We start from the raw sequence: 57421 nt of genomic DNA on the forward strand, positions 1-57421 counted from the left end.
CGACATCCGCATCCTGCCCGGCACCCAGATCGTGTTGGCGGAGAAGGAATCCGAGGTCGAGGAGAAGGTGCGCTGGGTGAAGGAGAACCAGTACACCGGCCGCACCACGCTCTCGCTCGCCGGTCAGGTGTGGGGCCGCGACCTGTCGCACCTCGATCCCGACGGCCCGCTGCCCGCCGAAGATCCGGAGCCGAGGCCGATTTCGGAGACCAGGGGCGCGCCGCGCGGCGGTCAGGATCCGCTGGCGATCGCGTGGGAGTGGCGGGAGCGGGCGGAGGCGGAGAACCTGTCGCTGCGCCAGGTGGTGATCGCGAGCACGGGACGGTCCGGGTTCGCGGGCACCCCGGCGCAGGTGGCCGACGAACTGGCCCGCTGGGTGCGCCACGGCGCCACCGACGGATTCAACGTCTCGCCGTATCTGGTGCCCACCGGACTCGACGAGATCGTCGAATGGCTGATCCCCGAACTCCAGGAACGCGGCGTCTACCGCACCGAGTACACCGGGACCACACTGCGCGAACACCTCGGTCTCCGCGAACCGCTCACCCGGCGAGGGTGAGCGAAGCGTTCGGGTGACCGAGGTGTTCGAGTGCGCGCGGTGTTCGGGGCCTCCGGATCAGCCGCGTGTGCGCGACAACTGTTCCAGAGTCGCGATCATGCGGTCGATCTCCTCGCAGGTGTTGTAGAACGCGAAGGACGGCCGCACCGTCGCCTCGAGTCCGAACCGACGCAGGATCGGCTGCGCGCAGTGGTGCCCGGCGCGCACCGCGATCCCCTTCTCGTTCAACGCCTTGCCGACCTCGAGCGGTTCGAGTCCGGCCATCACGAAGGAGATCACGCTCGCCTTCTCCGGTGCGGTGCCGATCAACCGGACACCCGGCACCGCCGCCAGCCGAGGCGTCGCGTACTCCAGCAGATCGTGTTCGTATCGGGCGATGTTCTCGATGCCGATGCGCTCCACGTAGTCGATCGCGGCCGCGAGCCCCACCGCGTCGGCGATATTGCCGGTGCCCGCCTCGAACCGTCCCGGTGGCGGCTGGAACAGCGAACGATCCAGCGTCACATCGCTGATCATGTTCCCGCCGCCCTGCCACGGCGGAAGATCCCGCAGCACTTCTGATCTGCCGTAGACCGCGCCGATCCCGGTGGGGCCGTACAGCTTGTGCCCGGAGAACACGAAGAAGTCCGCGCCGAGCGAACGCAGGTCGACCCTGGTGTGCGGGACGGACTGCGCGCCGTCGATCACCGCGATCGCGCCCGCGCGATGCGCCTGGTCGACGATCGCGGCCGCCGGTGTCAGCGTGCCGAGCGCGTTCGACACCTGGGTCACCGACACGATCTTGGTGCGATCCGACAGCAGCCGGGTGTACTCGTCGAGCAGCAACGCCCCGCTGTCGTCCACCGGGATCACCTTGAGCACCGCGCCGCGTTCGGCCGCCAACATCTGCCACGGCACGATATTGGCGTGGTGCTCGAGGTGCGAGATCAGGATCTCGTCACCCTCGCCGATATGGGCGCGCCCCCACGTCTGGGCGATCAGGTTGATGCCCTCGGTGGCCCCGCGCACGAAGATGATCTCCTCCGACGACCCAGCCCCGAGGAACCGCGCGACGGTATCGCGCGCGTTCTCGTAGGCATCGGTCGACCGCGCGGCCAGTTCGTGCGCCGCGCGGTGGATATTGGAGTTCTCGTGCTCGTAGAAATAGGCGAGCCGGTCGATGACCGCGCGCGGCTTCTGGGTGGTGGCGGCATTGTCGAACCACACCAGCGGATGCCCGTTGACCCGTTCGCGCAGGATCGGGAAATCGTTACGCACCGCGTACACGTCGAACGGCGGCCGCGGATCGGGGGCGATCGTCGCGGTGTCGGCGCCGAGGAAATAGAACGGCGACGACGGCGGTGCGGAGACCGCGGGCGGCTCCAGGAAATAGAAGCTCGGCGCCGAGGATATCGAGCTCAGCGGCGTGGCGGGCACCCCGTGCGGGGACGGCAGCAGATCCTCCACCGCGGGCAGCGGCGGTGTGAACGCCCGCGCGAACGAGGTCGAATCGCCCACGGGAGCGATGGCGTCCATCGGATCGGCCGCGCCGAGATCCGTCGGGCGAGTCGATGCAGGCGAATATCCCAGCGGTACCGTCGAATACCCGCCGGAGCGCAGTGCGCTCCCGTCCGTCGCGGGTACCTGCGCTTCCGGTCGCGACGCATTTCCGTCCGACCGCGACGCCACGAAGGGTTCCGGCGTGTACGCCTTCACCGCGACGGCTTGCGCCGATGACGGAACCGCATTCGCGGGCGCCGCCGCGCCCCCGGCGTCCCGACCGGGCACCGTCGGCTCGGGCGTCGGCCCACCCGGCGGCGCGGCCCCGCCGGAGTGCGACGACGACGGCGCCGAGGTATCGGGCGCGGGCGCGGAAGCATCGGGCGCGAGCGCCGCGACACCGGGCGCGCCGGGCAGCGCCGCGAAGATCTGCGCGGCGAGCCGGTTCATGGCCGCCTCGTCGGGCAGCAACGGACCGGCCGCCGCAGCGTGTTCGGCCCGCTCGGCCGCGCCCAACGGCTCAGCTCCGGTAGCTGGGTGCGTAGTCATGGAACTTGTCCACCTCGGCGCCTTCGAGTGTCGCCACCGCGTCGTCGGTGAGCACCGCGAGCGAGCAGTACAGCGACACCAGGTAGGAGGCGATCGCGCTGCGGTCGATGCCCATGAACTTGACCGAGAGTCCGAGCCCCTGTTCGCCGGACAGTCCCGGCTGGTAGAGCCCGATCACGCCTTGGCGGGATTCGCCGGTGCGGACCAGAAGGAATTTCGTCTTCCCGCCTTCGACGGGCACCTTGTCCGACGGGATGATCGGAATGCCGCGCCAGGTGATGAATTGCGATCCGAACAGGCTGACCGTCGGCGGCGGGACACCGCGCCGGGTGCATTCCCGTCCGAAAGCCGCGATTCCCTTGGGGTGGGTGAGGAAGAAAGCGGGTTCTTTCCACACCTTGGTGATCAAATTGTCCAGGTCGTCGGGAGTCGGCGGTCCGGCCACCGTGGAGATTCGCTGTTTGTCCGCCGTATTGGCGATCAACCCGTAGTCCGGGCTGTTGATCAGCTCTCCTTCTTGATGCTCTTTGATAGCTTCGATCGTTAGCCGCAACTGTTGCGCAATCTGATCGTGCGGGCTGGAATACAAATCCGAAACACGAGTGTGCACATCCATGATCGTGTGCACCGCCTTGAGGCGGTACTCGCGCGGGTCGCGCTCGTAGTCAACGAAAGTCTCCGGCAGAGGGGACTCATCGAGGTTGTCGCACTTGATGTCCACAGTATTTTCGTGCGTAACCCGGTTACGCCGGTAAATACCCGCTTCCACCGGAACCCAGTTCAGCAGGTGCACCAACCACCGAGGGCTGATCGACTCCATCTGCGGAACGGACTTCGTAGCATTAGCCAGTGTCCTGGCGGCATCATCGCTCAGGGACACCGGCTGGGGAACAGCATTTGTCATTCGAACCCCTTGGCTCGGCAAATACACCGTTATCGGCTTGGCCAAGCCTAGCGCCGACCGGTCTCCTTGTCGCGCCGAAAAGCGCCGAAAAAGCGCGTGTCGCAGGATTTCCCGCCGCAATGTGGAGAATCTCACCGTCGTGGCCGACATCCGGGCTCGATCAAGGCGAACTTCACGAAAGCTGTAGGCAATCTTGCCGATCGCAATACGCGCCGCACCGCACGCGCGGACATACGCTGAGCTCGCGTCTTCTCCCGCACGACATCAGGTGGTAGGTCAGATGACAAGTATTGCGGTACAACCGATTTCCACGGACTCCGAATCCGCCTCGACGCTCACCGTCGAGCCGCTGTCCGGTTACACCGGCGCCGAGATCGGCGGCGTCGACCTGGCGGACGATCTCTCCGAGGAGGTGATCGCGCGGATCAGACAGGCACTGCTGACCTGGAAGGTCGTCTTCTTCCGCGACCAGAGCATCGGTCACGCCGAGCAGATCGCGTTCGCGCGCCGGTTCGGGAAGCTCACCCCCGCGCACCCGTACGAGGAGAATCCGCCGGAGGGCTTCCCGGAGATCCTGCCGATCGACAGCCGACGCTACACCAACCTGTACGGCCGCAAGCGCACCTCCTATGACAACTCATGGCACACCGACGTCACCGCGCTGGTGAACCCGCCCGCGTTCTCCATCCTGCGCGCCGACATCCTGCCGCCCTACGGCGGCGACACCGCGTGGACCAATCTGGTCGCCGCCTACGAGAACCTGCCCGACCGGCTGCGCGATTTCGTCGACACCCTCGACGCCGAACACACCTTCGACAACCGCGCCGCCAGCGGCAGCGCCCGCGCCGCCGTGGTGGACAGCAAGCCACTGCGCACCTTCCACCCGGTAGTCCGAGTACATCCCGAGACCGGAGAACGCGCGCTGTTCGTCAGCCCCGGTTTCACCCGCAAGGCCCAGAACCTGCGCGGCCTCGGCCCCCGGCTGAGTTCGCACCTGCTCGAGGCGCTGTGGGAGGAGGCGACCCGCACCGAATACACCGTGCGATTCCGCTGGCGGCCGGGCAGCGTGGCGTTCTGGGACAACCGCGCCACCTCGCACCTGGCCATCCCGGACGCGGGCCATCTCGGCCACGACCGGGTGCTCTATCGGGTCACCATCGAAGGCGACGTGCCGCGCGGGGTTGACGGCCGCGAGTCCGAATCCCTCGAGGGCGACCCCTTCCTCGGCTCCTGAGTACCGAGGACCTGTGATGCTCAACTTCCGCCGCCTCATGCTGCTGTGCGACCTCGCCGAACTCGGCACCCTCACCTCGGTCGCCGAGCGCCGCAATATCACCAGCTCCGCCGTGTCGGCCCAGTTGCGCATCCTCGAGGACGAGGTGGGTGCGATCCTGTTCCGCCGTGCGGGTCGCACCCTGCGTCTGACCACCAGCGGTGACGTGCTCGTCGAACACGCGCGCACCATCCTGCGGGTGGTCGACGAGGCGATCGGCGCGGTCGCGGTCACCCACGAGCGCGCCGCGGCGCGGGTGGCGATCTCCGGATTCGAGACCAGTATCGCCAGTCTCGCCGCGCCGCTGCTGGAGCGGCTCGGGCGCGAACAGCCCGAGTTGCAACTACGGATACTGCAGGCCGACAGTCCGAGTTCGCTGCGTTCGCTGCGCCACGGCGAGATCGATATCGCGCTGACCTCGCGACTGACCTTCCGCGCCGACGCGTCCCTGGCCGGACTGCACAGCCACGAACTCGGCTACGACCCACTGGTGCTGCTCGCCCCGCGCCGCCTGCACGCGCGGATCCGCACCGGCGGCGCCGCCGCGCTGGCCAGCGAGTCCTGGATCACCGGGCCGCAGGATTCCGGGCTGGCCGAAGCGCTGGTCCGGCTCGGCGAGAAGTCCGGATTCGTCCCGCAGGTCGAGCACCGGGTGGTCGGCGCGCCGAACATGTGCCAGCTCGCGGCCGTCGGCGTCGGCGTCGCCCTGGTGCCGAGGCTCGCGGTGCCCGCCGCGCTGCGCCACATCGTGGTCGACACCGCCGGATTCGACGGCCGCACCGTGACCGCCGTGCACCGCGAGGGCGCGCTGCGCAATCCCGCCGTGTCGCTGGTGCTGCGCACGCTGCGCGAACTGGCGCGCGAGCGCATCGAGGGCCGCCACGACGAGACGGCCGACGCGGGTCTCGCGGCGTCCTGACCTCGTCGCGGCGGCCCACCGGCTCACGGCACCACGACCAGTCGCGGCCCGGCCTCCGGCAGTACCTCCGGCAGTCCCGGCGCCTCGCCCACCGATGGCTGGTTCAACGGTTCGACGCCGTTGAGCAGGTGGTCGCCGAGTTGGCGTTCGCGATAGATCACCGGATTGTGCGAGGCCAACGTCCTGGCATTGCGCCAGTGCCGATCCAGGTGCAGGCTCTCGTCCAGCGCCGACGCGCCGCCCACCTCGAAGATCTCGGTGGTGGTCCGCAATGCCAGGTCGATCACCGTGCTCTGCGCCCGGTACACGTTCAGCTCGGCCTCCAGTTCCAGTGCGCGCACCCGCGCTTCGGCCGCGTCCGTGCGCTGCTCCTCGGGCGCGGTGCGCAGCGCGAACCTGGCGTCGACGGCGCGGTCGAGGGACGCGGCGACGCCGAGCACGATCTGCGCGGTGGCGTGCGCGACCGCGTCGGCGCGGCCGAGCACCTGCTGGACCTGCGGATCCTCGCGGGGCAGGTCGGCGCTGGCCTGACTGTAGGAACGCCTGCGGCGGCGCACGAATCCGGCCGTCTCGTCCACGGCGCGGCGCACGATGCCCGCCAGCGTCGCCAGGTGCACGAGCTGCACGATCGCCGTCTGGCCCGCGAAGTTCGGCTCGAACGCGATGACCTCGCCGGGATCGACCACCACGTCGGTGAAGGTCGAGGTGCCGCTGGCGCTGGTGCGCTGACCGAATCCGGTGTAGTCGTCGAGCAGGTGCACGCCCTCGGCGTCGCTGCGCACCATCGCGGCCGAACGCTGCCCTTCGGCGGTCGCGACCGCCACCGAGATGTAGTCGGCGTACAGACTGCCGGTGCTGTAGTACTTCACGCCGTTGAGCAGCAGCTTCCCATCCACCTCACGCAGGGTGGTGTTGGTCTGTCCGCGCACGTTGCCCGATCGTTCACTGCTCGCGTTGCCGACGATGGCGCCATCGGCGACCCGCGCCAGCCAGCGCCGCCCGCGTTCGGTGTCGCGCTCGCGCCACCGGTCCTCGGTGAATCGGAAGTGCACGCGCAGCGCCTGGACCAGGTTGGATTCGGCGGCGCCCAGTTCGATCAGCAGTAGGAACAACTGTCGCAGGGTGACGCCCGAGCCGCCGAGTTCGACGGGCACCCGCAGCGCGCCGAAGCCTAGCTCCGCGAGCCAACCAGCCTCGCGCAGCGGTATGCGGCGGGTGGTCTCGCGGTCGAGCGCGCCCTCGGCGATCCGCTCGAAGACCGGCCCGAACCGTTCCAGGAGTTCGGCATCGGTCACCGGTCTCGGTGCCCCGTTCCCGGTAGCGTCGTGTGCTGACATCCTCGTCTCCTGTCCGTGGTGGGTGTCGTGCTTCAGGCCGGGACCGCGACGCGGCCCTCGGCGGTGGACCATCCGGGCACCGAATCGATGAGGTCCCTGGTGTAGTCGTCGGCGGGTGCGTCCAGAACGGCGGCGGCCGAACCGGATTCGACGACGACGCCGTGCCGCAGCACGGTGACGGTGTCGGTGATCTGGCGCACCACGCCCAGATCGTGGGAGATCAGCACGTAGGTCGAGCCGAGTTCGCGCTGCAGGTCGACGATCAGCTCGAGGATGCGGGCCTGAACCGTGACGTCGAGCGCGCTGGTCGGTTCGTCCAGTACCAGCACCCTCGGCTCCAGAGCGAGCGCGCGAGCGATGGCCACTCGCTGGCGCTGTCCGCCCGACAGTCGCGCGGGCAGGCTGTCGTGGGTGTGCTCGGCCAGCCCGACCAGGTGCAGCAGTTCCCTCGCGCGCCGCGCCCGCGAAGAGCGCGTGCCGATGCCGTGCCGCAGCAGCGGTTCGGCCACCGCGCGCGCCGCGCTGTAGGTGGGATCGAGGGAGACGAACGGATTCTGGTAGACGAGCTGGATCTGCTCGCGGACCGCGCGCATGGCCGCGTCGGAGTCGTCGGCCAGCGGTTTACCGTCGAGCAGCACGCGTCCCGAGGTCGGTCGCTCGAGTCCGAGCAGCAGGCGCGCGATCGTGGTCTTGCCGGAACCGGATTCGCCGACGATCGCGTGCGTGGCGCCCGCGGCCACGGTGAGGTTCACCGCGTCCAGCGCCGTCAGCGATCCCTGGGCGCCGGGTCGCCGGAACACCTTGGTCACGTCGACCAGCTCGATCACCGTCCGCGTCGGCTCCTGTTCGCGCACCGTCGAATTCACCCGCGTCGCGGCGGCGAACCTGTCCGGGTTCAGCGCGGGCACATCGGCGGCGAGGCGGCGGGTGTAGTCGCTGCGCGGGTCGTCGAGCACCGTCCCCGTCGGCCCGGCTTCGCGGACCCGGCCCTGCTCGAGGACGACCAGTTCCTCGCAGCGCTGCCGGGCGACGGCGAGGTCGTGGGTGATGAGCAGCACGCCGAGTCCCAGCTCCGCGCGCAGCCGATCGACCAGGTCGAGCACCCGGCGTTGCACCGTGACGTCGAGCGCCGAGGTCGGTTCGTCGGCGACCAGCAGGGCCGGACGCGCGGCGATCGCCGAGGCGATCAACACTCGCTGCAACATGCCGCCCGAGAGTTGGTGCGGGTACTGCCGCGCGACCTCGGCGGGCCGCGCGATCCCGACATCGGCGAGCAGCGCGGTCACCCGTTCGGGGATCTGCTTCGGTTCGGCCGCGCCGGTGACGCGCAGGGTCTCGCGCAACTGGCTGCCGATGGTGCGCACCGGATTCAGCGAGTTCGCGGGATCCTGCGGCACATAGGCGATCTCGTTGCCACGCAATTCCCGCAGTCGCCGGTCGCGCGCGGTGAGCAGCGCTTCGCCGCGAAAGCGGATATGCCCGGACCGCACCACCGCGGTCGGTGCGGCCAGGCGCAGCACGGTGTTCGCGATGGTCGTCTTCCCCGACCCGGACTCCCCGACCAGCGCGACCGCCTTCCCGGCGGGCACGGTGAACGACACGTCGGTCACGGTCGGCCGCACGCGCCCGCGATGGCGGTAGGCCACGGTCAGTCCTTCGACCGACAGCAGCGGAACGGATTCACTCATCGGTGCTCAACTCCTTGACGAAGGCGCTCAGCCGGTTGAAGGCCACGACGGTCACGACGATCGCGACGCTGGGCACCGCGACCATCCACGGCGCGGCGAAGACGTAGTTCTTGCCCTCGGCGACCTGCACGCCCCATTCCGGCGACGGCGGCGAATCCCCGTAGCCGAGGAAGGCGAGCGCCGCGATCGACATGATCGCCGCGCCGAATTGCAGCACCGACAGCGCGAGCACGCTGCTCCACGCGTTGGGCAGGATGTGGGAGACGATCATGGCCCGCCCTCGCGCCCCGAGGAGTCCTGCGGCCTCGAGATACGGCAGGCTCTCGATGCGCAGCACCTCCGAACGCATCAGGCGCGCGAACACCGCCACCGAGGACACGCCGACCGCGATGGCCGCGTTCACCGTCGAGAACCCCAGCGCCACCACGATGGCCATGGATAGCAGCAGCGACGGGATCGCGATGAGCGCGTCGATCAGGCGCATGAGTACCGATTCCAGGCGCCCGCCCGCGTAGTGCCCGGTCACCAGTCCGATCGCGGACCCGACCACCAGGCCGATCACCACCGCCAGCAGTGCGCTCACCACCGACATGCCGGTGCCGTGCACGACGCGGGAGTAGATGTCGCGGCCGAGGTAGTCGGTGCCGAGCCGATACTGTCCCGACGGCGGCAGCAGTACCTCGTCCAGGTGCTCGCGATAGGGGTCGTTGGTGCTGAGCAGGTCGGGGGCGAGCGCGGCGAGCAGGATCACGGCGATGACGAGGAAGGCCGCCGCCGAGGTCGGAGAAAGCCTGCGGCGCAGCGCGTCCCACCGTCCCGGCGCGGCGACGGTGTCGGATTCGCCGACCGGTACGGTGGCCGTCATGGCGTGACCTTCGCGTGGGAGTCGACCGCGACGCGATCGCGCAGCCGCGGGTCGAGGAGCGGATAGAGCAGGTCGACGAGCAGGTTGACCGCGACGATCGCGCCCGCCGCGAACAGGACCACCCCGAGCAGCACCGGCGAATCCTGGCTCGACACCGCCGCTTCGATGACCGAGCCGATGCCGTGCCGGTTGAAGATGGCCTCCACGATCACCGAGCCGGTGACGAGTTCGGCCACCGCCAGTCCCGCCATCGTCACCCCCGGCAACGCCGAGGGACGCGCGATATGGGCGAGCAACAGTCGGATCTCGGGCAGGCCCTTGGACCGGGCGAAGGTCACGTACGGTTCGGCCTTCACCTCGCGGGCGTTCTCGATGATCACCCGGGTCACCGGCGCCGACACCGGGAGCGCGAGTACCGCCGCGGCGGGTATCGCCCCGGTCCAGCCGTCGGCGCGCAGCGTGCTGAACAGGCCGAGGTTGTAGGAGAACACCTGCAGGACGAGAAGGCCGATCACGAAGGTCGGCACCGAGAGCAGCGCCGCCGGGATCGTGGTCGCCGCGCGCCGCAGCGGTTCCCACGGCGCCGCGACCGCGACCGCCGCAACCAGCAGCGCCAGCGCGGCCGCGAACACGACCGTCACCGTCGCCAGTTCCAGGGTGGACGGCAGCGCCTGCGCGATCCGGCGGCCGACGGGTTCCACCGTGCTCAGCGAATATCCGAGTTCCCCTCGAGCCAGCCTGTGCACCGAATGCCACAGTTGCACCCACAGCGGCTCGTCGAGGCCGTAGTAGGCGAGCAGTTGGTCGATCTGCTCGGGCGAGTAGTTCGATTCCGGATCGTTGAGGCGGGCGCGGATCGGGTCGCCGGGCAGGAAGAACAGCAGCAGGAAGACCACGAGATACGACAGGGCGAGCACCACGAGCCCCTGTCCCGCGCGGCCGAGGCAGTAGCGGCCGTACGAGGACGGGATCGGGCGGTTCACGGCACCGGTCCCGCCCATCGTCGCACGCCGTGACAGCTCCCGGCGACCATCGAAGGCGCGGCGGGCAGCGCGGCGGTCCGAGGTCGTGGTCGGGCGGATGCGGTCATGGTCGGAACTCCTACTGGAAGAGGGTGATCGGGAATCAGTCGTCGAGCCAGGCGTCGTAGAAGTACGACCGGCCGAGCGTCTCGGGTACGAAGCCTTGCAACTTCGGCGCGGTCACGAACGACTGCTGGGTCTCCTGCAGCGGCACGATCAGGGCGTTGTCGAGCAGGTAGCGCTGCGCGGCGCCGACCGCCTCGGTGCGGCGCGGTCCGACGGGCACGGCCTTGATGGTGTCGAGCAGTTGGTCGAAGGCCGGGTCGTTCAATCCGCCGAGTCCCTTGGAGCGGTAGCGATTCCACAGCTGGTTGACATCGGTCGCGGTGGTGTGACCCCACGAGAACGGGTTGTCCGGCTTCGCCACCTGCGCGTTGTAGGTGGAGCGATCCACCTTCACGATCTCGAACTGGATACCGACGCGGGCCAATTGGATGGCGATCAGTTCGGCGTCCGGAATCGGCACCACCCACTGCGATTCCGGATACACCCGGAAGCTGAGCCGCGCGCCGTCCTTGGTGCGGATGCCGTCGGCGCCCTTGGCCGTCCAGCCCGCCTCGTCGAGCAGCCGGTTGGCGCGCGCCGGATCGAATCCGTACTCGGCGCCGATGTCGACGAAACCGGGCGTATTGGATTGCACCAATCCCTTTGCCGCCACCCAGTTGTCGTTGTAGACGCCGGTGATGAGTTCGTTGCGGTCGATGCCGTGCAGGATCGCCTGCCGCACCCGCGGATCCGCGATCACCGGATTAGCGCTCGGGTTGATCTCCAGATCGCGGACGCCGCCGAACGGACGCGCGCCGTAATAGTGGAAACCGCGCTTCTGCAACTGTTTCTCGTCGGTGATGAGCACGTCGCGCGCGGCGTGCGCCTGCCCGGACAGCAGCAGGCCGGTCCGTGACGCGCCCTCGCTCGAGATGATGTAAGTGATCGAGTTCAGATACGCCTCGCCGGTGTGGTCGGCGGTGCCGGGCGGCCAGTTGTAGCCGGCGCGGCGCACGATCTTGATCTCGCTGCCCGGTTTCTCCGAGGCGAACACGAACGGTCCGCTGCCGATGGCGTTCTTCAGTTCGGACGCCTGCTCGTAGCCGAGGGCCAATGTGGAGGCCGCCACGATGGAGTGCCGCAGATCGCCGAGGTTGTTCAGGAATCCGGTGTCCGGTGCGCTGAGGCGGATGCGGACCTTGTCCGGCCCGATCGGCTCGGATCCGGCGTAGCGGGCGAACTGCGGGCGCGAGGGCGTGATACCGCGCGCGGTGTCGCCGAAGCCGAGGTGGTTCAGGTTCGCGACCACGACCTCGGGGGTGAGCCGGGAGCCGTCGCTGAAGGTGACGTCGGTGCGCAGCGTCAGCTCGATCTCGGTGGCCGCGTCGTTCACCGTCCACGCGGTGGCCAGCCACGGCGCGAGTTTCCCGGTCTCGGGATCGAGGTAGACGAGCCGGTCGAAGAGGTTGACCGCGACCGATGAGGTCTGCCAGGTGCGCAGGTCCTGTTGCGCGAAGCCGGCGAATTCGCCGTTCTCCAGGAAGATGATGTCGCCGCCGGACCGCGGCTGCCCGCCGCCTCCCGCACCCGATCCACCGTTCGCGCCGCAGGCGACCGCGGAAGTGACCAGGATCAACCCGGCCGCGACCGCCGCGAGTCTGCGCACGAGTGTCGGTGCGGGCATATCAGTGTCCTTCCGGTGGGGCGGGCTCGCCGCCGAGCGCTTGCGGGCGCCGGTCGATCGGGATCAGGTCGTCTTGGTGAAAAGTGGTGTGGGCCAGACGGACAACCCATGTGTTCGGGCCGTCCGGAGCCCAGGAGATCCGGTCGCGGTAGGTGGGCACCGCGATCAGCGCTCCGGTACCGGGTTCCCACGCGAGGATGTAGTCGTAGAGGCCGGGATAGTGTCCGACGGTGAGTTCGCCGTCGGCGCGTCCGAGCGAGGCGTGCGGACTCGGCGGCGTGCCGTCGGTCCACGACCAGCGCCGGACCTCGACCGCCGCGGTCAGCAGATCGCCCCGAAAGGTGTTGCCGAGCACGGTGTTCCTGGCTCGTCCTGGTTCGGCGGTGCGCAGCACGGCGGTGAGTTCCACGTGTCCGCGCACGATCTCGGTGAGTTCGGCGTCGAGGTCGGCCAGTGCGCGCAGCAGCCGCGCGCCCGCCTCGGCCGAGGTGACCGCGAGCGCGCCGACGGTCCCGAGGTGGTCGAGCGCCTCGCGCAGGGCGGCCACTCGTGGGCCGGGTCCGCTCGCGGTGGTCGCGACCGGAAGCGCGGGCTCTTCGAGGATTTCGCGTAGCGCGCGAACGGATTCCGGGTCGAGTCCGGCATCGACGCCCTCGTTCACAACGGTCATCGCTCAACTCCTCAGATGCGGGTAGGCGCGCGACGCGCGCGCCGGAATGCCGACGGTGGCGCGGTGGGTCACGTCGAAGAAGGCGTTGATGCCGTTGCGCCTGCGCGCGCCGACCGACCGGTGGTAGCCGGGGCCGTCGGCGGCGTTCATGATCGCGCGAGTGTTGTTGAAATCGCGCAGTTCTCGCTGCAAGGCGACGAAGTGGGTGCCGGGCAGGCCGTCGTCGAGGGTGGCGAAATCGCGCCGGTTGATGACCGGCACGTTGTTCACCCGAGCGCGTGCGGCGGCTTGGGCGTGTCCGACCACGCCGTGTTCGCGCACGGTCTGCTCGTAGTCGGTGTAATCGCTGGGGGCGTCGTCGGCGAACTGCTCGGCCTCGGCGGCCGTGACCGTCGGCGCGTACAGCAGAGCGGCCTGTTCGTCGCGGTCGCGGGCGTGCCAGCGCCCCACGTCGAGGACGATCCGGCTGATGTGGGCGGTGGTGCCGCCCGCCAGCGGACCCGTGCCGATGGTGATGGACGCCTCGGTGGCCTGATTGCCGCGATGGATGGAATGGAAACCGAACAGTAGCGGCGAATTCCGCGGGATCTTCAACTCCGGCAGTGCGTCACTCGGCAGGCCTGCGCCGACGAATCCGCGACGCACCTGCTGCACCTTCAAATACTGTCCCTGGGCGCGCGCGCCCTCGCCGAAGAGGGTGTCGAACGCCTCGTCGAGGATGTCGAGATGATCGCTGGCCAAATGCAACACCGCATGTGGGGTCTCGATCACCGGGTCCTCCCAGCGCGACATGCGCGCGGGCGCCGCGATCACGCCCTGATGTTCGGTGTGCCGGTCGAACCACGCGCCGCCCCAGCCCACCGTGCTGAGCAGACCGTCGGGTCCGTAGCGGAAACGGCTCTCCAGCCCCGACAGCGCCGCCTCCAGATGCGCCGCCCCCGCCGCGCTCGGCGCGTCGGCCAGGTCGGCGACGACCAGCAGCTGCCTGCGCGGCGGCACCGGCCGACCCAACTCGTCGTGTCCGAAGGTGGCCTCCCATTCGTGCTGACCCGGGGGCAGGCTCATTCGGTCACCCCGGCGAGCTCGGCCTCGAAATCCCGCTCCAGCGCGGTGAATTCGGCGACCAGATCGGTGGCGCCGGTCTCCGGGATGCTCAGGTTGAAGATCGCCGCCGTGCGCCCGGCCGCGGCCTCGCGGTGTTCGATCGCGGTGAGCACGGTCGCGGCGACGCTGTCGGTGCTGACCAGGCCGTCGGCGTGCCGGTCACCGGTCAGCCGAGTCTGGTACGACGGGTCGTGGATGGTGGACAGCCAGGTGGGCCGCAGAATCGTCCATGGATTGGGTCCCGCGCGCAGATGCGCCTCGAGCGCGCGCAGACTCCAGGTGTTCGGCTTGGCGTTGCGGTGCGCCACACCGTGTCCGACCAGGAAATGCGAGACCAGCACGATGTGCAGGTCGGGACGGGCCGCCGCGATCCGGTCGAGCACCCGGTGCCCGAGCACCCGGCCGGCCGCTGCACCGTCGGCGGGCTGCCACATGCCCGCGGCGGTGGCGACGGTCGGCGCGAGGATCAGCGCGTCGGCCTCCAGCAGCGCCCGGTCGGCGAATTCGACGGTGACCCCGCCGTCCTCGGGGCGCACGTAGGCGTGTCCGCGCTCGCGGGCCAGGCGCTCGGTCTGCTCGCGGGCGTTCCAGATGCCGTTGACGTGGTGGTACCGCTCGTCGGCGGCCTCGGCGAAGACCGGACTGAATTCGACGATGTGAACCATCGGAAACTCCTCGTTCGGGTGGCGGGTGGATGGGTTACCAGGTCGGGATGGGCAGCCCGAGGTGGTCGCGCAGGGTGGCGCCGTGGTAGCGGCGCCGGAACAGCCCGCGCTCCTGCAGAATCGGGACGACCTCGTCGACGAAGGGGTCGAAGCGTTCCTCGATCACGTCGAACATCAGGTTGAAACCGTCGACGTAGCCGGTCGAGAACCACGCCTCGATGGTGTCGGCCACGGTTTTCGGCCCGCCGGTGACGACGAGATGGCCGATGCCGTCGCGCACGATCTCGCGCACCGTTCGCCCGGATTCGCCCAGCGAGGCCAAAGAGCGCAGGAATCCCTCCGAGGTGGCGTGGCGCTGAGTCTCGAAATGCGCCGCGTCCAGCGCGAGCGGCGCGTCCAGGTCGATCTCTTCGGCCGCGATGCCGAGGCGCTGCGCGAGCATGGCCAGCGTGGCCGCCTCGGATTCCGGATCGCTCAGTTCCTCGCGGCGGCGGCGCGCCTCCTCGTCGGTGGAGCCGAGCGTCACGACCAGACCGGGTAGCGCGAGCACCGGACCGCGGCCCGGGGTGCGCACTCCCGACGACGCCGCGTCCAGGCGGGTGCGGTACTCGCGCGCCGCGTCGAGCGTCGCCGCCGCCACGAAGGTCGCGTCCGCGTAGCGGGCGGCCAGGTCGAGGCCGTCCGGGGAGCCGCCCGCCTGGAACACCACCGGCACGCCCTGTTCGGACGGCGGCACGAGACCGCCGCCGGTCACCGCGAAGTACTTGCCGCGATGTCGGATCGGGCGGACCCCGTCGGCGCGGGCGTAACGCCCCGCCGTCTTGTCCGCGACGATGGCGTCCGGCGACCAGGTGCGCCACAGGTCGTGCACCACGTCCAGGAATTCCCCCGCCCGGGCGTACCGTTCGGCTTTGGGTGGCAGGACGTCGAGTCCGTAGTTGGGTGAGACCAGCGGGTTGTAGCTGGTCACCACGTTCCAACCGGCCCGGCCGCGCGAGATGCGGTCCAGGGTGGCGATGGAGCGCGCCAGGTTGAACGGGTGATGCCAGGTCGAGGACACGGTGGCCACCACGCCCACGTATTCGGTCTGCTGGGCGGCCACGGTCAGCGCGAGGATCGGGTCGAGGGTCGCGCGTTGCGGCTCGGATTCCCAGCCCGGGGTGAGCGCGGGCACATCGGCGGTGAACACCGCGTCGAGCAGGCCGCGCTCGGCGGTCTTCGCCACGCGCACATAGAAATCCGGGTTGGCGGTGCCCAGCGGATCAATGCCGTCGCGACGCCAGGCATTGCGGTAGGAGCCGTGGCCGGGGCAGTTGACGCCCAGGTGCAGCGGCGGTTGTCCGGACATCGGCTCGCTCCCGATCGGTCAGACGCCCGCGAGGGCGGCGGTGGGCAGGGTGGCGGTCGGCCGCGCCGAACCATGGCGGCGGCGGTCCTCGGACTCCTTCAGCCACGGCGGCAGCCAGCCCTCGTCGGCGCGGTTGAGCGTGACGCCGGGCGGCACGATCTCGTCGATCGCGTCGAGCACCGAGGCGTCGAGCACGATGTCGGGCACGCCGAGCAGGCTCTCCAGGTGCTCGAAGGTGCGCGGGCCGATGATGACGCTGTCGACCGCGGGATGGTTCAGGACGAACGCCACCGCCAGCTCGGGCAGGCTCAGCCCGGCCGCGCGCGCCAGATCGCCGAGCCGGATGGCGATCTCGCGTTTGGTGCGGTTGATCGGCAGCGCCGGATCGTGGCGGTCGGGTTGGCGGGCCGCGCGCGCCGACGCGGGCGCCTCGTCGCCTTCCACGTGACGGCCCGACAGCCAGCCCCCCGCCAGGGGGCTCCAGGTGAGCACGCCGAGGTCGTACTTCCGCGCCACCGGCAAAGTGGCGCGCTCGACACCGCGTGCCAGGATCGAGTAGGGCGCCTGCTCGGAGACCGGGCGGCTGCGTCCGTCGCGCGCCGCGGCCCACTGCGCCTCCACCAACAGGTGGGGTTCGTTGGTCGTGGTGCCGTAGTAGCGGATCTTGCCCTGACGCACGAGATCGTCGAGGGCGCCGACGGTTTCGGCGATATCCACCTCGGGATCGGGTTTGTGCTGCTGATACAGATCGATATGGTCGATATCGAGTCGGCGCAGCGAATTCTCGACCTCCTGGAAGATCCAGCGCCGCGAACTGCCCCTGGTATTGATCCCGTCGCCCCATTGGCTGTGGAATTTGGTGGCCACCACGATATCGTCGCGGCGCCCCTTCAATGCCTTGCCGACAATTATCTCGCTCTCCCCCTGGGAATAGCCGTCGGCGGTGTCCACGATATTGATCCCGGCGTCGAAGGCGCGGTGCAGGATTCGGATCGCCTCGTCGTGATCAGCGGTCGCGCGGGAACCGAAGTTCATCGCGCCCACAGTCAACTGGCTGATCTTGACACCGGTCCTGCCGAGCGTGCGGTAACTCAATGCTGCGTCCCATCCTTGGTCGATACCCCGCGCACCCCCTGGACCGACGCCGCGGGCATTTCCGGCGGATCCACTGTTGCGATGTGCGCGTCACCAGTGTCGGAGGCCGCGGCGCCCGCGATCAACGAAGTTCCGCTTCGACAATTGCGAAGAAAATCCGAAGTATCCGCGACACGATTCGGGGCGCGGGGATCGCCAATAAAACTTGGCGTGAACCAAACTCTCGGTACACCGAACACCTTATGCCACAGTCACCGAATTATGAACGACACGGGCCGTTCGGCGACCGCCGAATCCATTTTCTCCTCGACCCCGAGCCGACGCGGCTTCCTGGCCATGGCGGGCGCGTTCGGCGGTCTGCTGCTGATCGGCTGCGGCGCCGAGGGCAACTCCGCGGTGCACGCCGACGGTCCGCCGGTGCGGGGCGGCACACTGACCTTCGCCTGGCTCGGCGCGCCGGAATCCATCGACCCGCAGGTCAACAGCAGCTTCGCGGGCGCCAACTTCTCCAACAACATCGTGGACCGACTGCTGTTCCAGGACCGCGACACCGGCGAACTCGGCCCGTGGCTGGCCACGAAGTGGGAGTACAACGCCGACCTCACCGAATACACCTTCACCCTGCGCGAGGACGTGACCTTCAGCGACGGAACGAAGTTCACCGCCACCTCGGTGAAGAACAACCTCGACCAGTTCTACTTCGGCGACGAAGCGCTCGGCATCAAGCCCAACGGCAAGAGCTACCTCGGCCCGTACAAGGAGTCCGTGGTCGTCAGCGAGTACGTGGTCAAAGTCCTTTTCGGCGCACCGAATTCGAGTTTCCTCCAGCTCACCGCGCACAGCGGCACCGGCAACATCTCCTTCCTGGCCGAACGCACCCTGCGGTCCTCGGCCAAGGACCGGCTGAACCCGTCCGCCGTGATCGGTACCGGACCGTTCGTCGTCACCGAATACGTGCCGAAGGAACGCACCGTCGTGGTGCGCCGTGAGGACTACCGTTGGGCGCCCGCGGCTTTGCGGCACGAAGGCGCGGCCTACCTGGACAAGATCGAGTTCATCACCATCCCCGAGGCAAGCGTGCGGGTGGGCGCGCTGCAAGCGGGCGACGTCCCGGCCGCCTTCGACATCCTGCCCACCGACGAAAAAGTGCTGACCGCACTGGGTTTCGAGCTGACCTCACGCACCGTGCCGGGCTTCACGCTGGGCTGGCAGTTCAATCTGAGTCTGGCCCCCACCGACGACATCGCCGTCCGGCGCGCGATCGTGGCGGCCACCGACCGGGCGGGCTACAAGAAGTCGCTGCTGTCGGCTTCGGAGGGCGAAGCCCATTCGGTGCTCACCGACAAGGTGCCCGGATTCGTCGACTACAGCAAGGGCGCACTGGCTTTCGACCTGAACAAGGCCAGGAAACTGCTCGACGACGCGGGTTGGAAACCCGGCCCGAACGGGATCAGGGAGCGCAACGGCGTCCCGCTGAAACTCAAAGGCACCGGCAATATCCTGGTGCCCGACGCCCGCGTCGCCTACGAGGCCACCCAGGCGGCGCTGAAATCCATCGGCATCGACGTCGAGATCATCTTCGACTCCAGCAACATCCCCGCCAAACAGCTCACCTCCGAATTCCATCTCGCCAATATCAACCGCGCGCGCAACGACGTCGCCGTGCTCAACACCCAGCTCAATCCGACCAGAGGCAACGGCGCGGTCATCCCCGAGAACTTCCCGGACCGGGACCGGATCGTGCGCACCTTCAACGCGCTCGACACCGCCATCGGCGCCGCGCAGATCCCGGCAGCCAAGGCCGTGCAGGACCTGATCCACGAAGAACTCGTGCTCATCGACCCGCATTTCCAGACCTCGCAGGTGGCCGCGGTCAAGGGCGTGCACAATATCCACCTCGACGCGTCGGGCAGGCTGCTGTTCCTGCGCACCTGGGTGAACGGGTAGCCACGTGCTCACCTATCCGCTGCTGAAACTCGGACGTGCCGCGGTCGTGGTGTGGGGCGCGTTCACCGCGTCCTTCGTCCTGCTCTACCTCATGCCCGCGAGCCCGATCGAGCTGCTGTTCCCGCCGAACGAGCGCGCGAGCATCGACCCGGCGGCGTTCGCGGACATGGAGCGCGCCTACGGTTTCGACCGTCCGGTGTGGCGGCAGTACCTGGACCGGCTGTGGGCCGCGCTGCACGGCGACTTCGGGACTTCGGTGAGTTCGGGCGAGCCGGTGCTCGACGCGATCTGGCGCGCCGTGCCCAATACAGTGGTGCTCGCCGCCGCCGCGCTGGTGCTGGCGGCGGTATTCGCCCTCGTGATCGCCTGGGTGGCGACCTATCCCGAGTCGCCGTGGCTACGCGATCTCATCGCGAGCGTGCCGCCGCTGCTTGTGTCGTTCCCCAGTTTCCTGTTGGGCCTGATCATCATCAAGATCTTCTCCTTCCAACTCGGCTGGTTCCCGCCCATCAGCAGCAAGGGGATCGACGGTCTTGTGCTGCCCGCCGTGGCGCTGGCCATCCCGGTCGCCGGGCCGATCGCGCAACTGCTGCTGCGCAACTTCCGCACCGAGTACTCCTCGCCCTACGTCCTCACCTCCTACGCCAAGGGGCTGCGCAAGGGCACCGTGCTCACCATCGACGTACTGCGCAACGCGAGCCTGCCCGCGCTCACCCAGGGCGGCATCGTGGTCGGCGAACTGCTCGCGGGCGCGGTGATCACCGAGACCATCTTCTCCCGCGCGGGCATCGGTCGGTTGACCGAGGAGGCGGTGCGCGCCCAGGACGTACCGGTCGTGCAGGGCATCGTGATGCTCGTCGCGGTCTGCTTCGTGACGGTGAACTTCGTCGTCGACATCACCTACCCGCTGATCGACCCGCGGTTGAAGAACGTGCGAGAGGGCGTGACCCCGTGACCATCGGCCTCGACAAACCGAGCATCCGCCCACCGCTGCCCGAAACCCCGGTCGCCGCGATCGAACCCGTACCCCCACGCCGTTTCGGCGCACTGCGTCCCGGTCTACTGCGGCCCGGGCTGATACTCGCGGTCGCGGTGGTCGTCGCGGCCGTCGCGTTCTGCGCGGTGCCCGGACTGTTCACCTGGAAGGACCCGTATCTGCCCGATACCGGTTCCATTCTGGTGGGCCCGAGCACCGAGCATCCCTTCGGCACCGACCGACTCGGCCGCGACATCTACACCCGCACGGTCTACGGCACCGTCGTCACCCTGTCCGCGACGCTGCTCGCGGTGTCGATCGCGTTCTTCGTCGGGACCGCGCTCGGTCTGGTCGCAGGATTCGTGCGCGGGCCGGTCGATCTCGTCTTCATGCGGGTGGTCGATGTCCTGCTCTCGGTGCCCGGCCTGCTGCTCACCATGGTCATCGTCTCCGCGGTCGGCTACGGGACCACCAATGTCGCGGTGGCCGTCGGTATCTCGTCGGTGGCGAACTTCGCGCGGGTCATGCGCGCGGAAGTGCTCGAGGTCACCGCGACCGACTACGTTGAGGCCGCCGCCGGGATCGGCACCCATCGCGTCGCCATCCTGTTGCGCCACGTCCTGCCCAATTCCCTCGGTTCGGTGGTCTCGCTGATACCGCTGCAATTCGGCGCGTCCATCCTCGCCATCGCGGCGCTGGGATTCCTCGGATTCGGCGCGCCGCCGCCGCAACCGGAATGGGGGCTGCTGGTCGCCGAGGGCCGCGACCTGCTCGCGGTGGCGCCGTGGATCTCGCTGTTCCCCGGCGCGGTGATCCTGGCGACGGTGTTGGCGAGCAACCGGATCAGCCGCGCCTTGCAGCCGGAAAGGCTTCTCTGATGTCTCTGCTGACCTGCACCGATCTCGATATCTGGTACAAACGCCGCGGTGTGCCGCCGACCAGGGCCGTCGCGGGACTGTCGCTGACGGTCGAGGCGGGCGAACTGGTGACCGTCGTCGGCGAGTCCGGATCCGGCAAGTCCAGTGTGATCCGCGCCGCGATCGGGCTGCTTCCGCTCACCAGCCGGGTCGGTGGGCGCATCCGGCTCGACGGCGTCGATGTCGCGGGCTGGTCGCACAATCGGTTCGCCCGCTACCGCGGCTCCTATATCGGATACATCCCGCAGGACCCGGCGGTGTCGCTGAATCCGGTCAAGCCGATCGGCCGCCAGCTCGAGGACGCGTTGCGCGGCCGGCTGCGCCGCCACCGCCTGCTCCCGTTCGGCGCCGGTGCGCACAAGGCGCGAATCCGGCTGTCGGCCTTGCGTTTCCTCGAGCTCGCTGGACTGCCCGCGCCGGAGACGATCTACGCGAAGTACCCGCACGAGTTGTCCGGGGGTATGCGCCAGCGGGTGCTCATCGCGATCGCACTGTCCGGGGAGCCGAAACTGCTGCTCGCCGACGAACCGACCAGCGCGCTCGACGTGACGGTGCAGAAGCAGATCCTCGATCACCTCGACCTGCTGCGCGCCGAACTCGGCATCGGCATCCTGCTGGTCACCCACGATCTCGGGGTGGCGCTCGATCGTGCCGACCGCATCGTCGTGATGCGCGAGGGGCGTGTGGTCGAAACCGGTACGCCCGCCGAGATCCGGCGGCCGCGCGAGTCGTACACCCGCCGCCTGCTCGACGCCGCGCCCGGACTGCACACCGCTCGTCTCACCCCGCGTCCGCTCGAGCCCGGCGCGCACACGGGCAGCGGCGGACACAGCTTGTCCGCACGCCCGCGTGGTGCCGCGGCGCACGAGGCTCCCACCGCCTCCGCCGACCGGCCCGACCACCGGTACGCCATCGAGGTCCGCGAGGTGTCCAAGTCGTTCCGCACTCGTCGCGGCGGCATCGAACACACGGTGCGCGCCGCCGACCGCGTGTCCTTCGCGGTCCCCGCCGGGACCACACACGCGCTGGTCGGCGAATCCGGCGCGGGCAAGTCGACGATCGCCCGCATCGTCGCGGGACTGACCACCGCCGACAGCGGCGAGGTGCGACTGCTCGGGCAGACCGAGCCGTGGACCCGCACCCGGCTGAGCCGCAGCCTGCAATTCGTCTACCAGAATCCGTATTCCTCGCTGAACCCACGCTTCTCGGTCGCGAACCTGATCACCGAGCCGATTCGGGTGCACCGCAGGGACATCGGCCGGTCGGCGCGCGCCGGGATCGCCGCCGAACTCCTCGACGCGGTGCGGCTGCCGCGCGCGCACGCGAGTCGCCGCGCGGGCGAGTTGTCCGGCGGACAGGCGCAGCGGGTCGCCATCGCGCGGGCGCTGTCGCTCAACCCGGAGATCGTGGTGCTCGACGAGGCGGTCTCGGCGCTGGACGTGTCCGTGCAACACGACATCCTGCGCCTGCTCACCGACCTGCAGGCCGCCTACGCGCTCACCTACCTGTTCATCACCCACGACCTCGGCGTGGTCCGCCTGTTCTGCGACACGGTCTCGGTGCTGCGCGCCGGGACGGTGGTGGAATCCGGTGCCACCGCAGCCGTATTCGACGCACCGCGCGCCGAATACACCGCACGGCTCATCGCCTCGGTGCCCGGTATCGAGGAATTCTCGAAATGAACCGAACCAGTGGAGGATCCATGACTTTCACAGGCCGTCGCCCCGGCTCCCGCCGAGCGCCGATCACGAACCTCGTTGTGAGGCCCGCGGAAAGGACGGCGCTCCAGTGACCACCGCGCGCACCGCACCGCCCACCCTCGACTCGGCCGAACTGCGGGAGGTGCTCGAGCGGATCGCCGCCGACGCGCGCCTACGCCGCGATACGGGCGCGGGTCGCCCCGACGCGGCGCTCGCGCTGGTCCGCGAACATCTGCTCGGCGCGGTGCGACTGCCGAAGCAAGCCGGTGGCGGCGGCTACGACATGCGCGAATTCTTCACCCTGGTAATCCGCCTCGCGCAAGCCGATCCCGATGTCCCGCACATCCTTCGAGGACATTGGGGCACCGCCGAGGAGGCGTGGCGTTCGCGCGACACCGAGCGCGGAAGTCGGTGGCTGGAACAGATACTCGCGGGCGAGATCTTCGCGGGCGCGCAATCGGAACTGTCCGGGCAACCGGGCGTGTACACCTACCACACCACCCTCACCGCCGACGGCCCGAACTTCCGGCTCAACGGACAGAAGTTCTACAGCACCGGCAGCTCCTACGCCGACCACCTGCGCATCTCCGCCAACGACGAATCCGGCGGACAGGTCGGGGTCACCATTCCCGCCCACCGCGAAGGCGTGCTCCACGTCGAGGACTGGGACGGCATCGGACAACGCGAAACCGGCAGCGGGACAACCGTTCTGGAGGACGTGCTGGTGTATCCGAACGAGGTCGGGGAATTCCGCCGCGTCCCAGGTCCCGGACGCCCGCGCGCCGCGCAGGCGCACCTGCTCATGCACGCGATCGGGGCGGGCGTGCTGCGGGCGCTCACCGAGGAGACCGCGACGCTGCTGCGCGAACGGACCCGCTCCTACTCCTGGGGCAATTCCGAACTGGCCCGCGACGATCCGCAACTGCTCGCAGTCGTCGGATCGCTGTCGAGCGCGACGTTCATGGTCGAGGCGGCGGTACTGGCCGCCGCGGACTCCCTCGATCGCGCCACCCGCCACCTGTGGGAGCACGGAACCGCCGACGACGAGCTGGAATTCGCGGCGTCACTGCACACTTCGCAGGTCAAGGTCGCAGTGGAGGAGGTGGCGTTGCGGGCGGCGAGCGCGGCCTACGACGCGGGCGGCGCGTCCTGGACACGCCGGTCGGTGCACCTCGACCGGCACTGGCGCAACCTGCGCACCTTGTTCTCGCACAATCCCACGGTGTACAAGGCCAGGGTCGTCGGCGACGTCGTCGTCAACGACGCAGACCTGCCCGCCGTCGGATTCTTCTGACGGCCCGCGCGGTTTCTCCCGCCCGCCTGTTCGACTTCTTCCCGACCCGCTCGGTTTCTTCCGACCGAGCTGCTCGCCCCGGCCGACCTGCTCAGCGTGCGTACCGCGCAAACCGCGCGGCACGCACCTTCGGGGAGAGACCACGCAACTGCAGGAACAGCGCGGCGCGAGCACGCACTTGCGCGATATCGGAACGCAGCAGCCCCTGCCCGCCCGCCGCGACCAGACCGGCCGTGGTGGCCCGGATCGCGAGTTCGTCCAGTCGGGCGCGCCAATGCGGTTCCGGCAGCGGTGTATTCGCGGCCTCCTCGAGCTCCGCGAGCAACCGGAGCAGCGACGGTTCGTCGGGATGAGTCGCGAGCGCATCGGCCAACGCCGCCCTCGCCAATCCGATCGCGCCAACGGCGGGCAGTCGCACACCCGACTCCGACGGCGCGCAGTGCTTGCCGGGAGCGACCGACCCGTCCCGCGAATCCCACGTCGCGATATCGACCACCTCGGTGACGAACTCATCCGGCAGGAAGTAGTCGCGCAACGTCAACGACACGGTGCGTGAACCCTGCACCGCGGCCAGATGCGGCCGCGACACCGTGATCCCCGGCCTACCGAGATCGCCGACACCGAACACATAAGCGTTGTTGCTCTCGTCGACCGCCCCCAGCCACGCGGTATCGACCAGCCCCCACCCCGAAAGCCACCGCACGACACCATCGATGCGATACCCGCCCGCCACCGCGGTGGCGATCGTGCTCGGACGCTTCGGCCAGGCCCGGATCTGCGCGAACCCGGCGCCACCGATCCGCTCCCCCGTCGCCAGCAGCGGCAACAACGCGAGCGCGGCGGGTCGCCGGGACGCGAGTATCTGCCCGACCGGCCCGTCGTGCTGGGTGACAGCCAACGCCGTCGAAGGATCGGCCCCGAACAGCAGCTCGTCCGCCGCATGCTTCACCGCCGCGGGCACCGGATCACCACCGAAGTTCTTCGGCACCGTCCACGAGAAGTACCCGACCCCCCGCAACGCCTCGACATGCGAACGCGGCACCTCGGTCGCGTCCACCTCCACCGCACGCGGCGCGATGACGTCGGATACCACCTCGGCGAACGCCCGGTATGCCGGATGCTCGGACGGCACCGAACGCTCGGACGGCACCGCAGGTTCGCTCGACACCACACGATCGGTCACCGTCGAACGCTCGACCCGCACCGCATGTTCATTCGATGGCGCACGCTCGATCGGCAGCACGTGTCCTGTCGACACCGCCCGCGCGGTCGACTCCGCGCGCTCCCCTATTGTCGGGCGTTCGTTCGACGCGGCGTGTTCGGCGGTCGCCGTGAATTCAGCCGACAGTTCAGGTTCGGCCGACACCACGCTCGCGGCCACCATAAGGCGCTCCGCCACCGTCGGGTGTTCGGTCGGCGCCGCGTGTTCGGTCGGCGCCGCGTGTTCGGTCGGCGCCGAGGGCGCGTGCTCGCTCATCTTCCACTCCTCCAGGGTGCGGGACGACATCGGCGGAACCGGAGATGGCTTCCCTCAGGAGCGCTACGGCGCGGAGGGAGCGACGAACCCGCTCATCGGTGCGGCAACCGTGGCACCGTACCGAAATCGCTCTGTGGCAAACCTAGTTCCGCCCAGCTCGGGGCGCACTGTTTACGGTCTCCGCAAACATAATTCCGAGGCCGCGAGGCTGCGGTCACACGCCGCTCGGGTCGATGCCCGGGACTTGGACGATCGTGAGCACGGAGCGTTTGCGGAGAGTGAATCCGAGGGTTCGGTAGAGGCTGATCGCTGTGGTGTTGTCGGCTACCGCGTGCAGGAACGGAATCTCCCCGCGCGCCCTGATGCCCGCGCCGACCGCACGCACCAGACGCGAGGCGAGACCACGACCGCGGAAGGCGGGATCGGTGCACACGGCGCTGATCTCGGTCCAGCCGGGCGGACGCATCCGCTCCCCCGCCATGGCGACGAGTCTGCCGTCCACATGCAAGCCGAGGTAGGCGCCCATTTCGATGGTGCGAGGGGCGAACGGGCCGGGTTGGGTGCGGGCGATCAGGTCGAGGATCTCCGGGACGTCGGCGGCGGTGAGTTCCCGCAGTTCCGGATCGGTGGCGACGCGCAGGCCCGACCCTTCCATCTGCACCGAGTCGAAGGTCTTCAGCACGGTCCAGTCCGCAGGCGGCTCGTGGCCGAAGCCCCGCAGCCCGACCGTGCCGCCTGGACCGACGGCCTCGGCCAGGTCCCGCCAGTCCTGACCGTCGAGTCGCGGTGGGTGCCCGACGAATTCGGCGACCTCGCGGTCGTAGCGGCCGGTGCGCCCGACCCAGGTGGCGAATCGCCGGTGCTCGCCCCGCAGCGACGAACGCACCGGGTCGTCGAGAGGATGCAGCGAGGTGTCGATATCGATGGTCGATTCCGCGCTCACCTGTGCCTCCTCCGCGACGAACCCTGCCGCCCGAAACGTTAGCGAACCGTATGACCGACCGAACCGGTTCCGATCACCGCGATTCCGACAGCGTCCGGTCCTCAGGCGGTGCCGTCGCGCCAGTCGGTCGGGGTGAACTGCTCGCTGTGGACGCGGTCCGCCGCCACCCCGCGTTCGCGCAGCCCGGTGCGCATCGCGCGCAGGAATTCCGCACCGCCGCAGAGGAAATAGTCGGCGGCGGCGGGTAGATCCAGAGCCGACAGGTCGAGTCTGCCCTGTCTCGCGGCGACGGCGGGTTCGCTGTACCACAGTTCGACGTTGAGTCCGGGCAGCTGAGCGGCCAGCTCGAGCAGTCGAGTCCGCAGCGGATGGGTGTGCGGAGCGCGGTCCGCGTGAGCGACCAGGACCGTGCGGTTCGGGTCGTGCACGGCCAGGTATTCCAGCATGCCGATCATGGGCGTGATGCCGATGCCCGCGGACAACAGCACCAGCGGCGGGCTCGACGCGGTGTCGAGAGTGACATCGCCGAACGGCAGGGTGATCTCGACGACGTCCCCGACGCCGAGCGTGTCGTGCAACCGGTTCGACACCTCCCCGGCCGGTCCGTCCGGCCCGCCTGCCACGCGCTTGACCGCGAAGGACAAGCGACCACCGCCAGGCGCGCCGACCAGGCTGTACTGCCGCAGCTGCCTGGCACCGTCGGGCAACGTCACGCCCACCGAGATATATTGCCCAGGAACGAATTCCGGTAGCGGGTCAGCCGCCGATTCGACCGTGAACACCGCGACGCCCACCGCGTCGTCGACCCGGGACACGACCGTCGCGGTACGGTAGACCGCACCCGCCTCGACCCCGGATTCCGCGTACAGCCGCCGCTCCAACTCGATCAGGGTGTCGGCCATCGCCCAGTACACGCTGTCCCAGGCCGCGGCCACCGGTTCGGTCACCACGTCGGCGCCGAGAACGGCCACGATCGCGGCGAACAGGTTGTCGTGCACCACCTCGTACTGGTCGGCCGTGATCCCGAGGGAGGCGTGTTTGTGGCCGATGCGCGAGAGCATGGCGGCGGGATGCGGCAGATCCGGGTCGACCAGACAGGTCGCGAACCGCGCGATGGATGCCGCCAGCGCTCTGGGCTGGGTCCCTTCCGCCTGATTGCCGCGATTGAACAGGTTCCGCAGCAGATCGGGGTGGTTGCCGAACAGGGTGCGATAGAACTCCGCGGTGATCTCGTCGATGTGCGCGCCGACCAGGGGCAGCGTGGCGCGCACCACCTCGGCGTGCTCGGGGGACAGTTCGCGGTCGCGCGTGGTCACGGGGGTGTTCATGTCGGAGTCCTCTCACTCGACGAACCGTCACCCACCGTGGACACGGTGAGCAGGCGCAACAGTCCGGCGGTCGGCGCGGCGACCAGATCCTCGATCGTGTACCCGTCGAGTTCGCGATAGAAGGCGTCCTCGGCATCGGCGAGCACCCGCCGCAATCGACACCCGCCGATCAGCGGACACGGCCGCGTACCCTCGCAATCCACCACGGGCCGCCCGCCCTCGAGTTCCCGCACGAGTCGCCCGAGCGGTATCTCCCGCCCGGCCGGGGTGAGAAACAACCCACCCCGCCGCCCCCGCTGCGCCTCGACGAGACCGAGCTCCACCAGCTTGGCCACCGCTTTCGCGACCTGCTGCTCGGAAGCCTCGACCTGCGCGGCGATCACTTTGATCGTGACTCGCCCCTGCGATTCCTCGCTCACCGCCAATCGCATGACGGCCCGAAGCCCGATGTCGGTGAACCTGGACAGTTGCATGCCGGCGACGCTACCGAGCGAAAACCCTCCGAGAACCCCAACACGCCCGTGTCCTCAATTACACCGCCACGTGCGGTTTTTATACCTGCGACGGCGTTCCGCGAGGAGACGTGTGCCACAGACCGCGCCCCAGTGCGGGGGTCAGTCCCGCGTCCAGTCCGGTGCGCGGCCGAGCATCGCCACGATTTCGTCGAGTGTCCCGCCGCCGGACCACGGCACCTCAGGGGCGAAGGGCGCGCCCGGTGCGCGGCGGGACGGGCCGCCCGGTATCACCGCGACCACGGTGTGCGCGGCGGTAAGGACGGCGGGGTCGAAGCGGACCGGCAATGCAAGGGTCGCGGCCACGTCCCAGGAGTGCACGACATAGTCGATGAAGTGGAAGATCACCGCTTGGGAGCCGGGGAACGGATGGGTCGGGCTGAACTCGGGGAGCGGGAATTCTCTCGCCAACACGTCGGGTTCGGCGAAGGCGGCGAGGACGGACTCGGCGGCGGTGCGGTATTCGGCGGCGGGGTCGGGGCCGAGGGGGCGGGTTTTCCACAGCTGGGGGTCGCCGTTGCCGTGTGCGGCGGCGGCGAAACCGCGGTGTTGGGCGATCATGTGGGTGAGTAGCCCGTGCAGGGTCCAGTCGGCGCATGGTGTTGAGGTGCGCAGGTCGGCCGTGGTGACGTGATCGACGAGTTCGATACTGACGCGGACGGCCGCGGCGTGGTGCTCGATCAGCGCTCCGGACTCGGCGAGGGCCTCGAAGGCCGCCAATTCGGTCGCTATGGGTTCGTTTTCGGTGTCGGTGGACATCACGCGCTCCTTCGTTCGGCAGGCCATTCAGTAAGCTCATGCGTATCGTATGTATGAGCTTATGATTTGCCAAGCGCTATTTTCGACCCATGTCCGAAATCCGACGTCCCGATCTCGCGGCCATGATCGTGCCGCTCGTCCGCGGCCTCATGGCCGCGGAACAGCCGCTGCTCGACCGGCACGGACTGACGATGTGGGAGTACGCCGTGCTGCTCGGCCTCGACAGCGAGCCCGTCTATACCCAGACCGCGCTGGCCAGATCCATCGGCGCGGACAAGACGCGGGTCATCGGCGTGCTCGACGGGCTGCAGCGGCGCGGCCTGATCCGGCGTGAACCGGATCCGGCCGACCGCCGCGTCAACTTGGTCTCGATCACCGACGAGGGACGAGGCCTGCGCGACGCCACACAGCGCGACATCCAGCGCCACGAGGAGGAATCCGTACTGGCCGCGCTACCTCCCGGTGACCGCAAGACCTTCCTGCGCGCCCTCGCAGTCCTGCACGCCAACGCCGTCGCCGACCGTGCCGCGCCGCCGCCGAGCGGCTAGACCCGCGAACTCCGCACGGCCGCGGCCGAACTCAGTGCAGCGAAGCCAACTGCCGCGCGTGGTAGGGCTGGACTTCGCCGGAGCGATCCGCCAGCGTCTTACGCGCCCATTCGGGATCGGCGATCAGGGCCCGCCCCACCGCGACCAGGTCGAATTCGTCGCGCTCGGCACGATCGAGCAGTTCATCGATACCGGTGACGGCACTCTGGCCCGCACGACCGGACGGGCCGACGAATTCGGCGTCCAATCCGACGGAACCGACTGTCACCGTGCTCTTGCCGGTCAATTTCTTCGCCCAGCCCGCGAGATTCAGGTCACTGCCTTCGAATTCGGGCAACCAGTAGCGCCGCGTCGAGGCGTGGAAGACGTCGACCCCCGCCTCGACCAGCGGAAGCAGGATCTGCTCGAATTCGCCGGGGGTGTGCGCGATCCTGGCATCGAACTGACCGATCTTCCACTGCGAGAGCCGGAAGAAGATCGGGAATCCGGGTGACACCGCGCCGCGCACCGCCGCGACGATCTCGGCGGCGAAGCGCACCCGCGCCGCGAGATTGCCGCCGTGCGCGTCGGTGCGCTGATTGGTGCGCTCCCAGAGGAATTGGTCGATGAGATATCCGTGCGCGCCGTGCACTTCGAGTCCGTCGAACCCGAGTCGCTGCGCCGTGGCGGCCGCGGCGACGTAGGCGGCGACGAGATCGTCGATATCGGACAGGCTCAGCGCCTCGCCCTTCGCGGAGCCGTCCAGGTCTATTCCGGACGGGCCGACCGACGCGGCGCTCGCGATCGGTCCCGTCCCCGGCTCGCGGGCGACCCCGACGTGCCACAGCTGCGGAATGATCTTGCCGCCGACGGCGTGCACGCTGTCCACCACGTGCCGCCAGCCTGCCAGCGCGTCCGCGCCCCACAGCCGAGGGATGTCGTCGCTCATACCGGCCGACGGGTGTTCGATGAAGGTGCCCTCGGTGATGATCAGCCCGACCTCGGCCTCGGCGCGGCGCGCGTAGTACCGCGCCACGTCATCGCCAGGGACGCCGCCCGGGGAGAGGCTGCGTGTCATCGGCGCCATCACGATCCGATTGGTGAGGGTGAGATCGCCGACACCGAACGGCCTGCCGAGAATTCGTCGCGCCCGCGCTGGTCCGGTCGTACTCGTCACGTTCAACCTCCGTAGTCGTGCGCCGCGGCGATTCGCCGGTGCGCGGAACAGCACGCGCCCGCACCGCGGGGCACGGGTCCGGTCGAATCAGCACGATCCGACCGGCCCGTATTCCCGGCGACTACTTCGGCACGTTCGGGTTGTACTTGTTGGTGTAGAACTTCGACGGATCGAGCGGGCCGTCGATCGCGCCGGTGTCGCGCAGCCAGCTCTCCCACCGCTTGAAGTCGATGTCCGCGATCACGCCGTGGGTGGCGGGCACGCCGACCGACTGCCAGTACTTCACCGAGGAGGCGTCCTCACCGGAACGCTTACGCTTCTCGATGATTTCGGTGAAACGCGCCACGACCTGTTCGCGCGGCGTGGTCTTCTGCCATTCGATGGCCTTGGCGACACCGTCCACGAACGCTTCGACGGTCTCGGGGTTCTTGGCGGCGAAGTCGTTGCGGAACACGTACTGTCCGCCGTTGAACGGGCCGAATTCGTCGAAATCGGTGAATACCGGGCGCAATCCGCCGTTGGCGATCGCGCGCTGTTGGAACTGGCCGGTCAGCCCCGCCACGTCGACCTGCCCGCGCCGCACCGCGTCCTCGGTGTTCGGCGGCGGAAGCACCACCAGCTGCACCGATTTGATCTGCTCTTCGCTGAATCCCTGCTTCTTCAGCACGTCGTGCACGTCGGCCTCGGCCTGCCCGCCCAAGGTGTTCACGCCGATCTTCTTGCCGAGCAAGTCTTTCGGGCTGCGAATGGGGCTGTCCTCGGGCACGTAGAACCCGGTGAAGGTCTTCGCGTCGGCGCCGTAGTAGTTCAGCACCGCGGTGATCGGCGCACCGGCGGACGCCAGCTTGGCCACCGCCCCGCCGAAGGCGCCGCCGAAATCGACCTGACCGGTCGCCGCCGACTGGATGTCCTGCGGGCCGCTGATGGTGTTGCCCTGCCATTCGAGTTTCACCTTGCCCTCGAAGAAGCCGAGATCCTCCGCCAGTTCGGGGATCACGACCTGGGAGGCCCACCCCTGATAGCGCAGCACCGGCACGCCGCCGGACTCGCGGACCGCACCGCCACCGCACGCGGTCAGCACCATCGCCGTCAGCAGCACCACAGCCGCCGCGGCCATGCTCGCCCCTACCCGAAACCTGCCGTGCGCCATCACACCCGTACTCCTGCGTCCGTCGAGCGACACGTCCTCGTGCCGCGGTACAGCGAGACTCGTGCACACACCGGACACAGTCCACAGTTGTCCTCGCGCGGATTCGAATCCCGCGGCACGGACGAGATCAGCCGCGTCGGCCGACCGCGGTGGGGCGAACCACGAACACGACGCGGTCGGGAGCGTCGGTGGGGTCCTTCGGGCCGAACGGTCCGTCGTAGCGCTCGTTCAGGGTGACGAAGAACGCGCCGGTGGGATCGGGATCGATGCGTTCGACCACGCCGCGCACCTCGATATAGCGGTAGGGGTTGTCGGGGTCGACGATCGAGACGGACACATGCGGCGAGCCACGGGCCCGCCGCATGTCCGGTCCGCCTCGGGCGGTCGTCGCGTCCGCGTCGGACGGGTCAGACAGCCTCGAAGTAGTCGATCTTCGGCGCGGCGGCGAGCAGCGGGGCCAGCCGCTGACCGGCGGCGCGGAAGTGCTCGGATTTGCCGTGCAGTTCGAGTGCGGCCGCGTCGTCGTAGAGCTCGAAGATCCGGTAGGAGGTCGGCTCCGCCTTCGAACGAACCAGTTGGTATTGCTTGTTGCCCGGTTCGTGCAGCGCGATCTGTGCGGCGAGGTCGGCGAAGACGGATTCGAAGTCCGCGCCTTTGCCCTCCTGGATGGTCAGTTCGGCGATGACAGCGATCATGACAGCTCCTTCGTTGAGCGAGCCGACCCTCGCGGGACGACCCCGTTGTCTACGTCGCGAGCCTATCCGCCGGTTTCGGGCTCAGAGTCGCCGCACACCGATACCAACGGCCGTCACCGCGACCATCGCGGTCGCCATCACCACCAACATCAGGCTCGACGCGACCGCCGAACGCCGCGTGCGCTTGCGATGCCTGCCCATCAGTACCGCCCTTCCACCGTCGATCACCGGCGCCGCACCTCATGTCGAAGGCCGCGAACACAACCACCGCGACGGCCATGCGATCCGCTCTCCCGCCGACCGGCCGCCGCTCCCCCCGCAACCTTACGGCGACCCTCGGTCCACGAGGCGACAATCGCGGACTCGCCACGCGCGTTTTCCGGTAACAATTCAGCCCGAGCGAGACGGGACCACCCGTTCCGAACCCTCGAATCCGCGAGGCCCCGACTCGAAAGCACACGTGCACAATGACTTTCGGAAAACAACTCCGGTGCGGTCGAGTGACCGCGCACCGTCGGTTCCGACGGTGGATCCGCAGCGTGTCAGCCGCCCGGCATCTCTTCGACCGCGGGCGCGTCCTGGGTCGGCCCCATGGCGCGCGGCGGTGCGGTGAAAGCGGCGGTCGCGCCGATACCCGCACCGATGCCCGCGCCGATCGCGGCCAGCGGCGCCGCCATGAGCGCCGCGCCGTAGACCGCGCCCATGGGACCGGCGGCCAGGCCGATCGGCGCGAACGGCAGGCCGATGGCGAGTCCGAGCGCCCCGCCGACGCCCGCGCCGACCAGCGCGAACGGACTCGCGAACGCCGCGCCCGCGGTCGCGCCGACGGCGGCCGCGCCCATGGTCTGGCCCGCGATCCGATCCGAACGCGTGCGTTCCATGCCGACCGAGTCGAGGAAGGTCGCGATCTCGGCCTCGGTGGCCGCCGCCGCGTCGTTGACCTGGATCGCCTGCTCGCGCGGCAGCCAGTCCGGAGCGGCGACCTGCACGTCGCCGACGCGCAGCATCCCCGGCGGCGGGGCGATCGGCGGCACCCGCGGCACCTCGACGGGGGCGTGCAACGCGTCCACCGGCGACAGGTACTGCGGCTGCGGGACCGGCCGCGCCCACTGCAACGAGCTCAGCGTGTCGTCGGGGATCTTCGCGCCCTGGTACGGCCGGACATTCGGGACCTCGGCGGCGGGCCACTGCGCCGCCGGATCGCCATCGACCGGGTCGGCGACCGGGTGGACCGGATTCGCCCGCGCGGGGCCGACGCCGAAGTCGACGCGACTCACGGCGGCGTCCTGTTCCGGGGTCGCCTCTGCGGTGGCGCCGCCGACCAGGCTCAGGACCACGGGCACCGCGCCCGCGACGACCATCGAACCGACCTTCTGCCTGCGCGGGCCGACCACCCGGTGTTTACCGTTACCCATCGATCACCTTTTCATCGTGAACCGTACGTCGTGTCGATTCGCATTCGGAGCGTCCGGCCCCGGAGATGGGTGCGGTCCAGTGGGGTGAACGCGCGGGCGGGTCCTCAGCCGACCCGGTCGAGTCGGGCCGTGACCCGCTCCGGCGCGCCCGCGCGGGTCACACCCGAGTAGGAGAAGGTGAGACCGTCGTCGGCCGCCGCCGTCACCGCGACGGTGCCGTTGGGAATGCACGGCCCGGACACGATCTGCTCGTAGTAGGACGCGGCGCGGCCGTCCTCGCCTTCCTCGCGCAGCGTCAGCTCACCGGAGCAGTTTCCGCCGGGAACCTCGTAGAGCGTGCTGCCGACCACGGTGCCCACCGGGCCGGAACGCAGGCTGATGGTCATCCGATACCGCGTCAGCACGCCCGCGTCGTCCTGCTCCGCGACGCCCTGCCACTTGCCGACCAGCGGTTCGACGGCCGGTATCACGACCGAGGAGTCGCCGAAGGGGAATCCGTGCTCGAGCGCCGCCGTCAGTCCGAGGACTCCGGCGCCGACCGCCGCGACGGCGCCAACCACGAGTGCGGGCTTGCGGAGGCCGAGCGGGCCACGACCGCGCGCCCGCACTTCGCCGCCGGTCGAATCGGCCGCCGACTCGCCGGACACCGTGGGCGGGTAGACGCCGTAGCCCTCGGTCGGCCGGGCCGCAGGAAGCGGCGCCGATCGGTAGGGAGCCACGACGGCGCGACCCGACGAAGCGGCCTCGAGGTCGGCGGCGAACCGCGCGCAATCCGGATAGCGGTCCTCGGGGTCCTTCGCCAGGGCGCGCGCGACGACCGCGTCGAACGCCTCCGGCACCAACGGATTCCGCGCGCTCGGGCGGGGCGCTGGGCGGTGCAGATGGCCGTGCATCAACTGGGCCGCGTTGCCGCCCGGATACGGGATCTCGCCGGTGAGCATGTGATAGAAGGTGCACCCGAGGGAGTAGACGTCGGCGCGCCGGTCCACCGGCGCGCCGAAATCGAGCCGTTCGGGGGCCGTGTACTGGAAGCTCGCGTACACCTCGTTGGTCCGGGTGAGCACGACGCTGTCCTCGAGATGTTTCGCGATGCCGAAATCGGTGAGCAGCGCCCGTTCCGCGGGTCCTCGGGTGAGCAGGATATTGGCGGGTTTGACGTCACGGTGCAGGACGCCCACGTCGTGGGCGTGGGCGAGCGCGTCGGCGGCCGCGAGCGCGATCCGCACCGCCCGTTCCGGCGCCATCGGTCCGCGCGCCAGAACCGCGCCCAGATCGGCGCCGTCCACGTAGGCCATCGAGATCCACGGCCGTCCGTCCTCGTCGCCGCGCGCGTGCACGGTGACGATATTCGGATGCGAGAGCCGGGCCACCATATCGGCTTCCCGCTGGAATCTGCGGTGCGCGTCCTCGTCCTCGCCGACCGCGCGGGTGAGCACCTTGAGCGCGACGAATCTCGGCAGTCCGCGGTCGTGGGCGAGGTAGACCTCGCCCATGCCCCCGGCCCCGAGCAATCGTTCGATGCGGTATCCGGCGAATATCCGCCCCGGAACCAACGCTGACCCCACCGTAGCCCTCCACATGTCGTGCTCGAGCCGAGAATACGCGTCGCCACGGCGGCATCTCCCGATCAGGAAGTTCGCGAAAGCGGTGGCAACGGTGCGGCCGGATCGGGCCGTGCCGCGGTGCGGCCGACGCGTGGCAGACGCCGTTCGGTCCGGCCGCCGCCACCAGACGCGGGGACGCGCACGGTATGAGGGCGGCCGTGGACTGTCGCCGCGGTCGCGCGAAGCCGACGAATCGAATGCGCCCACCGAGCGCGAGCCGAAGATCCTGCGGTAAGCGATACCGTGGGGTAGCGGCGTCGCGGACCGCCGAGCCGGCGCGATGCGGGAAGATCCTTGATCCGGACAATAAAGTCCGGATAGGTTGGTCCCGCATCGGTCGGATCGGCATCGCCGACCGCTCGACACCGTGGTCACCGAAATGAATGGGAGTTCGACGATGAGACATCCCGCCGCGCCCGCGCGCGGAAAGCGCGCGCGCCGATCGCCGTCGCCCTGGGTCGCCGCTGCCGCGGCCGGGGTGCTCACCGGGGCTCTCGCCGTCACCGCGCTTCCGCCCGCGATCGGATCGGCCGACGAACCAGGCTGTGGCGGAACGCATTTCGTGGCATCATGGGCGGCCTCGCCCACCGACGCCGTCACCCCGTTCGATGCGACGGGCGGACTCGTCCCGCTCACGGTCGACGATCAGACCTTCCGGATGATCGTCTCACCCCACCTCGGCGGCGAACAGTTGCGCGTGCGGCTTACCAACCGATTCGGACTCACCCCCGTCACCTTCGACCGGGTCAGCGTCGGCGACCGGATCTCCGGCGCGACGGTGGGGAATGTCGCAGCGGTGCGGTTCGGCGGCCGGGATTCGGTGACCATCGAACCCGGCGCGGAGGCGCTCAGCGATCCGGTGTCGTTCCCGGTCGCCGCGTTCGCGCCGCTTGCCGTCAGCATCCACGTCGCCGGGCAGGCGGGTCCGCCGACCAAACACTGGAACGCCAACGCGACCTCCTACTACTCCCCCGCGGGCAGCGGCGACCTCACCGGCCGCGCCGACGCGGGCGGTTTCACGGCGACCACCCAGTCCTGGTTCTATGTCTCGGCCGTCGACGTGCTCGCCCCGGCGGGCACCCGCGCGGTGGTGGCCTTCGGCGACTCCATCACCGACGGTTTCGTCGGCAGCACCCCGATCAGCATCCCGGTCGACCGCGCCGCCGCCGACACCGACGGCCGCTATCCCGACGTGTTGCAACACCGCCTGAACGCGCAGCGCGTTCCGGTCTCGGTGGTCAACGCGGGCATCGGCAGCAATCGAGTGCTGGCCAGTGGCGAACCGCTGCTGCTCGGCCCGAGCGGCCTGTCGCGATTCCAGCGTGACGCGCTCGATCAGGCCGGGGTGAGCGGCGTGCTCGTCCAGGAGGGCATCAACGATCTCGGACTGCCGCCGCAGGCCGACGCCGCGTCCATGATCTCGGGCTACGAACAGCTCATCGCGGCGGCCCGCCGCGCGGGCAAGAAGGTCTGGCTCGGCACGCTGCTGCCCGCCTCCGACGCGCTCGTCGACGGGGTACTCATCGCCCCGCGCAGCGAAACCGAACGTCAGGCCATCAACGCCTGGATCCGCGGCCAGCGCCTCGCCGACGGCATCGTCGACTTCGACGCCGCACTGCGCGATCCGGGTGATCCGGCGGTGCTGCGCGACGAATACTCCAGCGTCGACCGGCTGCACCCGAGCCTCGCGGGCTATCGCGCCATGGCCGAGGCCGTCGACACCGCCCTGCTCGCGGACACCCGGTCACCCGCCTGCTGAGCGCGGGCCCTCCCGCAGACGAATGCACCTGGCGGACAACCGAATCCGAACCGGAAGTCCGACCGGGAGCGGGCGGCCCTCAACCATTCCAGCACACGCAATAGTGCGATACCTTCATTGCGTGTCACGGAATCGGCGCTGGTTGGCCAGGTTCCGCCACGCGCTCCGACAGCAGGCGGGCCGCACGGTATCGACGCGAAACCCACTGTCGCCGAACGACATCGATCCGGACCGCCGGTACGGCGATCCGGATCGATGGGGTACTCGATGTGGAGCGGCTTCGGATCAGGAATCCGAGCTGAGCGAGCCCAGGAGCGTCACGAGCAGAGCGAGCAGGTCACCGATGATGTCCATGTTTCCTCTTTTCTCGTCACGGTGAGAATATCCCCACCTTCGCCGCGATTTCGGCGATACATGAAAACTAACCCACCCCCGTCGAGTCAAAACACAATTTCGACCACCCGTTATCCAGAGTTTATCCGACTCGAGCGGTTTCAAGAATGATCGTGCCCACATTCTCGATAAGCCGCTACAGCTGTCCGGAAATAAACGCGAACCCGTACCCGGGGCACGAAATCGGACATCTAACCATGCGGTACGACCGACTGCGATCGGCCCCTATCAGGAAACACCATCACTTCTAGTACTCGCGGTCGGAAACGGCCGCCAGTAGTATCACACCATTCGGCAACCGGTAGCGTGTTTCGACCATCAGGTCCGCGCTCTCCCCCCGGGCGGAAATCTAATTATTTATCGCCTCCGACTGTTTCGAATTACGCTTCCGGGGTATCGGCAATAATTTATCCGCGGAACCTGCTGTCCACTTTCCGCCGCACCCCGCATATCCGCGCGAATTCCGCGGCGGCCGACCTCGGAGAGCCGCCCCGGTCGACCTGTTCCTGAACGGAGCCGCGATCCCACGTGAACGTCGGGAACTTACTCAGTTCCGATCGGCCGCTTCCGCGGCAGCGCGCGCGACGAGGCCGTCGAGGATGAGATCGAGCCCGAAGGTGAACTCGTCGGCGTAGGCGTAGCCGGGTCGCAGGGCGTGTCCGGTGATGAAGGCGTTCAGGTGCGGATAGGCGTCGGGGGGCATGGCGGCCTTGATGTCGGCGGCCATCTCGCCCAGTTCGCCCTCGCCGTCGAAGGGCAGGTTGACCTCCTGCAGCACGAACCCGTACACGTAGCTGTCGACCACCGACAGCGTGTGCGCGATCATGATCAGCGAGAAGCCCGCCCCGCTCAGGACGCCGATGGCCCAGTCGTGGTGGCGCAGGGTGGCGGGACCGGGATCGGCGCGCGACTCCATCAGCCCGACCGCCCACGGATGCCGCAGCAGCGCGGCGCGCAGCGAGACGGCGCGCGACCGAGTGGCGGCGAGCCACCCGCCTTCCGGATCGGGGAGTTCGACTTCGGCGAACACCGCGTCGACCATGCCGTCGAGGATCTCGGGCTTGCCGCCGACGTGGTGGTAGAGCGACATCGCCTCCACCCCGAGCCGATCGGCGACCTTGCGCATGGTCAAGGAATGGACGCCCTGTTCGTCGGCGACCGCGACGGCGGCCGCGACCAACCGCTGCCTGGTGAGCGGAATACGCTGCGCGCCATCGACATTGGCTTCCCTCGCCATACCGCCCTTTCGCCGCTCGCCGAAGATCTTGACAACCTTACCCGGTACGCCTACCTTATGCCGTAAGGTCACCTTATGACGTAAGGCCACCCGACGAAAGCGACGGATTCCGCCGATGACCACCGAAAGCCACACCCATCCCACGCCGCCCCTGCGCGTCTGCATCGTCGGCGCCTCGGGGAAGCTCGGGCAGTACATGATCGACAACGCCCTCGCCCGCGGCTACGAGGTCACCGGCGTCTGCCGAGAACGCAGCGTCGCCAAACTCGAACGATTCGGCGACCGCATCCGCATCCTGCCCGGCCACACCGATGACGCCGAGGTCATCGCCCGCGCCGTCGACGGCTGCGACGGCGTGCTCACCGTGCTCGCTCCGTGGGGCACCGACGACTACGCCTCCGGCACCGCCCGCGCGGTACTCGAGCACACCCGCCACGGCGCGCGACTCGTCTTCTCCTGCGGATGGCACATCACCCGCGACGGAAAAGACCGCTACACCCGCAAGCTCCGCGCGTTCGTCGCGGTCTTCGGCTTCCTCGCCCGCGTCGCACGCATCGCCGATCTCGACGACCAGGTGCGGGCCTGTCGCCTCATCTTCGACAGCGACACCAGCTGGACCGTGGTGCGCGGCAGCGACCTCGAAGAGGGCCCCGCCGAAGGGCTCCCGATCTGGCGCGAGCACGTCGGCGACCCGGCCTTGGCGGACAATCTCACCCGGCGAATCGACTTCGCGGACTTCATGGTTCACGCACTCACCGACGACGCCCTCGTCCGGCGGGCGCCCGCTATCGTCGGGTGCCGCACGCAGTCGGCTCTCGCGCACGCCGAGCCCACCTCGGCGTAGACCTGCCCTGCCGGGGATCCTCGCTCGCCGCGCTCGCACCGCGGGGTCGGGTCCTCGACGAGGACTTCCGTAGTTCCTACCCGACAGCGCGGCGCCGCACGCTCACATCTCGCGAAAATAGTTGGTGTGAAACGTGGTTCAGCGAGATCCGAGGACGAACCGCTTACCGGGATCGACCATCTTGCGCACGGTCGATCCCTTCGCGTACTCACCGAGCGCGGTCATGTTCCAGCCGTCGACCCCGCGCGCGATCATGCACATGAACACCCCCGTCATCGGCTCGCCCTTGGACAGTTCGAACCGCACCAGTTCGGTGTCGGAGTGATCGTCGACGAGACGGCAGTGCGCACGACCCACCTGGTCGAACTTGTGGCCGGCGAACGAGTTCACGGTGAACACCAAGGCGTAGACCTCCGGCGGCAGAGCGGTGAGATCCACCGAGATCACCTCGTCGTCACCCGCGCCGTGACCGGTCAGATTGTCGCCGGAGTGCCGGATGACGCCGTTGAACGCCTCCCGCTTCATGAACCAGACGTTGACCAGCTTCTTCCCATTGCCGTCGTAGGCGATGACCGAGGCGTCCAGATCGATATCGCGGCCGTGCGTGGCCGGATCCCACCCCAATCCCATGCGCACCCGACTCAGCGGCGGCGCGCCCGCTTTGATCAGCGAGACGGTCTCGTTCTTGCGCAACGTGACCCGCCCCTTGTCCAGGCTCACCGTCGGCTGCCCGAAGCGCGGCGCCGCAACCGGTTGCGCGTCGGGTGGCATCGCGAAAGCGGCAGGCGACGGCGCCGGAACGCCGGGTGGCGATATCACGCCGGACGGCGACATCACGGGCGGCGCGGCGGGGGTCGACGGCTCGTCGTCGTCCACGCTGATCCCGAAGTCCGACGCGATACCTGCCAGGCCCTCGGCATAGCCCTGCCCCACCGCCCGCACCTTCCAGGCGCCTCGGCGGCGGTAGAGCTCACACGCGATGAGCGCGGTCTCCGGCCCGAGACCCGTCGGGGCGAAGGTGGCCAGAACCGCGCCGGAGGCGGCGTCGGTCACCGAGATCCGCAGCGGACCAGCCTGCCCCCAGTTCGCCGGACCCGAACCGTCGAGACTCGCGGTGACCACGACGGATTCGATCTCCCCCGGCACCGCGCCCGGCACCACCCGGATGGCGTCCGGCGGCCTGGCCTCCACACCGGGCGCGCTCGGTTGGTTGTAGAAGACGAAATCGCTGTCTGAGCGAACCTTCCCCGCCTCGGTCAGCAGCAGTGCGGCAACATCGACCGGCGTCGACGCCGCGACCGTGACCAGGACTTCCCCTGCGGGGACCGGCGCGTTGGCGCCCTTCACCAAATCCATCGCAACCCTTCCCTCGATACCGCCAACCTTAGAGCGTGGCGGGCGCGTCGGGGTTCGTCGGCGACCCGAGTTCCGCAGGCGCGTCACGGATGCCGACCGACCCTCTCGTTTCTCCCGCGACGACAACCCTGCCGACGGGGGCACCCGTCGCGACCCGCGACCTTGCCTCCCCCTCGGCATCGGCGCATGATGTCAAGCGGGTCGACCCCGACCCGTTCTTCAGCCGTACCAGCTCAATCGAGGATAAGCACATGCTCAACAAAGCAACCAAGGTTTCCGCCGCCGCCGCCATCGCACTGTCCATCGGCGCACTCGCCGCGCCCGCCGCATCGGCGGCGCCCGCCACCACCCCTTCCGCCACCGCCGTCGGCTCGGTCGCTGTCTGTCTCAACGTCCCCATCGGGCCCATCAGCATCAGCGTCTGTCTCTGACCTCTATCGGATTCCGTCGCGGTGGCGGCGCCCTACACGATTTCGACGAACAGCGTGCAGTGGGCGCTACCCCGAGTCGGGGCGACGGTTATCCGGTGAGGCCCGTTCGACGGCAGCACGATCTCGGGACAGGTGCCCGCGACATCCCAGCGTGTGACCGCCGGGGCCTCCTTAAAAACATTCCTACATGCGCATATCTGCGTATCGACATCTTTGATCGGCCGCGCTTCGCAGTGTGAACGAAGTCCGCCCCCGCCGGATCCGAATGATCCGGCGGGGGCGGGATCCTGCCGTGGTTCAGCGCTCACCTGGCCTGGCAGGCCGCCGAATCCAGCTTCGCGGTGCGCACGATATTGCAGGTGAACTGGTTGGAGACCTTCCACTGGTCGTCCTCGGCGACGAATTCGACGAAGGCGTCCTGCACCGGCTTGCCGTCGATGCTGACATCGGCGTCGGCCTTCAGTTTGCCGTTCTCGGGCGGGCGCACCCCCGTGATCGAGACCTTCACCTTGTTGCGTTCGGCGGCGTCGACGAGTTTGTCGACCAGCTGCGGATCGCGTTCGGCGTCCTGGACCCAGGCCGTCTTCTCCTGCGAGCCGACCGACCGGTCGAAGGCGCGGTTGATGCGGCTGTTGAGTTCCTGCGCCGTGGGGGTCGCCAGATTCGGCGGCGTCGTGGTTGGCGGCGCCTCCCCCTCGATCAGGCCCTCCTGGGTCTTGCCGGATTCGAAATTGCTCGCGGTGGAGGTGGTCGCGGCCTGCGAGGACGCGGTGTCGGAGCCGGAATCGGCGCCGCAGGCGGCGAGCGTCATGGCCGCGGCGAACGCGAAGGCGACGGCCGATATTGAGCGATGTTTCACGAAATCCCCTGGGTGAAAGATATTTTCGCGCCGGATTCGGCGGCGAACGTTCAGGCTCAGCTCGAATAGCCTTCGGTGCAGCGCCAGTTCACGACGCGGCCACCGTAGACGCGCGAGAGCGCGGCGTCGCGCGCGGCCGGATAGCTCGAGCGCGAGGCGCTGCTCCAGTGCGTCGCCGACCTCGCCAGCACACCGCATCCGTTGCGCCAGGAGATCGAGACAGCACAGCCCGGCCCACAGGAATTCACGGCGTTGATCTCGGCCGCGTTGTAGCTCGCGTAGTTGTTGCTGATGCTGTACCGCCCGTTGCTGCCGACGGCGATGGCCCCGTAGAAGCCCGTTTGCGCCTGTGCGGCGGGAACCGAGGTGGCGAGCGCGGCGAATGCCGCCGCGACCGCGACCACGGCGGTGAGAATGGTTTTCACGAATCGAATGCCCCTTCATCATCGATACGGTCCGACGGACCACGTGACAACGTACATATCGGGCACGTGACATGCCAACTGTCAGGTTTGCTCCGTGATCTCGCCCACGATCGGGAAGCGTTCGCGATTCGAGGGTGTCGACCCGCTCGCGACGGGTATGCCGAGATCGAGCCCGCCACAACGTGATGGCGGCTCGACGGAGGGATCGGCATCGTGTCGTCGGGGCACGGTGGCAGAACCTTCGCATCTGGGCCGTCCCGCCGCGAATCGCACGGCGGGACGGCCCCGCGGGGACGCGGTGTCTCAGGTGACCCGCAGGACGATCTTTCCTCGGATGTGGCCTGTTTCGGCGCGGCGATGCGCGGCGGCGGCCTCGGCGAGGGGATACACACTGTCGACGGCGACGTGCAGACCTCCCGCGTCGACGAGTTCGGCGAGAGCGGTGAGTTGGTCACCGTCGGAGTGAACCTGGTTGTGCCGCACGGTGATCGCGCGATCGGGGCGGTAGTCGCCGTGGAAGATCGGCATGATCGTGCCGCCGTCGCGCACTACCGGGGTGAACCGGTACGCCTGGGGACCCCCTACGGAGTCGAACAGGAAATCCACACCGTGCGGCCAGTCCTCGACCGGAGTGACGGTGTAGTCGACGAAAGTGTCGACGCCGAGTCGTTCCAGTAGCTCGCGATGCCGTCCCGATGCCACCGCGACGACCTTCGCGCCCGCGTGCGCGGCGAGCTGGACGAGAATGTGCCCTACTCCCCCGCCCGCGCCGTTGACCAGCACGGCGTCTCCCGGACGCACGCCCGCGTGGTCGAAGAGGAACTGCTGCGCCGTCAAGGCGACCAGCGGCGCCGCGGCGGCCTCGAGATGGTCGAGCCGGGCGGGCTTGCGCGCCAGGTGATCCTGCGGAGCGGTGACGTATTCGGCATAGGCGTGCCCGCCGTCGTTCAGCGCGGGGAATCGGATCAGGCCGAACACCTCGTCGCCCGGAGCCAAGCGCGTCACCCGGTCACCGACGGCGACGACGACGCCCGAGGCGTCGACACCTGGGATGAACGGCAGGTCGGGCAGCGGAGGACGCATGTGTTCCGGAATGTTCGCATATCCGGCGCGGCGGTAGAGATCCAGCGGATTCACCCCGGCGGCCCGCACCCGCACGAGCGCGTCGAAGGGGCCGGGTTCCGGGCGGGGCACCTGCTTCTCGACGAGGACTTCGGGGCCGCCGAAACGTTCGACGACGACAGCTTTCATGGTGGGCGGAGTCATCAGCGATCCTGGAGGCAATGGGAGTGGCGGGTCGAGTCGCCCGCCCGTCCAGTAAAACGGAGCACTGCTCCACTTGTCAACGTTCTACATGTCATAGGAAGGTGGACGAATGGATTCCGCCGTCTCACGAGCGGGTCGGACACCGCGCAGCGACGCCAGACGCAACCGCGAACATCTCCTGGAGATCGCTCGCGAGGTGTTGGCCGAGCAGGGCGCGCAGGCGTCGCTGCGGGAGATCGCGCGGCGCGCGCAAGTGGGAATGGGCACCCTCTACCGCCACTTCCCGAACCGCGAGGCGCTGCTCGAGGCCCTGCTCGGCCAGTCCTTCGAACGACTCACCGCCCTCGCCGACACGCTCGCGCGCACGCACGAACCGCGCGCCGCGCTCGTCGAATGGCTGCGCACCTATCTCGCGGGCAGCATCACCTATCGCGGTCTGGTGACGGCGATGATGTCCACCCTGGCCGACGAATCCTCCGCGCTCTCGGCCGCGTGCGCGGACATGCGCGAGGCCGCGGCGAATCTGTTGCGGCGGGCACAGGACAGCGGCGAGGTCCGCGCCGACGTCGACCGCATCGACGTGATCGCGTTGATCAGCGCGGTGGGCTGGATCACCGAACAGGCGCCACAGCTCGCCGGGCGCGGAGACCATCTGTTCGCCGTGATAGTCGACGCGCTGGCGCCCCGGGCGGGCACGGACCCGCCGTGAGCCGAGCCGCTATTCGACGACGACGGCGTCGACGGGAGGCAGGCCCGCGGCCCGCAATGTCGCCACCTCGGCGCGCAATGCCCGGATCTCGGCGACCAGTTCGGTGAGCTCGCGGTCGGTGTTGCCCACATTGGCCTCGACGGTCTTCAGCTGGTCCATCACCCAGCTCGTCGTGGTGCCGATGGCGAAGCTGATCAGGCCGATGCCGAAGGTCATCAGGATCAGCGAGATGAGCCTGCCCTCGGTGGTCACCGGGTACACGTCGCCGTAGCCGACCGTGGTCACCGAAACCATCGACCACCACAGAGCGTCGCCGAAACTGTCGATCTTGCTGTCGGGTGCGCCGTATTCCGCGTCGTAGAAGGCCAGACTGCACAGCAGCAGCACCAGGACCGAACTGGTTCCGACGAATACCGCGAGCCGGGCCCTCGTCATGGTGTTGCGGTTCAGCGTGCCGATCACGAGCATGGCCGCGCGCAGCAGCCGCAGCGGGCGGAAGGGCGGAAGCACCACGATCAACAGGTCGATCGGGTGGGTGCGCAGGAAGCGCCACCGATTCCCGGACAGCCACAGCCGCACCGCGAAATCCACGGCGAACACCGCCCAGATCGTCACGTCGACCCTGGTGAGCCAGGAGTCGAGGCGCGGCGAGGCGCCGGTGTCGAGGACCTGCCAGGCGTAGACGCCGAGGAAGACCACCGCGAGCGCCATCATCGGAATCCCGGTCGCGCGCTCCCATGCCGCTCTGCGGGTGTACTCGAGAGGAGTGTCGTGCATCGAACTACCTGTGTGGATCGGCTGCGGCAAAGGCAACGCCGCAGGTCAGTGCACCGAGGCTACCGAAACAGACCGGATGGCACACGCCCGGCCCGGCCGATGCCATCGCGCCCGCGTGCCGCCGTCCGCGCAGCGGTCCCCCGATCCGCTCGCGGATACCCGGTCGCGGCGGGACGCGGTCGACCTATGCTTGCCGGATGCATCTGGAAGAGTTGACAGATCGCGTGGAGGCCGTGTCGGCAACCTATGCCCGCAAGTACGCGATCGAGCGCGACGCGAGCTGGCTGTTGTTGAAGCTGCACGAGGAGGTCGGCGAACTCACCCAGGCATTCCTGACCAAGACCGGGCAGGCACGAGACCGCGGCCGGACCCCCGAACAGGTCGAGTCCGACTTCCGCGACGAGTTGGCCGACGTGTTCTGCCAAACCCTGCTGCTGGCCCGCCACCACGGCGTCGACCTCGAGCAAGTCGTCGCGGACAAGTGGCTGGTGTGGCAGACCCCCGCCTGAGCGTTCACTTCTGGTAGAAGGTGCTGCCCTGGACCGGGTGGGTGGTGCTGACCAGCTTCGCGTAGCAGTGGTCGCCGTCGAATCCGTGCGCGGCGCACCAGCCGAGGGCGGCCTGCGGGTCGGTGTAGGCGATGCCGACGACGGTGATCCAGAAGTCGGGGTAGCTGAAGGTCGACCACGAGCCCGACCACAGCAGGCGGGCCTCGGGATGGCGGGCGCGCAGGTCGAGGTGTTCGCGCAGGATCTCGCTGTCGGTCCAGGTGCGTCCCTCGGCCACCAGACCGAGCCGTTTGGAGCTGATCTGCGGAACCCAGCGGTTCAGCAGATCCCGCTGCAGCACCGCGCGATCGGATTCCGCGGTCGCCGACAGCCCGGCGGCGGCTTCACGGTCCGCGGCACCGACGATCACCGGGCGCGCCGTCGAGACCTGCGCGGTGGACGGCGACGCCTGGGTCGCAACGAGATCGGGACGCGCGCCCGACTCGACGATCCCGACCCGCAGCGCACCCGCCGAGACGGCGTTCGCCGGCGTCCAGAAGGTGCCCGCCGGGAACCGGAACACCCGTCGCACCGAATCCGTCGCGATCACCACCGGGGCGGTGGACAGATCGAATTCGCCCGTGGCCACGGTCGCCGCGGTGGAGACCACGGTGAGCCGAGTGGCACTGCCCGACAAAACATCACCGCTCGGGCATGCCGCGGTGATGTCGACGGTCAGGTCGACGGCGTCGCCCGCCGCGCGGAACTCGCGCACCGACAGCGTCGGATCGGCCGGGCAGTCCATGATCACCGAGGAGTTCGCCTCGACGCCCGGCGCCGCAGCCGGAGCGTTGTCACCGCGATCACGCACCGCCGCCGCCACCGTGAGCGCCAGCGCGACCGCAACCACCGCCGCGACGCCGATCACCACGGCACGCGCACCCCGCGGCCGCGCGGTGACCTGTGTGACCGGCGCGCCTTCGGGGGGCGCGGCGGCCGCCTGTCGGGTCGGCCTGCGCGCCTTGCGCAGTTCGACCTTGCGGCGCGGCGCCTTCGACAGATCGACACGGTGGGCGCCGGGACGCGCGCGCGGGTCGTCGCTCATGCTCATTCATCCCCTCGGACCGAGTCGCGGCGCCCCTATCCGGCCGGATCGCTGGTGTCGAGGGTAGAAGTCGCCGAGACGGCGCGGTATCGGTCGATCGTGCGACAGCGAGCTCCCGTGTCCGCCGTTCGCAGGACAGTCCGAACCCCCTTCGGAATTCGATAATCGGCGGACGGACGACGCGAGCGCGTCCGGCACGAAACAGGGCCGATGCGGTAGGCGAAAAGGCGGGCATTGATCGATGGGGTTGTTCACCGGCAGATCGCGACCGTCCACGCCTCGGGTTCCCGACCTGGTCCCGCTCGGCGATCCGAAGGCCGCCGACACCGCGCGGCAGTCGGCCTACATCGGCTTGCGGCGCGCGCCGAGGAGTCTGCTGATCCACGGTCGCGGCGCGATCGCCGATTGCTTCGAGCGCGGCGCGGCGGCCGCGCCGGTATTGCGCACCACCGAACTCGTCTGTCCGTCTTGGTATCTCGGCGGATTTCCGGGCTGCGACGAGATCATCTGGTCCGCACTCAGCGGTCCGGCGGGATCCGCGCTCGCCGTGTTCTGCTTCGCGGATTCCGATGCCGAGTTCATCGCCGCCCAGCTCGTCGACCGCTTCGAGGGCAAGCGCCTGCATCCGCCGTGGCATTTCGACACCGGGCTCGCGGGCGCCATGGTGCCCGCCGCGTTCGCGGAGATCTTCGCCGTCGCCGAACCGGTTCCGCTTGGCGCGCTGCCCGGTCTCGGACGACTTCCCGCACCCGCACCACCCGCACCGCCCGCGCCCTCTCGTGTCACAGCCTCTCCTGCCACAGCCTCCCCGCTCGGCGAGGACCCGCCCGTGCACCGCCGCCCGGCGTTCAGCGTGGACTCCGCGGGCGGCGTGACCCCGCCGGGCCCGCCTTCGGGCATGCCACCGAATCCGGCTCCGCCACCGCCGAATACGGGTCATACGGGTCGAGTGCGGCTGCAGCGCGGACAGTCCGAGGAGTTGCGCGACTCCGGCCCGCGGGTATCGGTGACCATCGGCTGGCGCACCCGCCCCGGCGGCGTCGACATGGACCTCGACGCCAGCGCGATCGTCGTCGACGGCCGCGGAAAAGCCGTCTCCGACGAGCATTTCGTGTTCTACAACAACCTGCGTTCGCCGGACGGCGCGGTCGTGCACAGCGGGGCGGAGCATCTCGGCGCCGCCGAGGACGTGATCGGCGTCGACCTCGGCGCCCTCGCGCCCACCGTCACCGGAATCGTCTTCGCGGTCTCGATCTACGACTCCGGCACCAGGGGACACACCTTCGACCGGGTCACCGATGTGTACGTTCGGATCGCGGACGGTGACGGCAGACAGTTGCTGCGCTACGACGCGCCGAGGGCCGCGTCGGAGGCGACCACGATGGTGTTCGGTGAGCTGTACCGCGTCGATGGGCGGTGGCACTTCCGCGCCCTCGGCCGGGGATATCCGGGTGGGCTGGACAGTCTGGTCCGGGAATACGGGATCAGCGTGTGAGGTCTCCACCGTGTCGAATGCGCTGCCCGAGAATACCTCTCGCCGAGTTGTCGGCATCCGTTCCGGCAGCGGGTGACGAATTCGTTTCCGCTGCGGTTCATTCGGACGGTCGGTCGGGGCGCATCCCGTGAAATCGAGCCGCGCAGAACAGGAACCGACCGGTCGAATTTGCCGTACATCGTATGATCACCGGAGATCTTTCCGTCGAGTGGGCATTGTCACGCCGAAAATGTGGGTACTAGTGGGTAGTTCGTAGCGGCGGCAGGTGGCCGATGCTTTAATTCCGTGCATGGGGATCAGACGGTTACTCGTCATGGCGGGCGTCGCCGTCACCGATCTGCCCGGCCCCTACGCCGCGCCGGGTACCGCTCGCCGGATCGGCATCGTGGAAGATCACCAGGCCGCGGCGGTCGGCTTGGCCGCCATGCTGTCCGACCAGCCCGATCTGACCGTCGCCGCGATCGCGCCGACGGTGCCCGCACTGCTTCGCCGGTCCGCCGAACTCGATCTCGCGATACTGGACCTGCGCCTCGCCGACGGCTCGAGTCCCCGGTCGAATGTGGAGACCCTGCACGACCGGGGCATCCCGTGCCTGGTCCACACCTCGGGCGACTGGCGCGACCTGATCCGCTCCGCGGCCCGCGCGGGCGTGCTCGGGGTCGCGCTCAAGAGCGACCCCGCCGAGCGCACCATCGCGATGATCCGAGCCGCCGCGTCGGGCAAGCAGGTCGCCACGACCGCGTGGGCCTCGGCCATCGACAGCGACCCCGCCCTGACCAACATCAATCTGCCGCCGCGCCAGCGCGAAGTGCTCGAGCACTACGCCAACGGCGAGACCGCAGCCTCGGTCGCGCACAAACTCGGGCTGTCCGAACACACCGTCAACGACTACCTGAGCCGCATCCGACGGCGCTACGCCGAAGCCGGGCGACCGGTCCGTTCCCGAGTCGACCTCTACCGGGAGGCGAAAAGGGACGGCTACATCGGCGGTGGCGACCGACGGAATCGATGACCGACCGCGCCGCACTCGGCCACGACACCGCACGCGGTCACGACGCCGAACGACGCCTGGTGCGCGGCGCCTGCCTGTTCGTCGGATTCGGCGGCCTGTTCTACGCCCTGCTCACCACGCCGGTCGCGCTCGCCCAGCGGGACCTGGCCGTCCCGTGGTGGACCCCGCTCGCGCTCGCCGCGGTCTACGGCCCGGCCGCCGCGATCGCGCTCGCCGCCGCGCGTGCGCGATTCGACCTGGCCCGCGCGGGCGCGCTCGCCTTCGCCGCGGGCTATCTGCTCGCCGCCCTCAGTTGGGCGATCCTGCGCACCGGGACGACCGTTCCGCACGAGGAATCGCTGTGGATCACCTGGATTCCCGGACTGCCCGCGGTCGCGATGTGCGTGTTCTGGCGGGTGACGCCGTTCTGCTATCTGGTCGCGGCGGCCGCGGTGAGCCAACTCGACGCCGCGTTGGCCCGAGGTCCGGCGGCCTATCCGGTGCTGCCGGAATTCCTTTTCGCGGTGGCCTATTCGGCGCTGCCGTGTGCGGCCTGCGTGGTGCTGATCCGGATCGGGCGAACCCTCGACCGGACCGCGCACGAGGTGCGCGCCAAGGCCGTCACCACCGCGGAGGCGAAGGCACGGCGTTTCGAGCGCCGTCGATTCGACGCACTCACCCACGACTGGGTGCTCGCGACGCTGTTGCAGGCCTCGCGCACTCCCAACAACCCTGTCCTGACCCACCACGCCGACATCACCCTCGGCGATCTCGAGCGGCTGCGCGCAGGCCTGCCCGCCCGCGACAATCTCGACCTCGACCAGGTGGCCGCCACCGTGCGCGCGGCCGTCGCCGACATCGACGATTCGGTCCCGCTCTCGATCGATGTCGACAGCGCGGCCTTCACCGTGCCGAGCGATGTCGCCGCGGCGCTGGCCGCCGCGGTGTCGGAGGCGCTGCGCAACTGGCAACGCCACGCCGGGTGGCCGGGGCGCGAGGCCGCCTGCGAGGTGGAGCTCACCGCCGACGACCGCGCACTGCGCGTCGACATCGTCGACGACGGAGTCGGATTCGACCCGGGATCGGTGCCGTCCAACCGGCTCGGCCTGCGCGCGGGCATCACCGACCGGCTCACCGAATTCCCCGGCGGTTGGGCCGAAATCGACTCGGCCCCCGGCCGCGGCTGCCGGATCAGCGCGGGCTGGGCCGCGCCGTGACCGTCGACGACGACGTCCGCGACATCCTCGGCATCCGCACCGTCGGCGCCTGGCTGCTTTCGCTGTTCTTCGCGGCGGCGGTGCTCGCCATGGCCGCCGGATCCACCGACGGCGTGCGCGATGCCAGGTTCACGGCGCTGGCGGCGGTGCTCGTCCTGTTCGCGGGCCTCGGCATCCTCGTCGCGCCCGGGGATCCGATACCCGCGCGTTTCGCGGTGCCCGTCGCGGCGGCCGCGCCGCTCAGCGCGGGCCTCGCGCTGTGGCAGCTGCCGGTGCCGATGGCCGGATCCACACAGATCTGGTTCCTCGGCGCGGCCTCGGCCTATCTCAACTTCCTGTGTGTGCGCGGCGCGTCACGCTGGGCGTGGCTCGGACTGATCGGGCAGATCCTCACCTGCGCGCTGTGGACCGCGACCACGGGACAGGGCGTAATCACCGGCGTCGGCTTCTCTTTCATCAATGTCACCCCGCTGCTCATGGCGACCTTCTTCGCCCGCGTGATCCGGCCGATCGCGCAGGAAGTGCTCACGCTGCGCCGCGCGGACACCGAACGCGCCGCCGCCGAGGCCGCCGCGTGCGCCGCGCAGCAGGAACGCGACCGCCGCGTGGCACGCCTCGATCGCATCGCGCGACCGCTGCTCGAGACCATCGCCTCCGGGCGCCCGCTCAGCACCGCCGAACAGGCCGAGTGCCGCCTGGTCGAGGCCGAACTCCGCGACGACATCCTCGGCGGAGTCATGATGGACGCGACGGTGGCGACCGCGGCCCGTTCGGCCCGCGAACGCGGAGTCACCGTCGTGCTCGACGACGGCGGCGGCCTCGACGAGGTCCCACACGCGCTCCGGCAACATGTGCGCATCGTCGTGCGCGACGCACTCGACTACGCGGAGGGCGGCACCATCACCGCGCGGGTGCTGCCGCCGGGACGCGCGAGCCTGATCTCGATTCTGTTGCGCGACAATGAAGAATTGCGCATCGAGGTCGAGGCGAACGGGGAGGTGCGGTCCGATCTCGACGATCGAAGTTGATACGCGACGCTAATGATGCCCCCGGACTCGAGGGCCGAGATCCACGGGCAGATAACCGGGGAATGTTTTTGAGAGGAAACCGCTCCTATATTCGGAAGGCATTCGGTTATCGGTCCGCAACTTTCGGGGAGGCGTGGCATCGGAGCCGTCCGACCACCGAGCGAAGCGGAGACCTCCGATGACCGCACCCGAGTTCCAGCCCGAGCCGCACCCCGTCCGGTGGCGCGACCCGCACCTGTCGACCCGGGAGCGCGAAGTGCTGCTCGCGTGGGTCACCTGCGATTCCAAAACCCTTGTGGCCAAACGCCTCTACCTGTCGGTCGGCACGGTCAACACCCACATCACCCGCATCAGGGCCAAGTACGACGCGGTGGGGCGCAACGCGAGCACCAAGGCCGCCCTCGTGGCTCGCGCCCTCCAGGACGGTCTGATCGAGCTCGACGCGCTGTGAGGACCGCGCGTTGTCCCGAACCGCCGCCACCGACGCTAACAATGCCCGTCCGCCGTCGATATCCACCGATCGGCGGACGGGCGCCGCGACGTTGTCGCGCGTTCGACCGACAGACAACGTAACCGATTCGTGACACCGTTTCGTTTCGCGGGTGAACGATTTCGAACCTCCCGCGTGACAGCGCGCCATCGTACCGACCAGTTGCGCTCGAGCACGATTTCGGGCATTGATTGATCCGAACTCGGTCGCAGGCGCCAAGGAGTCGCGACCGCATGCGGAAGGTGTTGGGACCGATCGTGAACCGTCGACCGTCGTACGAGGTGGCCGTATCGGCCTCGGCCCTCAGCGATCTGATCATGGCGGTGCACGCGGTCGCGGACCGGTCGGGCGGCCTATCGGGCCGCCGTTGGCGCTTCGGCAACGTCGTCGGCATCGGCGCACCCCAGGTGCGCGACCTCACCCTCGCCGCGGCCGGGGCCAAACACGCGATCGAGCGCAAGACCGTCGCGGCCATCACCGTCGCCGCGCATCGCCGCATCGCCGTCGACGTGGTGTTCACCCTCGACGACCGCACCGCCACCGCCCAATTCCACTGCGCCACCGGCGGCGCGGAATCGGAGTCGCCGGAGACGGCGTGGGCGGAGTACCTCGCGACGACCACCTGCGAAGCGCTCGCCGCCACCGACATCACCCCCACCCTCTCGCGCTGACCGCCGCCCGCCGCGCCGTCATCCGTTCGAAGGACACGTCGACTCCCCTACCAGCGCCGTATCACCCTGTCGGGCATTGTCATTCATTCGCACGATAAACAGCCGACACCGGTCTCCATATTCTTGGTCGACTCAATGGCACACGACTCGAACCGAGTTGGAGAAAAACCGGTGGCATCTCCGCCCGGACCGAAAGGTCCTTTCGACTACAGCGAATACCGCACGCGCAGAACGGATTTCTCGAACGCGGCGAACAGTGACGCGCCGACGACGCGCAGCACCGTCTTCGACGAACCCACCGCGCGCGTCAATTCCTCGCTGTCGGAATCGCTGTCGCTGTCGGAAGGCAAGCCGCCGGTGCACTGGCTGCTCGCGGCCGCGCTCGGCGTCGCGGTCGGACTGGTGATCGCGGTGAGCGAGGGCCGTTCCGCCCTCGCGGCGGCGGCCTGGTTGCTGACCGGCCCGCTCGCGCTCGGCCTGCTCGCCGTGTACACCCGCGCCGACCTCGTGCAGCGCGCCCGATTCAGCTACCGGCCGACGGCCCTCGCGGGCATCCTCTACGCGGCGGTACTCGCGGGCGCCGCCATCGGCGTCCTGCTCAGCGGATGGCATTTCGCGGATTGGTTGGCGCGCCGGTGAGACAACGAATCCGTCGGGTCGCCGCGGTGATCGCGATCGCGCTGGCCTCGGTGCTGCTGCCCGGCCCCGCCGCCCCCGCCCAGCCCCAGAACACCTCGGCGGTGGTCGATTTCGGCGCCTGCCTGTCGGGTCAGCAGCGCGGCGACCTGCTGCTGCTGCTCGACGAGTCGCGCAGCCTCATGACCTCCGACCCCGACGCCGCGAGGGTGCCCGCCGCGCAGCGTCTGCTCCAGGAACTCACCGAGTGGACCGCCAATTCGCTCATTCGCCTCGACGTGGCGGTGGCCGGGTTCGGCGACGAGTACACCACACACCACGACTGGGTCACCCTCGACCGCGCGTCGCTGCCCGGGCTCGACGCCGCGATCGCGGGGGCGCGCGACCGCACCAAGGCGGGCGCCACCGACTACGGTCTGGCACTGCGCGAGGCCCACCGATCGCTGGTCGGCCATCGCGGCGACCGGAATCCGGCGACCTGTCGCGCCGTCGCGTGGTTCACCGACGGCGAACTCGATTTCAGCACGCCTGCCGATCCGACCGCGCGCATCGAGGCAACCAAGACCTCGATCTGCCGTCCCGGCGGCACCGCCGACCTGCTCAGGGCCACCGGCATCCGCACCTTCGCGATCGGATTGGCGGGCGGCGGACAGCGACCGGACTTCGGTCTGCTCTCCGCCATCGCCACCGGCGCCGCGGACCCGCACACGACGTGCGGCGACATCAAGACACCGCGCCCCGGCGAGTTCTACCTCGCCACCGACATCGGGGACCTGCTCGCCCAGTTCACCAAGATCGCCACCGGCGGCACCAGGGTGGCCACATCGGGACCGGCGTGTCGCGCCGGCATCCGCACCGAATGCGAACATCGCTTCGTACTCGACAACTCCATCCGCGGAGTGAAGATCGAGGCCGACGCGGGCGCGGCGGGTCTCACCCCGACGCTGGTGGCCCCCGACGGCTCCCGCGTCACCATCGACAGCGTCGGCTCGGGTTCGACCACCATCGGCGGCGTCCCGCTCACCTACCGCTGGACCTCGGAGAACAAGCTGTCGTTCACCATGGCCAGAACCGCGGGCGCGCAGTGGCGCGGCGCGTGGGCCTTCGCCTTCGTGGACAAGCGGGTCAGCGGGGCGGAGGTCATGACCACCTCGCGCATCACCATCTACGGCGACCTCGTGCCGACCTGGACCGAGAAGGCCGAGCGCAAACTGCACGCCGAGGAGCGCACACGGCTGCGTTTCGGCATCGCCGACCGCGAGGGCAAGGCCGTGAAGATCGCCGATGTCGAAGGGACGGCGCAGCTCTCGGTGTCGATCATCGACAACACGGGCGTCACCCACGAGATCGCCGCCGGGCTGGACAAGAGCAAGCTGGCGAGTCCGGTCGAGGTGGATCTCACCGAGATCGGTCCCGGCCCGGCCACCCTGCGCCTGGCGCTCGCCATCACCACCGCGCCCTCCGGCGACATCGCAGGCACCGCGCTCACCCCGGAGCCGCTGGATATCCCGCTCACGATCGCGCCGCCGATCGACGTGCCCGAACTCGCCCCCCTCGATTTCGGAACCCTCGAGGGCGCGGGCGAATTCAAGGCGACGGTGCAGGTCACCGGCACCGGCTGCGTGTGGCTGCCCGCCGACCGGCCCGCCGTCTTCAAGACCCGCCCCGAGGATGTCGGCACGCTCGAACTGCGCGGCGCTGGCCCCGACGGGGCCTCGGGCTGCGCCCCCGGCGTGGCCGCGCGGGCGATCCCGGTGACGCTGCGCATCGAGAACGCGGCCAACGGCGTGGTCAGCGGTGTCCTTCCGGTCACCGCCACGCGCGCCGAGAACCCCGCCGCCACTGTCACCGTCGAGGTGCCCTTCCGCGCCGAGATCCAGAAACCGCCGGACAAGCCCATCTACTGGTTGACCCTCGCGCTTACCGTCCTGCTCGGCCCCGGAATCCCGATACTGCTGCTCTACCTGCTGAAATGGCTGACCACCCGTATCCCGGCACAGTCGCTCAAAGCACAGCGGTTCCCGGTGCGGGTCAGAGGTTCGGTGCTGCACCGCGACGGCAGGCCGTTCGCCCTTCGCCCCGACGATCTCGTGCACAGCGTCCCCGAACTGCACCGGTCGGCGCGGCGGATCACCCTCGACGGCATACAGATCCAGGCGCGCGGTGGATGGTCGCCGATCGGGCTCGGCCGTGTGGTCGCCGCCGCGCCCGGCATGGTCGGCGCCTCCAACGCCGAGCATCCCACCGACGCCGGAGGCAACGCCCTGCTGCCGCTGCACCTGCACTCGTCCTGGTTCGTGCTGTGCGATCCGAGCGGGCCCGCCGACGAGGCGACCCTGGTCCTGCTGGTCAGCGGCGAAGCCAGTGCGTCGCAGCGGACCGCGTTGGTGGCCGACGCCCGCGACCGCGGCGCCGCCCGTATCGCCACCCTGCTCGCCGAACACGGACGGACGGGCGCGAGCGATTCGACGCCGACACGCGCCGAAGTCCCGGAGAACCCGTTCGCCCGATGACCCTTTCCATGCCTCAGGCACCCCGAATGAAGGAATCCCAGTGAGACGCTTCCTCGTCGTCGGCTGCGGCGGCTCCGGCGCCGTCACCCTCGCGTACATGATGGATCAGCTGCGCTCGGACCTCGCCAAGGTCGGCGTGAACTCCATTCCCAGCGGCTGGCAGTTCGTCAGCATCGACGTGCCGAGCGCGCCCGGCGGCCTGCCGAGGGGACTGCGCGACGTGCGCGACGACCGGAACGGGGACTACTTCGGCGCCGCGCCGCAGGGCGAGCGGTACGGCGTCCTCGACAACGCGCTCAGTCATCAACTGAGCCAACGCAACAAGCTCGACACCATCGCGACCTGGGCGCCCCGCGATCCGCGCGCGGTGCCGGTTCCGGTCACCAACGGCGCAGGCCAGTACCGCGCGGTCGGGCGGATGATCACGCTGAACCAGGCCGCGGGCATCTCGCAGCGCCTCAAGCTGGCCTGGGAGCGCCTGACCACCAACGACACCGCCACCGAGATGCGCGAGCTGTCCTTCCCCGGCAGCGGCGCGTACAACCACGAGGCGTCCCCGCTGGTGCTCGTTGTCTCGTCCATGGCGGGCGGGTCGGGCGCCTCCATGACGCTCGACGTGTGCAGGCTGCTCACCCAGGTCGACCGCGGCCCCGACCCGCGCACGATCGGCGTGTTCATGGTCACCGCCGACGTGTTCGACCACCTCGGCCCGACCGCGACCTCGGGGGTGAAGGCCAATTCCCTTGCCATGCTCGGCGAGATCATCGCGGGCCAACTCGGGTCGGCCTGTGACCACGACGTCGACCTGCTGACCGCGCTCGGCGAGCAGCGCGGCGCGGGCGAGCCGGTCCCGTTCGCGCGGGTCTTCCCGGTCAGCCGCACCATGGGCGCGGAGGGCACCCCGTTCGGGGACGGCACCCAGTCCGCGATCTACCGCGGCCTGGCCCGCGGGCTGTCCGGACTCATGATGAGCGACACCGCCTCCAACCAGTTCGTCGAATACGACCTCACCAACGCCGCGGCGGGCATCGCGGGCGAACGCGAATTCGTCGGCTGGGGCGCGCAGTACTGGAACAACCTGCCGTGGGGCAGTTTCGGGTTCTC

The 57421-nt window shown here is 69.2% G+C and carries 54 protein-coding genes (2 of these 54 only partly in view); 23 read left to right on the forward strand and 31 right to left on the reverse strand.

Annotated elements, in window-relative coordinates:
• A protein-coding gene (locus IT779_RS25090; RefSeq protein WP_196151863.1) for an NtaA/DmoA family FMN-dependent monooxygenase crosses the window boundary here: on the forward strand, window positions 1-559 show its 3' portion. 818 nt of this gene lie to the left of the window's left edge; only the last 559 of its 1377 coding nucleotides appear in the window; its start codon lies off the left edge, out of view; the stop codon is at window positions 557-559.
• A 57-nt stretch (window positions 560-616) separates the two neighbouring features.
• Here IT779_RS25090 and IT779_RS25095 read toward each other — a convergent pair whose 3' ends face one another.
• Entirely contained in the window at window positions 617-2587 is a 1971-nt protein-coding gene (locus tag IT779_RS25095; protein ID WP_196151864.1) for a family 2A encapsulin nanocompartment cargo protein cysteine desulfurase, read from the reverse strand.
• Window positions 2559-3491 (reverse strand): family 2A encapsulin nanocompartment shell protein, encoded by a 933-nt coding sequence (locus tag IT779_RS25100; RefSeq protein ID WP_196151865.1) that lies wholly within the window; start codon window positions 3489-3491, stop codon window positions 2559-2561. Before IT779_RS25100 ends, IT779_RS25095 begins: the two co-directional genes overlap by 29 nt.
• 280 nt (window positions 3492-3771) lie before the next feature.
• On the opposite strand from IT779_RS25100, the gene IT779_RS25105 reads away from it, so the two are divergent.
• A complete protein-coding gene (locus IT779_RS25105; RefSeq protein WP_198428899.1) occupies window positions 3772-4725 on the forward strand; it encodes a TauD/TfdA dioxygenase family protein in 954 nt (317 codons plus the stop codon).
• Window positions 4726-4741: 16 nt separating this feature from the next.
• A complete protein-coding gene (locus IT779_RS25110) occupies window positions 4742-5683 on the forward strand; it encodes a LysR family transcriptional regulator (RefSeq protein WP_196151866.1) in 942 nt (313 codons plus the stop codon).
• Between the two features lie 23 nt (window positions 5684-5706).
• On the opposite strand, the gene IT779_RS25115 is transcribed toward IT779_RS25110, so the two are convergent.
• From IT779_RS25115 to IT779_RS25160, 10 genes are all read right to left on the reverse strand, one after another.
• On the reverse strand, window positions 5707-7020 hold the full coding sequence (locus tag IT779_RS25115; RefSeq protein WP_196151867.1) for an acyl-CoA dehydrogenase family protein: 1314 nt from the start codon (window positions 7018-7020) through the stop codon (window positions 5707-5709).
• Between the two features lie 32 nt (window positions 7021-7052).
• On the reverse strand, window positions 7053-8708 hold the full coding sequence (locus IT779_RS25120) for a dipeptide ABC transporter ATP-binding protein (protein WP_196151868.1): 1656 nt from the start codon (window positions 8706-8708) through the stop codon (window positions 7053-7055).
• On the reverse strand, window positions 8701-9573 hold the full coding sequence (locus IT779_RS25125) for an ABC transporter permease (protein WP_196151869.1): 873 nt from the start codon (window positions 9571-9573) through the stop codon (window positions 8701-8703). Before IT779_RS25125 ends, IT779_RS25120 begins: the two co-directional genes overlap by 8 nt.
• Window positions 9570-10574, reverse strand: a complete 1005-nt coding sequence (locus IT779_RS25130) for an ABC transporter permease (RefSeq protein WP_196151870.1) — start codon at window positions 10572-10574, stop codon at window positions 9570-9572. Before IT779_RS25130 ends, IT779_RS25125 begins: the two co-directional genes overlap by 4 nt.
• Before the next feature lie 124 nt (window positions 10575-10698).
• Entirely contained in the window at window positions 10699-12324 is a 1626-nt protein-coding gene (locus IT779_RS25135) for an ABC transporter substrate-binding protein (RefSeq protein ID WP_196151871.1), read from the reverse strand.
• A 1-nt stretch (window position 12325) separates the two neighbouring features.
• Window positions 12326-12994: a hypothetical protein gene (locus IT779_RS25140; protein WP_196151872.1), complete on the reverse strand. Its 669-nt coding sequence runs from the start codon at window positions 12992-12994 to the stop codon at window positions 12326-12328.
• A 3-nt stretch (window positions 12995-12997) separates the two neighbouring features.
• Window positions 12998-14059 carry a DUF7405 family protein gene (locus tag IT779_RS25145; protein ID WP_196151873.1) on the reverse strand — a complete coding sequence of 354 codons (1062 nt, stop codon included), beginning with the start codon at window positions 14057-14059 and terminating at the stop codon, window positions 12998-13000.
• Window positions 14056-14763 carry an NAD(P)H-binding protein gene (locus tag IT779_RS25150; RefSeq protein ID WP_196151874.1) on the reverse strand — a complete coding sequence of 236 codons (708 nt, stop codon included), beginning with the start codon at window positions 14761-14763 and terminating at the stop codon, window positions 14056-14058. The genes IT779_RS25145 and IT779_RS25150 overlap by 4 nt, the downstream gene beginning before the upstream one ends.
• A 34-nt stretch (window positions 14764-14797) precedes the next feature.
• On the reverse strand, window positions 14798-16111 hold the full coding sequence (locus IT779_RS25155; RefSeq protein WP_196151875.1) for an NtaA/DmoA family FMN-dependent monooxygenase: 1314 nt from the start codon (window positions 16109-16111) through the stop codon (window positions 14798-14800).
• An 18-nt stretch (window positions 16112-16129) separates the two neighbouring features.
• The gene (locus IT779_RS25160) at window positions 16130-17206 is read right to left on the reverse strand and encodes an aldo/keto reductase (protein ID WP_198428900.1); all 1077 of its coding nucleotides are present in this window, start codon (window positions 17204-17206) and stop codon (window positions 16130-16132) included.
• Between the two features lie 261 nt (window positions 17207-17467).
• Here IT779_RS25160 and IT779_RS25165 point away from each other — a divergent pair, with 261 nt between their 5' ends.
• The 5 genes from IT779_RS25165 to IT779_RS25185 all read left to right on the forward strand — a co-directional run bounded on the left by IT779_RS25165 (window position 17468) and on the right by IT779_RS25185 (window position 24040).
• On the forward strand, window positions 17468-19153 hold the full coding sequence (locus IT779_RS25165) for an ABC transporter substrate-binding protein (RefSeq protein WP_196151876.1): 1686 nt from the start codon (window positions 17468-17470) through the stop codon (window positions 19151-19153).
• A gap of 4 nt (window positions 19154-19157) precedes the next feature.
• The gene (locus IT779_RS25170) at window positions 19158-20108 is read left to right on the forward strand and encodes an ABC transporter permease (RefSeq protein WP_196151877.1); all 951 of its coding nucleotides are present in this window, start codon (window positions 19158-19160) and stop codon (window positions 20106-20108) included.
• Window positions 20105-21007 (forward strand): ABC transporter permease, encoded by a 903-nt coding sequence (locus tag IT779_RS25175; RefSeq protein WP_332838958.1) that lies wholly within the window; start codon window positions 20105-20107, stop codon window positions 21005-21007. Before IT779_RS25170 ends, IT779_RS25175 begins: the two co-directional genes overlap by 4 nt.
• Window positions 21007-22728 (forward strand): ATP-binding cassette domain-containing protein, encoded by a 1722-nt coding sequence (locus IT779_RS25180; protein ID WP_196151878.1) that lies wholly within the window; start codon window positions 21007-21009, stop codon window positions 22726-22728. The genes IT779_RS25175 and IT779_RS25180 overlap by 1 nt, the downstream gene beginning before the upstream one ends.
• Window positions 22729-22834: 106 nt before the next feature.
• A complete protein-coding gene (locus tag IT779_RS25185; RefSeq protein ID WP_196151879.1) occupies window positions 22835-24040 on the forward strand; it encodes an acyl-CoA dehydrogenase family protein in 1206 nt (401 codons plus the stop codon).
• A gap of 91 nt (window positions 24041-24131) precedes the next feature.
• Here IT779_RS25185 and IT779_RS25190 read toward each other — a convergent pair whose 3' ends face one another.
• The 5 genes from IT779_RS25190 to IT779_RS25210 form a co-directional block, all read right to left on the reverse strand.
• Entirely contained in the window at window positions 24132-25517 is a 1386-nt protein-coding gene (locus IT779_RS25190) for an acyl-CoA dehydrogenase family protein (protein ID WP_198428901.1), read from the reverse strand.
• A gap of 214 nt (window positions 25518-25731) precedes the next feature.
• On the reverse strand, window positions 25732-26460 hold the full coding sequence (locus IT779_RS25195; protein ID WP_196151880.1) for a GNAT family N-acetyltransferase: 729 nt from the start codon (window positions 26458-26460) through the stop codon (window positions 25732-25734).
• A 101-nt stretch (window positions 26461-26561) separates the two neighbouring features.
• Window positions 26562-27788, reverse strand: a complete 1227-nt coding sequence (locus IT779_RS25200; RefSeq protein ID WP_196151881.1) for a globin domain-containing protein — start codon at window positions 27786-27788, stop codon at window positions 26562-26564.
• Window positions 27785-28261: an RrF2 family transcriptional regulator gene (locus tag IT779_RS25205; RefSeq protein ID WP_196151882.1), complete on the reverse strand. Its 477-nt coding sequence runs from the start codon at window positions 28259-28261 to the stop codon at window positions 27785-27787. The genes IT779_RS25200 and IT779_RS25205 overlap by 4 nt, the downstream gene beginning before the upstream one ends.
• A gap of 141 nt (window positions 28262-28402) precedes the next feature.
• Window positions 28403-29059: a TIGR03086 family metal-binding protein gene (locus IT779_RS25210; RefSeq protein WP_196151883.1), complete on the reverse strand. Its 657-nt coding sequence runs from the start codon at window positions 29057-29059 to the stop codon at window positions 28403-28405.
• 89 nt (window positions 29060-29148) lie between these two features.
• On the opposite strand from IT779_RS25210, the gene IT779_RS25215 reads away from it, so the two are divergent.
• Entirely contained in the window at window positions 29149-29607 is a 459-nt protein-coding gene (locus IT779_RS25215) for a MarR family winged helix-turn-helix transcriptional regulator (RefSeq protein ID WP_196151884.1), read from the forward strand.
• A gap of 31 nt (window positions 29608-29638) precedes the next feature.
• Here the strand turns inward: IT779_RS25215 and IT779_RS25220 are convergent, their stop codons facing one another.
• The 7 genes from IT779_RS25220 to IT779_RS25250 all read right to left on the reverse strand — a co-directional run bounded on the left by IT779_RS25220 (window position 29639) and on the right by IT779_RS25250 (window position 35588).
• Complete coding sequence (locus IT779_RS25220) at window positions 29639-30763, reverse strand: NADH:flavin oxidoreductase (RefSeq protein ID WP_196151885.1); 1125 nt, start codon at window positions 30761-30763, stop codon at window positions 29639-29641.
• Between the two features lie 121 nt (window positions 30764-30884).
• Window positions 30885-31880: an ABC transporter substrate-binding protein gene (locus IT779_RS25225; protein WP_196151886.1), complete on the reverse strand. Its 996-nt coding sequence runs from the start codon at window positions 31878-31880 to the stop codon at window positions 30885-30887.
• A 160-nt stretch (window positions 31881-32040) separates the two neighbouring features.
• Window positions 32041-32250 carry a pyridoxamine 5'-phosphate oxidase family protein gene (locus IT779_RS25230; RefSeq protein WP_196151887.1) on the reverse strand — a complete coding sequence of 70 codons (210 nt, stop codon included), beginning with the start codon at window positions 32248-32250 and terminating at the stop codon, window positions 32041-32043.
• Window positions 32251-32320: 70 nt separating this feature from the next.
• Window positions 32321-32608, reverse strand: coding sequence for a putative quinol monooxygenase (locus IT779_RS25235; protein WP_196151888.1), 288 nt, complete (start codon window positions 32606-32608; stop codon window positions 32321-32323).
• Window positions 32609-32689: 81 nt separating this feature from the next.
• A complete protein-coding gene (locus tag IT779_RS25240; protein WP_196151889.1) occupies window positions 32690-32836 on the reverse strand; it encodes a hypothetical protein in 147 nt (48 codons plus the stop codon).
• Window positions 32837-33150: 314 nt separating this feature from the next.
• A complete protein-coding gene (locus tag IT779_RS25245; protein WP_196151890.1) occupies window positions 33151-34023 on the reverse strand; it encodes a hypothetical protein in 873 nt (290 codons plus the stop codon).
• A 104-nt stretch (window positions 34024-34127) separates the two neighbouring features.
• Complete coding sequence (locus tag IT779_RS25250) at window positions 34128-35588, reverse strand: serine/threonine-protein kinase (protein ID WP_196151891.1); 1461 nt, start codon at window positions 35586-35588, stop codon at window positions 34128-34130.
• A gap of 436 nt (window positions 35589-36024) precedes the next feature.
• On the opposite strand from IT779_RS25250, the gene IT779_RS25255 reads away from it, so the two are divergent.
• Window positions 36025-37386 (forward strand): GDSL-type esterase/lipase family protein, encoded by a 1362-nt coding sequence (locus IT779_RS25255; RefSeq protein WP_196151892.1) that lies wholly within the window; start codon window positions 36025-36027, stop codon window positions 37384-37386.
• A 940-nt stretch (window positions 37387-38326) separates the two neighbouring features.
• Here IT779_RS25255 and IT779_RS25260 read toward each other — a convergent pair.
• Window positions 38327-39016 (reverse strand): TetR/AcrR family transcriptional regulator, encoded by a 690-nt coding sequence (locus IT779_RS25260; RefSeq protein WP_196151984.1) that lies wholly within the window; start codon window positions 39014-39016, stop codon window positions 38327-38329.
• A 115-nt stretch (window positions 39017-39131) separates the two neighbouring features.
• On the opposite strand from IT779_RS25260, the gene IT779_RS25265 reads away from it, so the two are divergent.
• The gene (locus tag IT779_RS25265) at window positions 39132-39860 is read left to right on the forward strand and encodes an NAD(P)-dependent oxidoreductase (RefSeq protein WP_196151893.1); all 729 of its coding nucleotides are present in this window, start codon (window positions 39132-39134) and stop codon (window positions 39858-39860) included.
• 138 nt (window positions 39861-39998) lie between these two features.
• Here IT779_RS25265 and IT779_RS25270 read toward each other — a convergent pair whose 3' ends face one another.
• Complete coding sequence (locus tag IT779_RS25270; protein ID WP_196151894.1) at window positions 39999-41216, reverse strand: TerD family protein; 1218 nt, start codon at window positions 41214-41216, stop codon at window positions 39999-40001.
• A gap of 251 nt (window positions 41217-41467) precedes the next feature.
• On the opposite strand from IT779_RS25270, the gene IT779_RS25275 reads away from it, so the two are divergent.
• Window positions 41468-41647 carry a hypothetical protein gene (locus IT779_RS25275; RefSeq protein WP_196151895.1) on the forward strand — a complete coding sequence of 60 codons (180 nt, stop codon included), beginning with the start codon at window positions 41468-41470 and terminating at the stop codon, window positions 41645-41647.
• Window positions 41648-41951: 304 nt separating this feature from the next.
• On the opposite strand, the gene IT779_RS25280 is transcribed toward IT779_RS25275, so the two are convergent.
• The 3 genes from IT779_RS25280 to IT779_RS25290 all read right to left on the reverse strand — a co-directional run bounded on the left by IT779_RS25280 (window position 41952) and on the right by IT779_RS25290 (window position 44197).
• The gene (locus IT779_RS25280; protein ID WP_196151896.1) at window positions 41952-42506 is read right to left on the reverse strand and encodes a hypothetical protein; all 555 of its coding nucleotides are present in this window, start codon (window positions 42504-42506) and stop codon (window positions 41952-41954) included.
• A 56-nt stretch (window positions 42507-42562) separates the two neighbouring features.
• Window positions 42563-42931: a DUF4189 domain-containing protein gene (locus tag IT779_RS38030; protein ID WP_196151897.1), complete on the reverse strand. Its 369-nt coding sequence runs from the start codon at window positions 42929-42931 to the stop codon at window positions 42563-42565.
• A 303-nt stretch (window positions 42932-43234) separates the two neighbouring features.
• Window positions 43235-44197, reverse strand: a complete 963-nt coding sequence (locus tag IT779_RS25290) for an NADP-dependent oxidoreductase (protein ID WP_232542067.1) — start codon at window positions 44195-44197, stop codon at window positions 43235-43237.
• A gap of 109 nt (window positions 44198-44306) precedes the next feature.
• Between IT779_RS25290 and IT779_RS38035 the strand changes: the two genes are divergently transcribed.
• The gene (locus tag IT779_RS38035) at window positions 44307-44906 is read left to right on the forward strand and encodes a TetR/AcrR family transcriptional regulator (protein WP_232542068.1); all 600 of its coding nucleotides are present in this window, start codon (window positions 44307-44309) and stop codon (window positions 44904-44906) included.
• 9 nt (window positions 44907-44915) lie between these two features.
• Here IT779_RS38035 and IT779_RS25295 read toward each other — a convergent pair whose 3' ends face one another.
• Window positions 44916-45683: a potassium channel family protein gene (locus IT779_RS25295; RefSeq protein ID WP_232542069.1), complete on the reverse strand. Its 768-nt coding sequence runs from the start codon at window positions 45681-45683 to the stop codon at window positions 44916-44918.
• Between the two features lie 197 nt (window positions 45684-45880).
• Between IT779_RS25295 and IT779_RS25300 the strand changes: the two genes are divergently transcribed.
• Window positions 45881-46192 carry a MazG nucleotide pyrophosphohydrolase domain-containing protein gene (locus IT779_RS25300; RefSeq protein WP_196151898.1) on the forward strand — a complete coding sequence of 104 codons (312 nt, stop codon included), beginning with the start codon at window positions 45881-45883 and terminating at the stop codon, window positions 46190-46192.
• A 4-nt stretch (window positions 46193-46196) separates the two neighbouring features.
• Here the strand turns inward: IT779_RS25300 and IT779_RS25305 are convergent, their stop codons facing one another.
• Window positions 46197-47276, reverse strand: a complete 1080-nt coding sequence (locus tag IT779_RS25305) for a hypothetical protein (RefSeq protein ID WP_196151899.1) — start codon at window positions 47274-47276, stop codon at window positions 46197-46199.
• Between the two features lie 241 nt (window positions 47277-47517).
• Between IT779_RS25305 and IT779_RS25310 the strand changes: the two genes are divergently transcribed.
• From IT779_RS25310 to IT779_RS25350, 9 genes are all read left to right on the forward strand, one after another.
• Complete coding sequence (locus IT779_RS25310) at window positions 47518-48771, forward strand: TerD family protein (RefSeq protein WP_196151900.1); 1254 nt, start codon at window positions 47518-47520, stop codon at window positions 48769-48771.
• 313 nt (window positions 48772-49084) lie between these two features.
• Window positions 49085-49783, forward strand: coding sequence for a response regulator transcription factor (locus IT779_RS25315; protein ID WP_196151986.1), 699 nt, complete (start codon window positions 49085-49087; stop codon window positions 49781-49783).
• Window positions 49780-50979: a sensor histidine kinase gene (locus IT779_RS25320; protein ID WP_196151901.1), complete on the forward strand. Its 1200-nt coding sequence runs from the start codon at window positions 49780-49782 to the stop codon at window positions 50977-50979. Before IT779_RS25315 ends, IT779_RS25320 begins: the two co-directional genes overlap by 4 nt.
• Window positions 50976-52007 (forward strand): hypothetical protein, encoded by a 1032-nt coding sequence (locus IT779_RS25325; RefSeq protein WP_332838959.1) that lies wholly within the window; start codon window positions 50976-50978, stop codon window positions 52005-52007. Before IT779_RS25320 ends, IT779_RS25325 begins: the two co-directional genes overlap by 4 nt.
• 178 nt (window positions 52008-52185) lie before the next feature.
• Window positions 52186-52458, forward strand: coding sequence for a response regulator transcription factor (locus tag IT779_RS25330; protein ID WP_196151902.1), 273 nt, complete (start codon window positions 52186-52188; stop codon window positions 52456-52458).
• A gap of 272 nt (window positions 52459-52730) precedes the next feature.
• A complete protein-coding gene (locus IT779_RS25335) occupies window positions 52731-53168 on the forward strand; it encodes a hypothetical protein (protein WP_196151903.1) in 438 nt (145 codons plus the stop codon).
• A 171-nt stretch (window positions 53169-53339) separates the two neighbouring features.
• The gene (locus tag IT779_RS25340; protein ID WP_196151904.1) at window positions 53340-53807 is read left to right on the forward strand and encodes a hypothetical protein; all 468 of its coding nucleotides are present in this window, start codon (window positions 53340-53342) and stop codon (window positions 53805-53807) included.
• Window positions 53804-56317: a vWA domain-containing protein gene (locus IT779_RS25345; RefSeq protein ID WP_196151905.1), complete on the forward strand. Its 2514-nt coding sequence runs from the start codon at window positions 53804-53806 to the stop codon at window positions 56315-56317. Before IT779_RS25340 ends, IT779_RS25345 begins: the two co-directional genes overlap by 4 nt.
• A gap of 40 nt (window positions 56318-56357) precedes the next feature.
• Window positions 56358-57421 carry the start of a tubulin-like doman-containing protein gene (locus IT779_RS25350; protein ID WP_196151906.1) on the forward strand. The gene runs 2497 nt beyond the window's last position, so 1064 of the gene's 3561 nt are visible here — the first part of the coding sequence; it begins with the start codon at window positions 56358-56360; its stop codon lies off the right edge, out of view.

It is taken from the genome of Nocardia bovistercoris, assembly GCF_015674855.1.
In the GTDB taxonomy this organism is placed as follows: Bacteria; Actinomycetota; Actinomycetes; order Mycobacteriales; family Mycobacteriaceae; genus Nocardia; species Nocardia bovistercoris.

Excerpts from the sequence above, each read along its gene's own strand:
- IT779_RS25095 (WP_196151864.1), bottom strand. The coding sequence starts at position 2,587 with ATGACTACGCACCCAGCTACCGGAGCTGAGCCGTTGGGCGCGGCCGAG.
- IT779_RS25100 (WP_196151865.1), bottom strand. The coding sequence starts at position 3,491 with ATGACAAATGCTGTTCCCCAGCCGGTGTCCCTGAGCGATGATGCCGCC.
- IT779_RS25105 (WP_198428899.1), top strand. The coding sequence starts at position 3,772 with ATGACAAGTATTGCGGTACAACCGATTTCCACGGACTCCGAATCCGCC.
- IT779_RS25110 (WP_196151866.1), top strand. The coding sequence starts at position 4,742 with ATGCTCAACTTCCGCCGCCTCATGCTGCTGTGCGACCTCGCCGAACTC.
- IT779_RS25115 (WP_196151867.1), bottom strand. The coding sequence starts at position 7,020 with ATGTCAGCACACGACGCTACCGGGAACGGGGCACCGAGACCGGTGACC.
- IT779_RS25120 (WP_196151868.1), bottom strand. The coding sequence starts at position 8,708 with ATGAGTGAATCCGTTCCGCTGCTGTCGGTCGAAGGACTGACCGTGGCC.
- IT779_RS25125 (WP_196151869.1), bottom strand. The coding sequence starts at position 9,573 with ATGACGGCCACCGTACCGGTCGGCGAATCCGACACCGTCGCCGCGCCG.
- IT779_RS25130 (WP_196151870.1), bottom strand. The coding sequence starts at position 10,574 with ATGGGCGGGACCGGTGCCGTGAACCGCCCGATCCCGTCCTCGTACGGC.
- IT779_RS25135 (WP_196151871.1), bottom strand. The coding sequence starts at position 12,324 with ATGCCCGCACCGACACTCGTGCGCAGACTCGCGGCGGTCGCGGCCGGG.
- IT779_RS25140 (WP_196151872.1), bottom strand. The coding sequence starts at position 12,994 with ATGACCGTTGTGAACGAGGGCGTCGATGCCGGACTCGACCCGGAATCC.
- IT779_RS25145 (WP_196151873.1), bottom strand. The coding sequence starts at position 14,059 with ATGAGCCTGCCCCCGGGTCAGCACGAATGGGAGGCCACCTTCGGACAC.
- IT779_RS25150 (WP_196151874.1), bottom strand. The coding sequence starts at position 14,763 with ATGGTTCACATCGTCGAATTCAGTCCGGTCTTCGCCGAGGCCGCCGAC.
- IT779_RS25155 (WP_196151875.1), bottom strand. The coding sequence starts at position 16,111 with ATGTCCGGACAACCGCCGCTGCACCTGGGCGTCAACTGCCCCGGCCAC.
- IT779_RS25165 (WP_196151876.1), top strand. The coding sequence starts at position 17,468 with ATGAACGACACGGGCCGTTCGGCGACCGCCGAATCCATTTTCTCCTCG.
- IT779_RS25180 (WP_196151878.1), top strand. The coding sequence starts at position 21,007 with ATGTCTCTGCTGACCTGCACCGATCTCGATATCTGGTACAAACGCCGC.
- IT779_RS25190 (WP_198428901.1), bottom strand. The coding sequence starts at position 25,517 with ATGAGCGAGCACGCGCCCTCGGCGCCGACCGAACACGCGGCGCCGACC.
- IT779_RS25200 (WP_196151881.1), bottom strand. The coding sequence starts at position 27,788 with ATGAACACCCCCGTGACCACGCGCGACCGCGAACTGTCCCCCGAGCAC.
- IT779_RS25205 (WP_196151882.1), bottom strand. The coding sequence starts at position 28,261 with ATGCAACTGTCCAGGTTCACCGACATCGGGCTTCGGGCCGTCATGCGA.
- IT779_RS25210 (WP_196151883.1), bottom strand. The coding sequence starts at position 29,059 with ATGTCCACCGACACCGAAAACGAACCCATAGCGACCGAATTGGCGGCC.
- IT779_RS25215 (WP_196151884.1), top strand. The coding sequence starts at position 29,149 with ATGTCCGAAATCCGACGTCCCGATCTCGCGGCCATGATCGTGCCGCTC.
- IT779_RS25225 (WP_196151886.1), bottom strand. The coding sequence starts at position 31,880 with ATGGCCGCGGCGGCTGTGGTGCTGCTGACGGCGATGGTGCTGACCGCG.
- IT779_RS25235 (WP_196151888.1), bottom strand. The coding sequence starts at position 32,608 with ATGATCGCTGTCATCGCCGAACTGACCATCCAGGAGGGCAAAGGCGCG.
- IT779_RS25245 (WP_196151890.1), bottom strand. The coding sequence starts at position 34,023 with ATGGGTAACGGTAAACACCGGGTGGTCGGCCCGCGCAGGCAGAAGGTC.
- IT779_RS25255 (WP_196151892.1), top strand. The coding sequence starts at position 36,025 with ATGAGACATCCCGCCGCGCCCGCGCGCGGAAAGCGCGCGCGCCGATCG.
- IT779_RS25260 (WP_196151984.1), bottom strand. The coding sequence starts at position 39,016 with ATGGCGAGGGAAGCCAATGTCGATGGCGCGCAGCGTATTCCGCTCACC.
- IT779_RS25265 (WP_196151893.1), top strand. The coding sequence starts at position 39,132 with ATGACCACCGAAAGCCACACCCATCCCACGCCGCCCCTGCGCGTCTGC.
- IT779_RS25270 (WP_196151894.1), bottom strand. The coding sequence starts at position 41,216 with ATGGATTTGGTGAAGGGCGCCAACGCGCCGGTCCCCGCAGGGGAAGTC.
- IT779_RS25275 (WP_196151895.1), top strand. The coding sequence starts at position 41,468 with ATGCTCAACAAAGCAACCAAGGTTTCCGCCGCCGCCGCCATCGCACTG.
- IT779_RS25290 (WP_232542067.1), bottom strand. The coding sequence starts at position 44,197 with ATGACTCCGCCCACCATGAAAGCTGTCGTCGTCGAACGTTTCGGCGGC.
- IT779_RS38035 (WP_232542068.1), top strand. The coding sequence starts at position 44,307 with ATGGATTCCGCCGTCTCACGAGCGGGTCGGACACCGCGCAGCGACGCC.
- IT779_RS25295 (WP_232542069.1), bottom strand. The coding sequence starts at position 45,683 with ATGCACGACACTCCTCTCGAGTACACCCGCAGAGCGGCATGGGAGCGC.
- IT779_RS25300 (WP_196151898.1), top strand. The coding sequence starts at position 45,881 with ATGCATCTGGAAGAGTTGACAGATCGCGTGGAGGCCGTGTCGGCAACC.
- IT779_RS25305 (WP_196151899.1), bottom strand. The coding sequence starts at position 47,276 with ATGAGCGACGACCCGCGCGCGCGTCCCGGCGCCCACCGTGTCGATCTG.
- IT779_RS25310 (WP_196151900.1), top strand. The coding sequence starts at position 47,518 with ATGGGGTTGTTCACCGGCAGATCGCGACCGTCCACGCCTCGGGTTCCC.
- IT779_RS25315 (WP_196151986.1), top strand. The coding sequence starts at position 49,085 with ATGGCGGGCGTCGCCGTCACCGATCTGCCCGGCCCCTACGCCGCGCCG.
- IT779_RS25320 (WP_196151901.1), top strand. The coding sequence starts at position 49,780 with ATGACCGACCGCGCCGCACTCGGCCACGACACCGCACGCGGTCACGAC.
- IT779_RS25330 (WP_196151902.1), top strand. The coding sequence starts at position 52,186 with ATGACCGCACCCGAGTTCCAGCCCGAGCCGCACCCCGTCCGGTGGCGC.
- IT779_RS25335 (WP_196151903.1), top strand. The coding sequence starts at position 52,731 with ATGCGGAAGGTGTTGGGACCGATCGTGAACCGTCGACCGTCGTACGAG.